General features: G+C 59.5%; 54 protein-coding genes and 1 riboswitch (2 of these 55 only partly in view). Of the genes, 29 read left to right on the top strand and 25 right to left on the bottom strand.

Annotated features, from left to right (window positions below):
- Positions 1–69, top strand: the 3' portion of a protein-coding gene (locus ACYQ6M_RS05385; protein WP_152506066.1) for a hypothetical protein. 126 nt of this gene lie to the left of the window's left edge; 69 of the gene's 195 nt are visible here — the last part of the coding sequence; its start codon lies off the left edge, out of view; its stop codon occupies positions 67–69.
- Positions 70–145: 76 nt separating this feature from the next.
- Positions 146–673 carry a hypothetical protein gene (locus ACYQ6M_RS05390; RefSeq protein WP_168684462.1) on the top strand — a complete coding sequence of 176 codons (528 nt, stop codon included), beginning with the start codon at positions 146–148 and terminating at the stop codon, positions 671–673.
- A gap of 483 nt (positions 674–1,156) precedes the next feature.
- On the opposite strand, the gene ACYQ6M_RS05395 is transcribed toward ACYQ6M_RS05390, so the two are convergent.
- From ACYQ6M_RS05395 to ACYQ6M_RS05405, 3 genes are all read right to left on the bottom strand, one after another.
- Positions 1,157–2,431 carry a malonyl-CoA decarboxylase gene (locus ACYQ6M_RS05395; RefSeq protein ID WP_460072571.1) on the bottom strand — a complete coding sequence of 425 codons (1,275 nt, stop codon included), beginning with the start codon at positions 2,429–2,431 and terminating at the stop codon, positions 1,157–1,159.
- A 133-nt stretch (positions 2,432–2,564) separates the two neighbouring features.
- Complete coding sequence (locus ACYQ6M_RS05400; protein WP_460072573.1) at positions 2,565–3,896, bottom strand: methyl-accepting chemotaxis protein; 1,332 nt, start codon at positions 3,894–3,896, stop codon at positions 2,565–2,567.
- Positions 3,871–4,398 carry a PAS domain-containing protein gene (locus tag ACYQ6M_RS05405; protein ID WP_023000600.1) on the bottom strand — a complete coding sequence of 176 codons (528 nt, stop codon included), beginning with the start codon at positions 4,396–4,398 and terminating at the stop codon, positions 3,871–3,873. Before ACYQ6M_RS05405 ends, ACYQ6M_RS05400 begins: the two co-directional genes overlap by 26 nt.
- A gap of 451 nt (positions 4,399–4,849) precedes the next feature.
- On the opposite strand from ACYQ6M_RS05405, the gene trhO reads away from it, so the two are divergent.
- The 3 genes from trhO to ACYQ6M_RS05420 all read left to right on the top strand — a co-directional run bounded on the left by trhO (position 4,850) and on the right by ACYQ6M_RS05420 (position 6,684).
- Entirely contained in the window at positions 4,850–5,692 is an 843-nt protein-coding gene (trhO, locus tag ACYQ6M_RS05410) for an oxygen-dependent tRNA uridine(34) hydroxylase TrhO (protein ID WP_023000601.1), read from the top strand.
- A 91-nt stretch (positions 5,693–5,783) separates the two neighbouring features.
- Entirely contained in the window at positions 5,784–6,371 is a 588-nt protein-coding gene (locus ACYQ6M_RS05415) for a hypothetical protein (protein WP_023000602.1), read from the top strand.
- An 82-nt stretch (positions 6,372–6,453) separates the two neighbouring features.
- Positions 6,454–6,684, top strand: coding sequence for a hypothetical protein (locus ACYQ6M_RS05420; RefSeq protein WP_152506070.1), 231 nt, complete (start codon positions 6,454–6,456; stop codon positions 6,682–6,684).
- Between the two features lie 222 nt (positions 6,685–6,906).
- Here ACYQ6M_RS05420 and ACYQ6M_RS05425 read toward each other — a convergent pair whose 3' ends face one another.
- Together ACYQ6M_RS05425 and ACYQ6M_RS05430 are read right to left on the bottom strand one after the other, a co-directional pair.
- Positions 6,907–7,797: an SMP-30/gluconolactonase/LRE family protein gene (locus ACYQ6M_RS05425; protein WP_229004422.1), complete on the bottom strand. Its 891-nt coding sequence runs from the start codon at positions 7,795–7,797 to the stop codon at positions 6,907–6,909.
- A gap of 133 nt (positions 7,798–7,930) precedes the next feature.
- Positions 7,931–8,401, bottom strand: a complete 471-nt coding sequence (locus ACYQ6M_RS05430; protein WP_209169632.1) for an Lrp/AsnC family transcriptional regulator — start codon at positions 8,399–8,401, stop codon at positions 7,931–7,933.
- A gap of 183 nt (positions 8,402–8,584) precedes the next feature.
- Here ACYQ6M_RS05430 and ald point away from each other — a divergent pair, with 183 nt between their 5' ends.
- The gene (gene ald / locus ACYQ6M_RS05435) at positions 8,585–9,724 is read left to right on the top strand and encodes an alanine dehydrogenase (protein ID WP_023000606.1); all 1,140 of its coding nucleotides are present in this window, start codon (positions 8,585–8,587) and stop codon (positions 9,722–9,724) included.
- Between the two features lie 209 nt (positions 9,725–9,933).
- On the opposite strand, the gene ACYQ6M_RS05440 is transcribed toward ald, so the two are convergent.
- The 6 genes from ACYQ6M_RS05440 to ACYQ6M_RS05465 all read right to left on the bottom strand — a co-directional run bounded on the left by ACYQ6M_RS05440 (position 9,934) and on the right by ACYQ6M_RS05465 (position 14,098).
- On the bottom strand, positions 9,934–10,206 hold the full coding sequence (locus tag ACYQ6M_RS05440; protein ID WP_006932815.1) for a glycine zipper domain-containing protein: 273 nt from the start codon (positions 10,204–10,206) through the stop codon (positions 9,934–9,936).
- Positions 10,207–10,399: 193 nt separating this feature from the next.
- The gene (locus ACYQ6M_RS05445) at positions 10,400–10,669 is read right to left on the bottom strand and encodes a lipoprotein (protein WP_023000608.1); all 270 of its coding nucleotides are present in this window, start codon (positions 10,667–10,669) and stop codon (positions 10,400–10,402) included.
- 43 nt (positions 10,670–10,712) lie between these two features.
- Complete coding sequence (locus ACYQ6M_RS05450; protein WP_023000609.1) at positions 10,713–10,982, bottom strand: glycine zipper domain-containing protein; 270 nt, start codon at positions 10,980–10,982, stop codon at positions 10,713–10,715.
- Between the two features lie 50 nt (positions 10,983–11,032).
- A complete protein-coding gene (locus ACYQ6M_RS05455; RefSeq protein ID WP_023000610.1) occupies positions 11,033–11,302 on the bottom strand; it encodes a glycine zipper domain-containing protein in 270 nt (89 codons plus the stop codon).
- A gap of 232 nt (positions 11,303–11,534) precedes the next feature.
- On the bottom strand, positions 11,535–13,157 hold the full coding sequence (gene pgi, locus ACYQ6M_RS05460) for a glucose-6-phosphate isomerase (protein ID WP_062488218.1): 1,623 nt from the start codon (positions 13,155–13,157) through the stop codon (positions 11,535–11,537).
- A gap of 149 nt (positions 13,158–13,306) precedes the next feature.
- On the bottom strand, positions 13,307–14,098 hold the full coding sequence (locus ACYQ6M_RS05465) for a delta-class carbonic anhydrase (protein WP_460072579.1): 792 nt from the start codon (positions 14,096–14,098) through the stop codon (positions 13,307–13,309).
- A gap of 237 nt (positions 14,099–14,335) precedes the next feature.
- Here ACYQ6M_RS05465 and ACYQ6M_RS05470 point away from each other — a divergent pair, with 237 nt between their 5' ends.
- The 3 genes from ACYQ6M_RS05470 (at position 14,336) to ACYQ6M_RS05480 (ending at position 16,617) form a co-directional block, all read left to right on the top strand.
- Positions 14,336–14,956 carry a PilZ domain-containing protein gene (locus ACYQ6M_RS05470; protein ID WP_460072581.1) on the top strand — a complete coding sequence of 207 codons (621 nt, stop codon included), beginning with the start codon at positions 14,336–14,338 and terminating at the stop codon, positions 14,954–14,956.
- A gap of 296 nt (positions 14,957–15,252) precedes the next feature.
- The gene (locus ACYQ6M_RS05475; RefSeq protein WP_075284425.1) at positions 15,253–16,212 is read left to right on the top strand and encodes a PRC-barrel domain-containing protein; all 960 of its coding nucleotides are present in this window, start codon (positions 15,253–15,255) and stop codon (positions 16,210–16,212) included.
- Positions 16,213–16,419: 207 nt separating this feature from the next.
- Positions 16,420–16,617 (top strand): CsbD family protein, encoded by a 198-nt coding sequence (locus ACYQ6M_RS05480; RefSeq protein WP_031269168.1) that lies wholly within the window; start codon positions 16,420–16,422, stop codon positions 16,615–16,617.
- Positions 16,618–16,697: 80 nt separating this feature from the next.
- On the opposite strand, the gene eda is transcribed toward ACYQ6M_RS05480, so the two are convergent.
- The 8 genes from eda to ACYQ6M_RS05520 all read right to left on the bottom strand — a co-directional run bounded on the left by eda (position 16,698) and on the right by ACYQ6M_RS05520 (position 26,902).
- Positions 16,698–17,336, bottom strand: a complete 639-nt coding sequence (gene eda / locus ACYQ6M_RS05485) for a bifunctional 4-hydroxy-2-oxoglutarate aldolase/2-dehydro-3-deoxy-phosphogluconate aldolase (RefSeq protein WP_460072583.1) — start codon at positions 17,334–17,336, stop codon at positions 16,698–16,700.
- A gap of 104 nt (positions 17,337–17,440) precedes the next feature.
- Positions 17,441–19,261 carry a phosphogluconate dehydratase gene (edd, locus tag ACYQ6M_RS05490; RefSeq protein ID WP_460072585.1) on the bottom strand — a complete coding sequence of 607 codons (1,821 nt, stop codon included), beginning with the start codon at positions 19,259–19,261 and terminating at the stop codon, positions 17,441–17,443.
- A 138-nt stretch (positions 19,262–19,399) separates the two neighbouring features.
- Positions 19,400–20,875 carry a glucose-6-phosphate dehydrogenase gene (gene zwf / locus ACYQ6M_RS05495; RefSeq protein WP_055655338.1) on the bottom strand — a complete coding sequence of 492 codons (1,476 nt, stop codon included), beginning with the start codon at positions 20,873–20,875 and terminating at the stop codon, positions 19,400–19,402.
- Between the two features lie 97 nt (positions 20,876–20,972).
- Positions 20,973–21,920, bottom strand: coding sequence for a carbohydrate kinase family protein (locus ACYQ6M_RS05500; RefSeq protein WP_460072587.1), 948 nt, complete (start codon positions 21,918–21,920; stop codon positions 20,973–20,975).
- 681 nt (positions 21,921–22,601) lie between these two features.
- On the bottom strand, positions 22,602–23,375 hold the full coding sequence (locus ACYQ6M_RS05505) for an ATP-binding cassette domain-containing protein (RefSeq protein ID WP_023000620.1): 774 nt from the start codon (positions 23,373–23,375) through the stop codon (positions 22,602–22,604).
- Positions 23,375–24,457, bottom strand: a complete 1,083-nt coding sequence (locus ACYQ6M_RS05510; protein ID WP_023000621.1) for an ABC transporter permease — start codon at positions 24,455–24,457, stop codon at positions 23,375–23,377. Before ACYQ6M_RS05510 ends, ACYQ6M_RS05505 begins: the two co-directional genes overlap by 1 nt.
- 81 nt (positions 24,458–24,538) lie before the next feature.
- Entirely contained in the window at positions 24,539–25,555 is a 1,017-nt protein-coding gene (locus tag ACYQ6M_RS05515) for a sugar ABC transporter substrate-binding protein (RefSeq protein ID WP_023000622.1), read from the bottom strand.
- A gap of 24 nt (positions 25,556–25,579) precedes the next feature.
- Positions 25,580–26,902 (bottom strand): ROK family transcriptional regulator, encoded by a 1,323-nt coding sequence (locus ACYQ6M_RS05520; RefSeq protein WP_201030462.1) that lies wholly within the window; start codon positions 26,900–26,902, stop codon positions 25,580–25,582.
- A gap of 363 nt (positions 26,903–27,265) precedes the next feature.
- Between ACYQ6M_RS05520 and ade the strand changes: the two genes are divergently transcribed.
- Positions 27,266–28,987: an adenine deaminase gene (gene ade / locus ACYQ6M_RS05525; protein ID WP_152506075.1), complete on the top strand. Its 1,722-nt coding sequence runs from the start codon at positions 27,266–27,268 to the stop codon at positions 28,985–28,987.
- A 9-nt stretch (positions 28,988–28,996) separates the two neighbouring features.
- Here ade and ACYQ6M_RS05530 read toward each other — a convergent pair whose 3' ends face one another.
- Positions 28,997–29,539: a hypothetical protein gene (locus ACYQ6M_RS05530; protein ID WP_460072591.1), complete on the bottom strand. Its 543-nt coding sequence runs from the start codon at positions 29,537–29,539 to the stop codon at positions 28,997–28,999.
- A gap of 81 nt (positions 29,540–29,620) precedes the next feature.
- Here ACYQ6M_RS05530 and ACYQ6M_RS05535 point away from each other — a divergent pair, with 81 nt between their 5' ends.
- From ACYQ6M_RS05535 to ACYQ6M_RS05545, 3 genes are all read left to right on the top strand, one after another.
- On the top strand, positions 29,621–29,755 hold the full coding sequence (locus ACYQ6M_RS05535) for a hypothetical protein (protein WP_023000626.1): 135 nt from the start codon (positions 29,621–29,623) through the stop codon (positions 29,753–29,755).
- 13 nt (positions 29,756–29,768) lie between these two features.
- On the top strand, positions 29,769–30,926 hold the full coding sequence (locus ACYQ6M_RS05540) for an AAA family ATPase (protein ID WP_460072593.1): 1,158 nt from the start codon (positions 29,769–29,771) through the stop codon (positions 30,924–30,926).
- 305 nt (positions 30,927–31,231) lie between these two features.
- Positions 31,232–32,902 (top strand): long-chain-fatty-acid--CoA ligase, encoded by a 1,671-nt coding sequence (locus tag ACYQ6M_RS05545; RefSeq protein ID WP_075284105.1) that lies wholly within the window; start codon positions 31,232–31,234, stop codon positions 32,900–32,902.
- Between the two features lie 166 nt (positions 32,903–33,068).
- Here ACYQ6M_RS05545 and ACYQ6M_RS05550 read toward each other — a convergent pair whose 3' ends face one another.
- Positions 33,069–33,734 (bottom strand): helix-turn-helix transcriptional regulator, encoded by a 666-nt coding sequence (locus ACYQ6M_RS05550; RefSeq protein WP_460072595.1) that lies wholly within the window; start codon positions 33,732–33,734, stop codon positions 33,069–33,071.
- A gap of 137 nt (positions 33,735–33,871) precedes the next feature.
- Between ACYQ6M_RS05550 and ACYQ6M_RS05555 the strand changes: the two genes are divergently transcribed.
- Entirely contained in the window at positions 33,872–34,510 is a 639-nt protein-coding gene (locus tag ACYQ6M_RS05555) for a hypothetical protein (RefSeq protein ID WP_460072597.1), read from the top strand.
- Between the two features lie 79 nt (positions 34,511–34,589).
- On the opposite strand, the gene ACYQ6M_RS05560 is transcribed toward ACYQ6M_RS05555, so the two are convergent.
- Complete coding sequence (locus tag ACYQ6M_RS05560; protein ID WP_460072599.1) at positions 34,590–35,507, bottom strand: DMT family transporter; 918 nt, start codon at positions 35,505–35,507, stop codon at positions 34,590–34,592.
- 243 nt (positions 35,508–35,750) lie between these two features.
- Here ACYQ6M_RS05560 and ACYQ6M_RS05565 point away from each other — a divergent pair, with 243 nt between their 5' ends.
- The 7 genes from ACYQ6M_RS05565 to ACYQ6M_RS05595 all read left to right on the top strand — a co-directional run bounded on the left by ACYQ6M_RS05565 (position 35,751) and on the right by ACYQ6M_RS05595 (position 44,395).
- The gene (locus ACYQ6M_RS05565) at positions 35,751–36,338 is read left to right on the top strand and encodes a VOC family protein (protein ID WP_062488229.1); all 588 of its coding nucleotides are present in this window, start codon (positions 35,751–35,753) and stop codon (positions 36,336–36,338) included.
- 215 nt (positions 36,339–36,553) lie between these two features.
- A complete protein-coding gene (locus ACYQ6M_RS05570) occupies positions 36,554–37,027 on the top strand; it encodes an ATP-dependent zinc protease family protein (protein ID WP_208984212.1) in 474 nt (157 codons plus the stop codon).
- A 90-nt stretch (positions 37,028–37,117) separates the two neighbouring features.
- Positions 37,118–38,023: a 30S ribosomal protein S6--L-glutamate ligase gene (gene rimK, locus ACYQ6M_RS05575; RefSeq protein WP_006932769.1), complete on the top strand. Its 906-nt coding sequence runs from the start codon at positions 37,118–37,120 to the stop codon at positions 38,021–38,023.
- The gene (locus tag ACYQ6M_RS05580) at positions 38,020–39,081 is read left to right on the top strand and encodes a succinylglutamate desuccinylase/aspartoacylase family protein (RefSeq protein ID WP_228929890.1); all 1,062 of its coding nucleotides are present in this window, start codon (positions 38,020–38,022) and stop codon (positions 39,079–39,081) included. Before rimK ends, ACYQ6M_RS05580 begins: the two co-directional genes overlap by 4 nt.
- 282 nt (positions 39,082–39,363) lie before the next feature.
- On the top strand, positions 39,364–41,661 hold the full coding sequence (locus tag ACYQ6M_RS05585) for a xanthine dehydrogenase family protein molybdopterin-binding subunit (protein ID WP_460072603.1): 2,298 nt from the start codon (positions 39,364–39,366) through the stop codon (positions 41,659–41,661).
- 198 nt (positions 41,662–41,859) lie between these two features.
- On the top strand, positions 41,860–43,122 hold the full coding sequence (gene sbmA, locus ACYQ6M_RS05590; protein WP_055655320.1) for a peptide antibiotic transporter SbmA: 1,263 nt from the start codon (positions 41,860–41,862) through the stop codon (positions 43,120–43,122).
- A 232-nt stretch (positions 43,123–43,354) separates the two neighbouring features.
- Positions 43,355–44,395 (top strand): DMT family transporter, encoded by a 1,041-nt coding sequence (locus ACYQ6M_RS05595; protein WP_235814885.1) that lies wholly within the window; start codon positions 43,355–43,357, stop codon positions 44,393–44,395.
- Between the two features lie 233 nt (positions 44,396–44,628).
- Here the strand turns inward: ACYQ6M_RS05595 and ACYQ6M_RS05600 are convergent, their stop codons facing one another.
- Positions 44,629–45,036: a hypothetical protein gene (locus tag ACYQ6M_RS05600; protein WP_023000640.1), complete on the bottom strand. Its 408-nt coding sequence runs from the start codon at positions 45,034–45,036 to the stop codon at positions 44,629–44,631.
- 20 nt (positions 45,037–45,056) lie between these two features.
- Entirely contained in the window at positions 45,057–45,293 is a 237-nt protein-coding gene (locus ACYQ6M_RS05605) for an Lrp/AsnC ligand binding domain-containing protein (protein ID WP_023000641.1), read from the bottom strand.
- A gap of 207 nt (positions 45,294–45,500) precedes the next feature.
- Positions 45,501–45,611: riboswitch (TPP riboswitch) on the top strand.
- Between the two features lie 68 nt (positions 45,612–45,679).
- Here ACYQ6M_RS05605 and thiM point away from each other — a divergent pair.
- From thiM to ACYQ6M_RS05625, 4 genes are all read left to right on the top strand, one after another.
- Positions 45,680–46,453 carry a hydroxyethylthiazole kinase gene (gene thiM / locus ACYQ6M_RS05610; RefSeq protein WP_460072606.1) on the top strand — a complete coding sequence of 258 codons (774 nt, stop codon included), beginning with the start codon at positions 45,680–45,682 and terminating at the stop codon, positions 46,451–46,453.
- A gap of 36 nt (positions 46,454–46,489) precedes the next feature.
- On the top strand, positions 46,490–47,296 hold the full coding sequence (thiD, locus tag ACYQ6M_RS05615; RefSeq protein WP_077292415.1) for a bifunctional hydroxymethylpyrimidine kinase/phosphomethylpyrimidine kinase: 807 nt from the start codon (positions 46,490–46,492) through the stop codon (positions 47,294–47,296).
- Position 47,297: 1 nt separating this feature from the next.
- Entirely contained in the window at positions 47,298–48,404 is a 1,107-nt protein-coding gene (locus tag ACYQ6M_RS05620; protein WP_460072608.1) for a TRAP transporter substrate-binding protein, read from the top strand.
- Positions 48,405–49,072: 668 nt separating this feature from the next.
- Positions 49,073–50,278, top strand: a complete 1,206-nt coding sequence (locus ACYQ6M_RS05625; protein WP_460072610.1) for an OmpP1/FadL family transporter — start codon at positions 49,073–49,075, stop codon at positions 50,276–50,278.
- 68 nt (positions 50,279–50,346) lie between these two features.
- On the opposite strand, the gene ACYQ6M_RS05630 is transcribed toward ACYQ6M_RS05625, so the two are convergent.
- On the bottom strand, positions 50,347–51,126 hold the full coding sequence (locus ACYQ6M_RS05630; protein WP_460072612.1) for an SDR family oxidoreductase: 780 nt from the start codon (positions 51,124–51,126) through the stop codon (positions 50,347–50,349).
- Between the two features lie 269 nt (positions 51,127–51,395).
- Between ACYQ6M_RS05630 and ACYQ6M_RS05635 the strand changes: the two genes are divergently transcribed.
- The 4 genes from ACYQ6M_RS05635 to ACYQ6M_RS05650 form a co-directional block, all read left to right on the top strand.
- Entirely contained in the window at positions 51,396–52,199 is an 804-nt protein-coding gene (locus tag ACYQ6M_RS05635; protein ID WP_023000648.1) for a UDP-2,3-diacylglucosamine diphosphatase, read from the top strand.
- Positions 52,196–53,245, top strand: a complete 1,050-nt coding sequence (locus ACYQ6M_RS05640) for a glycosyltransferase family 4 protein (protein ID WP_023000649.1) — start codon at positions 52,196–52,198, stop codon at positions 53,243–53,245. Before ACYQ6M_RS05635 ends, ACYQ6M_RS05640 begins: the two co-directional genes overlap by 4 nt.
- A 198-nt stretch (positions 53,246–53,443) precedes the next feature.
- Positions 53,444–54,469 (top strand): threonine ammonia-lyase, encoded by a 1,026-nt coding sequence (locus ACYQ6M_RS05645; RefSeq protein ID WP_460072615.1) that lies wholly within the window; start codon positions 53,444–53,446, stop codon positions 54,467–54,469.
- 405 nt (positions 54,470–54,874) lie between these two features.
- Positions 54,875–56,130: the 5' portion of a protoglobin domain-containing protein gene (locus ACYQ6M_RS05650; protein WP_460072617.1), read on the top strand. Its footprint extends 79 nt past the window's final position; only the first 1,256 of its 1,335 coding nucleotides appear in the window; it begins with the start codon at positions 54,875–54,877; its stop codon lies off the right edge, out of view.

The raw sequence follows: 56,130 nt of genomic DNA on the forward strand, positions 1-56,130 counted from the left end.
GATGTCGAACCAGGGCTCGCCTTCCATGGCGATCTGGTAGGCATCAGCAACGCCCTGGCGGTAGACTGAGGGCAGGAAGCTGGTCGGCGGACGTGGTGTTTCCGGGTCAAGAGCCTGTGGAAAGAACCGGCGGAAGGTGCTGTGCTTGCCCACAAAGGTCAGCGGCGGCACGTCGCCCGGCTCGGCGGTCGGCAAGGTCATCAGCAGATACGGGCTCAGCTGCGTCATGCGGCTGTCCTGCACGATGATGCCTTCGTTTTCGCGCCAGGTCTTGAACAGAAACTGCGTCTTGTCTCCCGCCAATCCGTTTTCGATCAGCGAGAAGGGTAGCGGCTCAACAAAAGTGTTGATGCTCATGGACGCCTCCAAAGGGACTGGATTTCGGAAGAAACCCCTTCTGCATGGCTTCGGCATAGATGTCATATCTTGCCGCTGCCGCCAACTGGGCACGTTCGCCGTCGCTCAGCAGGCTGGTCTGGTCGTGGTCGAACAGATCGAAGCAATGGAAATCGAGCAGGAACAGACAGTCATATCTTGCTGCAATTTCAAATATTTCCAGGAATTCGAGCTGCTCTTTGGTGTATTGATCTTCGCTCATCCCTGCCGCCTTGTCTTTACATGTCATTTTTTGTTTTGCCTTTCAGACAATTTCCGGCGTCGAGAAACCCATTGAACGGTCTGCTCGCCTGGAAAGCGGCCGGCTTTTCGCGCCGGTACATCTTCCAGACGTCCCCTGATGTGCAGAGGCCGCTTCAATCCGAGATTGGTATGGATCCCGTTTCGCCAATCGCAGATTAGCAAAGAATTTTGCTGCACGCGAGATTTCTTCTTCAACTTTCCTTAGGTGTTACCCAAGAAGCGAAGAAGTAGTCGCCCGGGCACTGTCACGTCACCTGCAAGTTGACGTTTTTCAAGCCGAAGACAAGGCCAAGACAGCCGGAATCCGTCTTTCCGGCAGCGTCAGGAAAACGCCGGGACCGATAGCTATCGGTTGGGGAGGGGCGGCGGGAATCGCGTTGACCCGTGATACGCCGAGCCCGGTTCCAGCTGTCGTTCTGATCAGGACAGTTAGCGCGCCAGGGTGGACGAATGGCGCTAGCTCGGCAGGCAGAGCACCGGCAGCATGAGCTGCGATTGGGTCCCGACCCGTGCGCCATCAAGCCTGTTGTGCAGCTTCCGCTTCGCGCAAATCCAGTTTCTTTGCGGCCGCGTCCAGAGACCTGATGTCCGAAGAGGCGGCGATTTCCCCTGTCGCTGCATAGCGGTCGTGGTTCTGGGCCACCTTGCCGAGATCGTAGAGGTAATTCACCATCACGCCGGCTGATTGGGCACGGCCCTTTGCGGAGGTGTCGGCTTCAGCGTGGACTGCATGCACCAGTGCGCCGTTGCCCAGATGGAAGCGCGCCACCGGGTCAACCGGCTGTCCATCCTCGCGGCGGGCTGACAGAAGATAATGCGCGGCGAGGGTGCGCAGCAACTTCGGGTCCGCGTCCTGGAAAGCAATGCCTTCCGCCGACAGCCATTTCGTCAGGCCAGGGATCGGCGACAGGGTGACGAAGGTTTTCAATCCCGGCAATTCTGCCGAAAGATCGGCCGCCACCTGCTTGATCAGCGAATTGCCGAAGGAAATGCGGGCCAGGCCTTCCTGACAATTGGAAATCGAATAAAACACGGCGGTACGGGCCGTGGCCGCTGTGATGGGTTCCCTGTCACCTGCCAGAAGGTCCTGGATGGAACCGGGGATGTCTGCGGTGAGCGCGACTTCCACGAAGATCAGCGGTTCGTCGGGCATGGACGGGTGGAAAAAGGCGAAGCATCTGCGGTCGCCAGGGGCCAGGCGGCTGCGCAGGTCTTCCCAGCTGGTGATTTCGTGCACGGCCTCATAGGCGATGATCTTTTCAAGGATATGTGCCGGACTTTCCCAGCTGATCGGCCGCAGCACCAGAAAGCCCCGGTTGAACCAGGAAATGAACAGGTGCCGGAAATCCTGGTCGAGCGCCTGCAATTCCGGATCAGCGCCTCCGAGGCGCAGGAGGTCGGCGCGCATGCGCACCAGTTGCTCGGTGGCACCGGGAATCTGGTTCAGTCGCCGGATCAATTCCTGGCGCTTGGGCTCCACAGCCGCCATGAAGGCCGTGTATGTCTTCCGGTTCGGGCTTGCCTCATAGGCATCAAGGGCAGTACGCACGCCGGCCGGATCGATGTTCATGTCGTGGGCAAGGTGGCGGAAGAACTGCAGCTTGTCGCTGTCCTCCATTTCCTGAAACCGTTGCAGGAGCGTGCTGGCCGCGGCGAGGCCCGTCACGTCGCCAGCTGTGCCGACAAGTGCGCTGACCAGATCCTCCATCGGCCGATTGTCGCGCCGGTCCGGCGTCGCTGTGCGGTAGCGGCGCTCGAAGATGGTCGACAGCAGGTCGCCGAGAATGGTCATGTGGGCCTCCAGAACGTCCAGTGAGGGGTGGGCTCTGTCCTGAAGATAAGAGGTGTGAGGCTTTGACCCAATTCCCCAAAAGAGGCAATCCGGGCACGAACGCCCGGGTTGGATTGCCTAACAGCCAGTGTGCCTAGGCGGCTTCGCTGTTCTGCTGCTCAAGCGGGCCTTTCTTCAACGATTTGAAGAAGGCCGCCACTGCTTCGGTGAGCTGCCCGGCGTTGGAGGACATGCTTTCCGCGGAGCTCAGTACGGTCTTGGAGGCCGCGTGAGTGGTTGCCGCATTCTGGGCGACACCGTCCACAATTCCGGTCACCTTGTTGGTGCAGGCCACGGTGTTGGTCACGTTCTCCTGTATGGCCTGTGTCGCTTCCGCCTGCTTTACCGACGCGTTGGAAATCATCGTGGTAATGGATTCGATTTCCGTAATGGTTTTGGAAATCGTGTCGAAGGACTGAGCCGTATCGCGGCTGGCCGCGTCGACTTCCTCCAAAGACTGGGTGATCTCCTGTGTCGCCTTGGCTGTCTGCGTTGCCAGTTCCTTGACCTCGGCAGCAACCACCGCAAAGCCCTTGCCCATTTCACCGGCGCGGGCCGCCTCGATGGTGGCATTGAGTGCCAGCAGGTTTGTCTGGTCGGCAATGGAGGAAATCAGGTCGATGATCTCGCCGATAGCTTCGGCGGAAGTCCGAAGGCTGTTTGCCTTGTCCTGGCCTTGCGTGACCTGGGTAACGGCAGCACGGGCGATTTCGATGGAGCGTTCGATCTGGCCGCTGATTTCGCTGGCTGTCGAGGACAGGTGATCGGCGGCGGATGCTGCCGCATTCACATTTTCGGCTGTCAGGTCGGCCGCGTCGGCAATGGCGGTCACGACTTCCGAATTGGAAACGGCAGAGGTTTCCATTTCCTCGGCCGTTCCGGTCATCTGCTCGGCGGAAGCCATCAGGCTCTGTGCAATCTGGCTGATCTGGCTTTCAAAGGAATCCGTCGACTGGCGGAAAGCGCCAACGCGGCCCTTGATGGTCTCGATGGCCATGTTCATGATTTCCGCATTCTGCAGATAGCTGCCATTGAGGCCGCCTGGCTGGATGCGGCGGTAGTAGCGGTTGTTCTCGATCGCGGTCATCGAGGCGGCAGCTTCACGCAGGAAGGCGTCCGTCCGGTCGATCATGTGGTTCATGGAGGTCATCAGCTCACGGACTTCACCGGCTTCGGTGTAATCCTTGGCTCTCACCTCGAAGTTGCCCCAGCCGATCTGGCTGCAGACCTCCGTCGCAGCACCAAGCCCTCGCCGGGTCCGATGTACCGCGGTCAGCGCGAAAAGCATGGCCAGCATGACGATGGCGCCACAGAGGACCGTAGCCATAGTCAGGCCCAGCAGGGCGCAGACCACCGTCGCCGCGCCGCCCACCAGTGCGACACCCGACGCGATCGTGGCGTTAAAGAGTGTGAATGAGCTCGTCATAGCTCACGCCTTTCGATTGAAGGATCGATACCAGCTGATCGTGACCGGCCTGCATGCCGGTCTTGCGGTTGTCCGCCTGCTGTTCTGTCTGTCGCAGCTGGGCGTAAAGCGGGGTGATGATGTCGTCGACGATACGGCGGTTGGGCACCCGGCGATTGGAATGGTAGCCGATGATCTTGCCGCTCTCGCCATAGGACGGCGTGACATGGGCCAGCACCCAGTAGTGATCGCCGTTCGCGGACATGTTGACCACATAGGCGAAGATCTCTCCGCCGGCCTCTATCGTGTCCCACAGCAGCTTGAAGACACAGCGTGGCATGTCCGGGTGACGGATGAGGCTGTGCGGCGCATTCTCCAGAGCCTTGCCATCAAAACCCGCGATATCCCGAAAGATGTTGTTGGCGTAAGTGATGCGCCCGCGCGTGTCTGTTTTCGAGACGATCAGGTCCCGTTCGGAAAAGAACCGTTCCACCCCCGTCGGGGTGACCTTGTACTGGGTCATCCTTGGTGCGCCTGCTCATGTTGGCAATTCAGGGTTAGGGTACGGTTGCGTGCTTAATGATCCTTAAATGAAACCGGATGAGGTTTGATTTTTAACTATATGAATTCATTCGTATTTCTAACGATGTCATCTTTCTCCGTAGAGAGTTTTGTTGAGGCGAATTGTTGCCGATCTTTTTGTTACTCTGAGGCTATTCTTCGATTCTTCCGAAGGGTTTGGGCGATGTTCCTTTCGAGGAACTTCAATCGGCAAGTTCCGCGTTGCATGGCCCCTGGCGCATGTTCGGTTGTGCTCAAGCAAAACCTGCAGGGCGGCCTCGCCTGCAGAGAACCGGGTCCGAGAAACTGCGGACTTTTCAGAAGGGGGGCTTAGGCTGTATAGAGGGCGCCAATAGCCGGGTGGTGCTTTTGCCCCTTGGGCCCGGCGTCTTTCAAGAAACAGAACAAGCCCCATGAACGAATTTCTCGTTGCCGCCCTTTATATGTTTACGCCGCTCGACGACTTCGAGGCCATGCGCAGTCCGCTCAAGGCCTATTGCGAGGAACGGGATGTGCGCGGGAGCCTGCTGCTTGCAGGAGAGGGTATCAACGGCACGATTTGCGGGCCGGAAGCCGGTGTGCGAGAGGTCCTTGCGCATCTGCGATCGGACCCGCGGCTTGCCGGGCTGAACCACAAGGAAGCCTGGACCCACCGACATGTCTTCAAGCGCATGAAGGTGAGGCTCAAACAGGAGATCGTGCGGCTTGCGGTTGACGGGATCGACCCGAACGAGATCGTCGGCGAATACGTCAAGCCGGAAGACTGGAATGCCCTGATCTCCGATCCGGATGTCGTCGTCATCGACACGCGCAACGATTACGAATTCGCCTTCGGCACGTTCGAGCGGGCGCTCAATCCGAAAACCCAGTCGTTCCGGGAATTCCCGGCCTGGGTGGACGGCGAAGACGAGCTTCAGAAAAAGCCGAAGGTCGCCATGTTCTGCACCGGTGGCATCCGCTGTGAAAAGGCGACGGCCTGGATGCTGAAAAACGGCTTCGAGGAAGTCTATCACCTCGAAGGCGGTATCCTGAACTATCTGGAGAAGGTGCCGGAAGCCGACAGCCTCTGGAAGGGCGAATGTTTCGTCTTCGACGATCGGGTGTCCGTCGACCATCAGCTGCAGCCGCGCTGGGGAGAATGGATCCCCGAAGAGGCCCGTCACATCATCAACGAGGACACCGACTACGAGAAGAGTGCCCGCGCTGAAGCTGATGACGAAGAGGGTGAACAGCAGATCGTCAGGGCCGTTTCTTAACGGATATTAACTTTTTCGCTTTAATGCCTTGTGGAACTTCCCTAAAGTCAGGGTTGCGGGAGATCTCCTGCGCCAGACTGGGGGAAAGTACATGCGTCACAGCTTCTGGAGCGCGCTTGCCGCGCTGATCGTCAGTCCGTTGGTCAGCACGTCCGTGCTGGCCGGGGGCAAGGCACTGTCCTGCTATGAACAGGCCACCGTGCCCGCCGTCTACAAAACTGTGAACGAGCGCGTGCTCGTCCAGCCGGCATCCAGCTACGTGGTGCAGAAGCCGGCCGTCTACAGTTATCAGGCCCGGCGTGTTCTGGTGCAGCCGGAGCGGGTCAGCTATCGCACATCGCCTGCCGTCTACCAGACACGGCAGAGCCGGGTCCTGGTTCAACCCGCCAGCGTCGGCTGGGAATACCGGGTCATCAACGGTCGCAACATCCTGTGCAAGGTGCAGAACCCCGCCGTCTATCGAACCGTCAGCCAGAAGGTTCTCGTGCAGTCGGCGTCCCGTGTCGCAGTGCGCCAGCCTGCCATTTACAGCTCCGTGAAGGAAAAGGTGCTGGTTCAGCCTGCCACGAGCTACCGGGTGCAAAAGCCCGCGGTTTACCAGACGGTCAGCCGCCAGGTGCTGGTTCAACCCGCCCAGACAGTCTGGAAGCCCGTAAAGGTGCGGGGTTGCCGCTATTAGGTGACTGGGTCAAGATCGGTTCTCTGTCCGTTTTCCGGAGCAGGCTGAAAGCCGGTTACCTGACCAGTTGTGGGGCTGAAACATGATTTGCACATTGATTGCGTCTTCCATCCTGCTCAGCATGGAGGACGGCTCCATGGCCGTGCTCATTCCCGAAAACCAGTCGGTCCGCATTTTCAACGAGCAATCGGTGAAGGGGGAAGGGGCCGTCGTTCACCTTTACGGGGAAACGAAAATCCAGGTGCCGGGTGTGAAAGCGGAGCAGATCATTGAAGCTCTCAGGGACTGCCAGCCTCCGCAGGATGCTGAATAACCGGCCCAAAACAACTGCCATCGACAGACAGTCGTCAGGCGGGGTGCTCAAAAATTCGTTCCGGCATGGCCTCCGAGCCAAAGGCTCTCCCTCATCCTGAGGAGGAGGGATGTTTATCTTCACCCTGATGTTGTGCCCGGGTCGGCGGAACGGATGACAGGCCAAATGTGCGGCAGAAGCCGGTTACAGCAGAAACCGACTTGCCCAAGGCGTTGCTTTTGATCAGCTTTTTGCTGTCCTGAACCGGTAGGTCTTCAAGCCGGTCTTGCCGTGACCTTCCACCAGGAACAGGCCGCCTGACAATGTGTCGGGTTCGACCGCGGTCGGGTCGGCGGGCTGCTTGATGCTGGTGACGATCAAATGGTCCAGATCCGGGCCGCAGAAGCAGGGCATGGTGGGCTTGTCGACCGGAAGCTTGATGGCGGCAAGCAGGTTGCCGTCCGGGGCAAAGCAGTTGAGAACGCCTGCGGATACCCCTGCGCTCCAATAGTTGCCTTCGGTGTCGACCGCTGCGCCATCCGGCCGTCCGGTGTCGTTGGTCTGCTGGGCGTACAGCATCTTGGAGCCAAGTGCACCGGTCTCCGGGTCGAAGCCGTAATATTCGATCCAGCCGGGGGAGGTGTCGGAGTGGTACATGTAGGTGCCGTCCGGCGTCCACGCGAGCCCGTTGGAGCATTGCAGTTCGTCACGGATCTCGGCAACGTCGCCGCTGCCGTCGACCCGGTAAAGACCGGCAATCGGTTCACGCGGTGAGCTGGTGTCCATGGTGCCGACCCAGAAGGCCCCATCCGGACCGACCTTGCCGTCGTTCAACCGTGTGCGCGGCTCATCAGCCTGAACTTCCGCCAGAACCTCGCTGGCACCGCTTTCGGGATCGAACAGAACGATCTTGTCCCACACGCTGACAATCAGGCGATCGTCATCCGTCAGGCCAAAGGAACCGACCTCATTGTCGAATTGCCATGTGGTGATCTTGCGGCTGGCCCAATCCATGGACTGGATGGAGCGGCCCTGGATGTCGGCCCAGAGCAAGCGGTTCAATCTGTCGTCCCAGGTCGGACATTCTGCAAGCTGGTAAGTCGTATCGATGAAACGGGTGATCGTATGGGTCACCGGAGCGGGTTCCTTGAAAAGCCGGGCAGTTGAATGGATGCGGACTATACCTGCCAGTGCTGGCTGCGTCGAGACGCTGGATTTAGTGGCGGAATTGCAGGCGGTTTGGTTGTGGACCGGTCCTGAAGGGAACTCATGTTTCGCCGTTCAGGGGAATCGCCGTGCGTCTGACGATCGGCCGGATGGCGAAGGACGATTTCATTCTGAGAACGCCTGGAAGCTGGGCAAGGTGGTCGCGGTGGATGCGTTCGAAGTCGATCGGGTCCCGGGCCGACAGGCGCAGGATGTAATCGGCATCACCCGCCATCAGGAAACACTCCATGATTTCGCCGGACCGGGCCACGGCGCGTTCGAAATTCTCAAGCGTTTCCTTGGACTGGCCGGTCAGCGAGATTTCCACGAAAACGTCCATGTGCCGGCCGAGTTTTCTTTGGTCCAGAAGCGCGACGTATTTTTCGATGATGCCGGCTTCTTCCAGCGCGCGCATGCGCCGCAAACAGGCGGAAGGGGAAAGCCCCACCTTCTCCGCCAGGTCCGCGTTGGCGATGCGGCCGTCGCTTTGCAGAACGTTCAGGATCTTCTGGTCGAGGCGATCGAGTTTCATTTTTGCTGCACCGCACATAATGCCGAGTTCAAGATAATACATAGCAGATAATTTGAAGAAATATCAATTCGACACAATAAAATTGCGCGTATTTGAATGGAGGCCCCAGGGAACGCAAGCACATTCGACGAAAACAGGCGTAAAATCATCGGCAATCAATAATGCTTCCAGAGGAGTCGAGTTATGCGCATTGGTGTGCCGAAAGAAATCAAAAACCACGAGTATCGGGTTGGTCTGACCCCGAACAGTGTTCTTGAAATGGTGGCTCATGGCCACGAAGTTGTCGTTGAAACCAATGCTGGTGTCGGCATCGGCGCCAGCGATGCCGACTACGAAGCAGCAGGCGCCAAGATCCTGGCAACCGCCAAGGAAGTCTTCGATGCCGCGAACATGATCGTGAAGGTCAAGGAACCGCAGGCCGTCGAACGCGCCATGCTGCGCCCCGACCACATTCTCTTCACCTATCTGCATCTCGCGCCAGACGCGGAGCAGACCGCGGACCTGGTAAAGTCCGGTGCGACCTGCATTGCTTATGAAACCGTTGTCGATGCTCGTGGCGGTCTGCCGCTTCTGGTGCCGATGTCCCAGGTTGCCGGCCGCCTGTCGGTGATTGCCGGCGCCAAGGCGCTGGAAAAGGCTCAGGGTGGCTCCGGCACGCTCGTGGGCGGCGTTCCAGGCGTCGAACCGGCCAAGGTCGTTGTCATTGGCGGCGGTGTGGTCGGCTCGCATGCCATTACCATGGCGCTTGGCCTCGGAGCCGATGTCACCGTTCTCGACCGGTCTACCGCCGTTCTGGGCAATCTCTCGCAGACGTTCGGTCCGGCACTGAAAACCGTCTATTCGACCAAGGCTGCCCTGGAGAAACATGTGCTGGAAGCCGACATGGTCGTCGGTGCGGTGCTGGTTGCCGGTGCGGCGGCTCCGAAGCTGGTCTCGCGCGAGCTGGTCAGCCGCATGAAGCCGGGCTCGGTTCTCGTTGATGTCGCCATCGACCAGGGCGGCTGCTTCGAAACCTCCAAGGCAACGACGCATTCCGAGCCGACCTACATCATCGATGAAGTCGTTCACTACTGCGTCGCCAACATGCCGGGCGCCGTGCCGAAGACGTCCACCTACGCGCTGAACAACGCCACCCTGCCGTTCGCTCTCGCACTGGCAGACAAGGGTGCCAAGAAGGCGCTGCTCGATGATCCGCACTTCCTGCCGGGCCTTAACGTGATCGGCGGTCAGGTGACCTGTGAGGCGGTCGCAACCGCTCTCGGCTATGCCTACGTCGATCCGAAGGTTGCTCTTGAGCAGGCCAAGGAAAGCGCTGCTGCCTGATAAGGGGTCTTCGCTTCAAGGATGAGAAAAGCCGGTCCGTTGGGCCGGCTTTTTGCTTTCTCAACGGGATTTTGGACTGACGTGACAGCGGTGAGCCCGTGACCTGCTGTTCGGCGCAACTCGCGTTGAAAATGTCGGTCTGTTTCGCAGGTTATTGCGTTCCTGATTTCGCAGGGGGGCAATCAAACCTTATTGTCGTGCGAAAGGGGTTAGGGGCAGCGGACCTTGTAAGGTGTGCCCTGTTCATCCGTGGCAATGCAGTTGCGCGGGGTGGTGACGACACCGATCAGGCCGCCACCGACGGCGCCGAGAGCGGCGCCTGCAAGGGTCGCGTTCACCGTGGAACCGGCAACGGCGCCGATCGTGGCACCGGTTGCCGCACCGAGACCTGCCCCGATCAGCATCCTGTCCCGTTGACTTTCGGTGTTGGCGCAGCCTGTCAGCACAATGGCGAGACTTGCGGCTGCAAGGACGGATCTCATCCAGAACCCCTTGGCGAAAAACATGTGTCTGCCAAGGGTGGAGATCTATGGTTAACAGTTTCTTACCAAGGCGGATTTATCCAAGGCAGATCCTGAAAGCAAAACGGGCAGGCCCATGAATCCATGGGCATGCCCGGTATTGTCGCTAAATTCGTCCGCTCTGACGGTGGTCAGGACGACAGAGAGCCTGGCCTTACGGGCAGGCGACTCGGTAAGGGTTGCCATACCGGTCATGCGCCACGCAGTTTTTCGGCGTGGTCGCAGCGCCGATAACAGCGCCACCCGCAGCACCGATAGCGGCACCGGCGAGAACCGGAGCTGCACCGGCACCGGCGGCGGCACCGACAATGGCGCCGGTCGCGGCACCAAGGCCACCGCCGACAAGCGCGCGGTCTCTCTGGCTGCTTGACTGACAGCCGGCGAGGGCGATGGCCGCAAGGGCCACCAGCAGGATCTTTTTCATTTCGTAAACCTGTGAAGACCCGATTGACTCAGGTCAGTTGAGATCAGGGGCAGGCGACGCGGTACGGGTTGCCATACCGGTCGTAGGCGACACAGTTCTTGGGTGTCGTTGCAGAGCCGATGATGGCACCGCCTGCTGCACCGATTGCCGCACCGGCGAGGGCCGGGCCTACGCCGTTACCGGCGGCGGCACCGATCACGGCACCGGTTGCCGCACCAAGACCGCCGCCAACAAGCGCGCGATCCCTTTGACTGTCAGACTGGCAACCTGCCAGAAATGCGGCCGAAGCGGCAATCAGAAGGAGTTTCTTCATAGTGTTCTTCCCAACGGTCTATTACCGAAACGAAAAAGGATCGCCCCCGATTACGGGCAAGCGACCCGGTAAGGATTGCCGTAGCGGTCGTAGGCGACGCAGTTCTTCGGAGTCGTTGCGCTGCCGACAATTGCACCACCGGCCGCACCAATTGCACCACCAACCAGGGCGCCGCCGACATCGCCGGTTGCCGCAGCGCCGATTGCTGCACCGGTTGCCGCGCCAAGACCACCGCCTACGAGGGCGCGGTCGCGCTGGCTATCGGACTGGCAGCCCGCCAGGGCAAGGCCTACTGCTGCGAGCAGAACTAGTTTTTTCATGAAATCAGTCTCCCTGTCGGACCGCAACCTCGGCGGGTCGAATGTATAAAATCATTCCAAGCCTAAGCTGCTTTGCACGTTGGGGCAATCTCTGTTTGCCGCAGCCGGCCCGTGTTCATCGTGAATACCAATAAGAGTTCTTCAACGATGTGAACCAGATAGGGCCGGTTGGGCAAAATTATGACGAGATCGCCTCACGTATTAACGCGTAAACAAAGGTGTGGTTCCCGCGTCAACTTTTCAGGGCGGCAAGCAAGCCTTTTGTCGAGGCGTCCTTCGAATCTGAAGAGACTTCACCCTTGACCATTGGCAGCAGGGCAGTGGCCAGTTCCTTGCCCAGTTCCACGCCCCACTGGTCGAAGGAGTTGATTCCCCAGATCACGCCTTCAACGAAAACCCGGTGCTCGTAAAGGGCGATCAGGCGGCCGAGTGCGAAAGGTGTCAGCTGGTCATAGACAAGGGTCATGGACGGCCTGTCGCCCGGGAACACCTTGTGGGGTGCCAGACGATCGACTTCGTCTGCAGCCATTCCGGAAGCGCTGAGGAGTGCCTTTGCCTCGTCAAGCGTCCGGCCGAGCATCAGGGCTTCGGACTGGGCCAGGCAGTTCGCGACCAGAAGGTCGTGATGATGTTTCAGGTCTTCTTCATGGCCGTTGGCGGCAATCAGGAATTCACACGGGATGACAGTCGTGCCCTGGTGCAGGAGCTGATAGAACGCGTGCTGTCCATTCGTGCCTGGTTCGCCCCAGACCAGTGGACCGGTTTCCTCGGTCACGGGACTGCCGTCCAGCTTCACGCGCTTGCCATTTGATTCCATGTCGAGCTGCTGCAGGTACGCGGGCAGGCGAGACAGGCGCTGGTCGTAGGGCAGGACGGCGCGGGCGGAAAGGCCAAGCGCGTCCCGGTTCCAGACGCCGATCAACGCCATCAGAACCGGCAGGTTTTTTTCAAGCGGTGCTTCAGCGAAATGGGTGTCCATCGCATGGGCGCCGGACAGAAAGTCACTGAAGGCGTCCGGTCCGATGGCGATCATGAGGGGCAGGCCGATGGCCGACCAGACGGAATACCGGCCGCCGACCCAGTCCCAGAAACCGAAGACGCGGCTTTCGTCAATGCCGAAGGCGGCTACCTTGTCGAGGGCGGTGGAAACGGCTGCGAAGTGGTCGCCGACAGCCTCTTCGCCAAGAGTACCGGCAATCCATTTGCGCGCGGTCTGCGCGTTGGTCATGGTCTCGATGGTGGTGAAGGTTTTCGAGGCGACGATGATCAGCGTTGTGGCCGGGTCGAGTTTTTCCAGCGTATCGGCAATGTGAGCGCCATCCACGTTCGAGACATAGTGCAGCTCCGGACCGTCATGATAGGGGCTGAGCGCGATTGTCGTCATGACCGGCCCGAGGTCCGAGCCGCCGATGCCGATGTTGACCACGTCTGTAAAGGCGTCGCCGGTGGATGAGGTCAGTTCGCCGGAGCGAACCGCTTCGGCAAAATCCGCCATCGCGTCCAGAACCGCACGTACATCGGGCATCACATCCGCACCGTCGACCAGAACCGGCTGGTCCGACTGGTTGCGAAGCGCCGTGTGCAGGACGGCGCGCTTTTCGGTGCCGTTGATCTTCTCTCCGGCAAACATGGCCGCACGTTTGCCTTCCACGTCCGCAGCGCGGGCAAGGTCGAGCAGCAGGTTGAACGCCTTGTCGTCGATCCGGGACTTGGAATAATCGAGCAACAGGTCGTCTGTCCTGGCGGAGAATGTGTCGAACCGGTCGGGGGCGGCCGCAAACAGTTGCCGCAGGGAGGTACCCTTCAATTGTTCCGCCTGCCGGTTGAGAGCCTGAAATGCTGCTTCTAGCGCCATGAACAATCCTCTTAAATCGATTTAACAGCTTGTTTTCGCGCCGACGCGCGCGGGGCATCCATTAGCATACCCGCCCTGCGAGGGGGAGAGGAAATTCAAGGAGAATGCCGCCGGAAACAGGCAGGTGGATTCCGGCGGCTGAAGACCAATCAATTGGAAATAGGGGCCAGCAATTCTGGGGCTGTCACAAGTTGGCGAATGCCGTGGGAATGGTCTTCCTTGAAGACATTGCCTTTTTCCGCCCAGGCGTTGAGCGAGTTTATGTCCAGCTTGGCGCATTGCGGATGCACGCTCCAGGTCACCTGAAGCGGGGAGCATGTCGACTGGGTGAAGCTGGGCCCTGTTGTCGACCCGATGAAGGTGACCGGCGTACCCGTGCCTTCCGGCAATGACTTGGCCTGATGCAGGCCATTCACGATGTTGCCGTCATAATCGAAGTCGAGGAAGCTCAGTGCCTCGGGATCATTCACGACGAGGAAGACCTGGGCCTCGACACGAAGTTGCGGATTGGCGCAGGCATCGCTCAGGCAAGAGCCCAGTCCTTCACCCGGGGTGATGTTGCAGGATGTATGCACCCAGTGGACTTCAATCGTGTCGCCGGGCTTGACGCCATGGAAAGCTGACCCTGCGGGTTCTGCCAATTCAGCGTCGGTCAGGTCGGCGGTCTCGTTGCACTTGTAACCGCCATGATCTCCATCGCCGGCAAAGACGGTGAAGCCTGGCCCCTTGTGTTCCGCGTTGGTGTGCGTGTGGATGTTGCACAGGTTCAGCTTGTCGGCAGACGGCGCTATCGAGACAGAAGACATGTTCAGTCCTGCAGTCTGCGAGATATCGCGTGGAGTTTGCGGGCCGAAACCCTGACAGAGCTCTTCCGCCTGAGCCTGGGAGAGAAAACCGAGGCCTGCGAGGGCTGCAAATGTAAGTCCGATGTATTTCGCCATGGGAATCTCCTGCAGATGTGGTTGAGGCAGGCTGTTGGGCGCATTTCAAGAAAAGATAGCCGAAGAGGCGAGGATGATTTGAACGCGCATTTGAAAGGAACGCCAATTGCAAAAATTGCTCAGGGTAAATGACCGTTCAGGGCAAAAAGCTCCGAAGTTGGCGGAAAACAACGATAAATTGAATTGTCAGACTGTATTTTAAGTGAAATGAAAGTTTGCTCAAGGTAAACTAAATCTATGAATTCCGAAAACAAATCACACGGTCTGACCCATCTGCTCGATCAACCTGATGCCGAGGAAGAAGTCCTCGTGGTTGATTTCGACAATCTCTCGGTCATCAACGCGGTTGCATCCAACGTCAGCGAGTGGGGCTTCCGGTTGACCTCTCCGGATATCGGCGAGCTTTACAAGAACATCGGGGTTCGGCCCAAGGATGCTAGCAAACTGGTGAAGGCCCACGTCACTTCCGTGAAGGGCAATGATGCCGCTGTGGTCTTCGCCAAGAGCGAGAAATCCGTTTCGGACAAGCGTCGCGAAAAACGGAACAACGTCAGCATTCCGGTAAAGATCGCAGACCTGGACGGAATTACGGAAATCAGTGGCACGATCGTTGATGCGGGCAAGAACGGTTGCCGCATAACTGCGAAAGGTCTGACAGCGCTTCCGGAGGAGGTGCTGCTGACGATGAAAAAATTCGAAAGGCCGGTCGTTGCCGAATTCGCCTGGCGAAATGACACCTCCGCCGGCATGCGTCTCTTGTGGGATCGGACGCTTGAGCAGGACGACGATCACGGAGACGACGACGAAGAGAGCGACGGCATCTCCGAAACGGATACCGAAGAAGCCCAGAGCGTCTGACATCGCCCGCTTATGCTGCGGTCGGCGCGTGTCCCAATCAACTCCCCACAATTGACTGAACTTCCCGCGAGGACGTGAAGGAAACGCGGCGAGCGGTGGTTTCACGCGTCCATCCGTACCTTGGGGACTGGGCGAGTGTTCGGCCCGTCTTCGAAAAGGGGATTGTCACTTTTTTCAAAAATTTAGTTTTTAATCCGGAACTTCTTTCTCTCTCGGTTGTTCTCACAGTAACCGCCTCATCAATAGCAATACTGATGTTGCCGGCTTGGGAAATCACAGTGAGAGGAAATAATATTATGAAACGGATTATCACCGCTACCGCGATGTCCTTGATGCTGACAACATCACTTTACGCGGCAAACGAAGTAAAACCGCTCCAGACTTATGAATTCAATGAGTCTGCAAACATGAGTGATGTTCTTGCATCTGATCTGATTGGCATGCGGATCTACTCGGTCGAAGAAAACTATGACCGGTTCAACGAAGACTATCAGGCTCAGGCTGACGAAGAAAAAGACTGGGACGACATCGGTGAAGTCAACGATGTGATCCTTGGCTTCGACGGCTCGGTAAAGGCCGTGATCCTGGGTGTCGGTGGCTTCCTTGGTATTGGCGAGAAAGACATCGCCCTTCCGATGGAGCAGCTGAAGGTTGTCCGCGAGCAGGATGACGCCGATAGCTACTTCCTGGTGGTCAACGCCAACAAGGACGTGCTGACCAATGCTGCGGCGTATGAGAACCCGTATGCTGACGAAGCGGAAACGGCTGCCACACAGACTTCTGAAGGTATGGAGAAGCCTGCTGATACGGCAATGACGACGGAAACCGACACGTCGACCGAAACCGCGATGAGCCAGGATAGCGACGCCGGCGTGACGGCTGCTCCGGAAACTGCAATGGCGCCCCAGACCGATGCTGATGGTCGTGCGCTTCTGCCGCGTGCCGAAGTCGAGCGTGAAGGCTACACCGAAGCGGTTGTTGCCGAACTTACGGCCGACGATCTTGAAGGTGCCACCATCTACGACGCCAACGATGAAGACATCGGTGAAATCGATTCACTCATCGTGAGCCAGGACGGTACCATCGAAAAGGTCATCCTTGATGTTGGCGGCTTCCTGGGTATCGGCGAGCGTGAAGTTGCCGTCACCTTTGACGAGCTGCAGATCATTCGCAACGAAGACGGTTCCGACCTGCGCGTCTATGTAGGCGCCACCAAGGAAGAACTGGAAGCTCAGCCGGACTACGTCGCTGAGTAAGAGTAGTGGACTGCTCCGGGTGTCATCACCCGGGGCAGCCTGACACAGCGTCCGGTTCTATCGAGATCCTTCCCGATATCCGGACGCCTATCCCGAGACAGATGGCTTCAACAGGCGTCTGTCACTTTCTCAAACCTCAACACATGCAGCAGTTGGCCGGAAGCCTCCGGTCGAGAAGCTGACTGCACCCTGACTGGAGTGATGAAAATGAACTGGGACATTATCGAAGGCAATTGGAAACAGGTTAAAGGCAAGGCCCAGGAACAGTGGGGCAAGCTGACCAACGACGATCTGGACCGGATCGAAGGCAATCGCGACCAGCTTGCCGGCAAGATCCAGGAGCTCTACGGCAAGTCGCGCGACGAAGCAGAGCGCGAAGTCGATGAGTGGGCAAGTCGCCACTGATCGTCGAACAGATGAAAAAGAGCCGGGCGATCCGTCGCCCGGCTCTTTTCGTTCGAAATTGCTGATCTGCTGGTTGCTGATCAGATTTTGAGGGCGGCAGCCGCCTTTGCGCGGGTTTCAATGCCGGACCAGTCGTCTTCCGCAATCGCCTTTGCGTCCGCAATCCAGGAACCGCCAACGCACAGGACGTTCGGCAGTTTCAGATAGTCCGGAGCCTTGTCGAGACTGACGCCGCCGGTGGGGCAGAATTTGGCCGCCGCTAGCGGGGAGGAGAGAGACTTGAGGTAGGACGCACCACCTGCCTGTTCGGCGGGGAAGAACTTCAGCCGCTCATAGCCACGTTCCAGCAGGAACATGACTTCCGATGCGGTGGCTGCACCTGGAAGCAGAGGCACGCTGTGCTGGTCGGCTGCGTCCAGCAGGTTGGCGGTTGCGCCAGGAGAGACGATGAAACGGGCACCTGCAGAAACGGCGGCATCATATTGATTGCCGTCCAGCACCGTGCCGGCGCCTACAATCGCGCCTTCCACGTGCTCGTTGACCGCGTTGATCGCTTCCAGGGCATGGGCCGTGCGCAAGGTGATCTCGATGGCAGGCAGGCCGCCGCGCACAAGCGCTTCGGCCATGGGGACGGCCTTCCTGGGGTCTTCCACGATCAGCACCGGGATAACCGGTGCCGCGCACATTACCTTCTCGAACTTTTCAATGTCCTGGGCCATATCGCCTCCAAAATCTCTTTCTTGTCGTCCCTGCACCGACCGCGGCTGGAGCAGATCGCAGACACTATTGTGCCGAATTCACCTGGCAGATCCGGACCTGATCCTTACTCACCAAACACATGCGCGCCAGTGTCGGCCGAACCAACTGCACCGCGGAAGGCGGCGAAAAGGTCCCGGCCGGTGCCGAACTGACTCTGGCTCAGGTCAGCTTCCGCCAGCGGGCGGGCGTTGAATTCGGCTTCGTCGACCAGTACTTCCAATTTACCCGTCACCGCATCGACGCGGATCATGTCACCGTCACGGATTTTGGCGATCGGGCCGCCGGCAGCAGCTTCCGGGGTCACGTGGATTGCCGCCGGGACCTTGCCGGAAGCACCAGACATGCGGCCGTCGGTAATCAGGGCGACCTTGTGGCCGCGGTCCTGAAGGATGCCGAGGCAAGGCGTCAGCTTGTGCAGTTCGGGCATGCCGATGGCCTTCGGGCCCTGGAACCGGACCACGGCGGCAACGTCGCCGGTCAGTTCCTTGTTGTTGAAGGCGGTCAGGAAATCGTTCTGGTCGTGGAAGACGCGGGCAGGTGCCTCGATGATGTGGCGTTCCTTGGCAACGGCCGAGATCTTGATGACGGCCTTGCCCATGTTGCCGGTAAGCATCTTCAGGCCGCCCGTCGGCTGGAAGGCCTTGGCAACGGGAACCAGCACCGTTTCATCACCGGACGTTTCAGGAACTTCTTCGCGTTGCACGTTGCCGTCTGCGTCGAGTTTCGCTTCCACGGTGTAACCGGAGAGGTCTGTGCCGTAGACGGTCTTCACGTCCTGGTGCAGGTAACCGTCACCCAGCAGTTCGCGGATCAGGAAGGCAAGGCCACCGGCGGCCTGGAAGTGGTTCACGTCGGCCTTGCCGTTCGGATAGACGCGGGCCAGAAGCGGTACGACATCGGAGAGATCGGAGATGTCGTCCCAGGTCAGCCTGATGCCTGCAGCTGCGGCAATCGCCACCAGATGCATGGTGTGGTTGGTCGACCCACCCGTGGCGTGCAGGCCGACAACGCCGTTGACGATCGCCTTTTCGCTGATGACTTCACCGGCGGGGGTGAATTCGTTGCCGAGAGCGGAAATCGCGATGGCGCGCTTGGCCGCTTCCCTGGTCAGGGCGTCGCGCAGGGGCGTGCCCGGATTGACGAAGGAGGCACCCGGCATATGCAGGCCCATGATCTCCATCAGCATCTGGTTGGAGTTGGCCGTGCCGTAGAAGGTGCAGGTGCCCGGCGAATGATAGGCGCGTGACTCGCTTTCCAGCAGGGCGTCACGGCCGACTTTGCCTTCGGCATAGAGCTGGCGGATCTTGGCTTTCTCGTCGTTGGAAATGCCTGTCGGCATCGGACCAGCCGGAACGAACACGGCCGGCAGATGGCCGAAGGAGAGGGCCGCGATGGCTAGACCGGGAACGATCTTGTCGCAGATGCCGAGAAAGACCGCTGCATCGAACATCTGATGCGACAGGCCGACGGCAGCAGCCATGGCGATCACATCGCGGGAAAACAGCGACAGTTCCATGCCGTCCTGCCCCTGGGTGACACCGTCGCACATGGCCGGAACGCCACCGGCAACCTGGGCAACCGCGCCGATCTCGTGTGCGGCTTCGCGGATCAGGGCCGGATAGGTCTCATAGGGCTGGTGGGCCGACAGCATGTCGTTATAGGAGGTGATGATGCCGAGGTTCGGTACCACGTCGCCGGAAAGGGCCTGCTTGTCGGAGAGGCCACAGGCGGCGAACCCATGGGCGAGGTTGCCGCAGGACAGGCGCGAACGCTGCGGGCCCTTGTCGGCGGCCTTGCCGATGCGGTCCAAATATCTTGAGCGGCTGTCGTGACTGCGTTTGACGATCCGTTCGGTGACGTCGCCAATGCGATCCTGGATGGTCATTGCTTCAAATCCTTTGCTAGCCGCGCCGCGGCCTGGCTGGTCCTATGTCCGGCACATAGGGCGTTGCGGCGAGCTTGCCGCTCTCTAATCGATTTAAGAGGCCGGAAACGCGCAAGGCCGGGCCTTGCGCGAGTGATATCAGTTGCTGTCGTCTTCGGCCCAGGTGCGGCCGTCACGCTCGACCAGAGCGATGGAGGCGGACGGACCCCAGGTGCCGGCGGTGTAGCCTTTCGGCGTTTCCTTGGAGGCTGCCCATGCAGCCTGGATCGGGTCGATCCACGCCCAGGCGGCGTCAACTTCGTCACGGCGCATGAACAGGGTCTGGTTGCCGCGGATCACGTCCATGATCAGGCGTTCGTAGGCATCCGGGTTACGCACCTTGAAGGCTTCGGCAAAACTCATGTCGAGCGGAACCTGACGCAGGCGCATGCCGCCGGGGCCGGGGTCCTTGATCATGATCTGCATCTGGACGCCTTCATCGGGCTGCAGACGGATGATGAGGCGGTTGGCGGTGATCGCCCCGGCTTCCGCGTCGAAGATCGAATGCGGGATCGGGCGGAACTGGACGACGATTTCCGATACACGCTGCGCCAGACGTTTGCCGGTGCGCAGGTAGAAGGGCACGCCGGCCCAACGCCAGTTGGCGATTTCCGCCTTCAGGGCGACGAAGGTTTCCGTCCGGCTTTCGTTGTTGCCGAGCTCTTCCAGGTAACCGGGAACCGCACCTCCGGCCGAAGCTCCTGCGCGGTACTGGCCGCGCACGGTCAGCTTGTCGATGCTCTGCTCGTCGATCGGGGCAAGAGCTTTCAGAACCTTCAGCTTCTCGTCGCGCACGCTGTCGGCGTTCATGCTTTCCGGCGGCTCCATCGCAACAAGGCAGAGCAGCTGCAGAATGTGGTTCTGCACCATGTCGCGCAGGGCACCTGCGGTATCGTAGTAGCCGGCACGGCCACCGGTGCCGAGCGACTCGGCCACGGTGATCTGGACGTGGTCGATATGGGCCGCGTTCCACAGCGGCTCGAACAGGGCATTGGCAAAGCGCAGGGCCATCAGGTTCTGCACCGTTTCCTTGCCGAGATAGTGGTCGATACGGAAGATCTGGTGTTCGTTGAACACCGCACCGACCGTGTCGTTGAGCGCCCTGGCGGACTTGCCGTCCTTGCCGATGGGTTTTTCCATGACGACGCGGGAATGGTCGTTGACGACCCCGATCCGGCCGAGGTTCTCGCAGATCGTGCCGAAGAGGTCCGGGCCGACTGCAAGATAGAAGGCGCGGATGACTTCAGGACGTTCGTCCAGGATGGTTCTCAGATCTTCAAAGCCGTCGCCAGTGGCGATGTCGATCTTGACGTAGCGCAGGCGCTTCAGGAACTGCTGAAGATGCTCGTCGTCCAGATCCTTGACGTGTTCTTCAAGCGCGGCCTTGGCATAATCGCGATAGTCGTCGTCGGAATAGTCCCGGCGGGCACTGCAGATGATGCGGGCGTTTTCCGGCATCTGGCCGTCCGCGTCGCGGTGGTAAAGGGCAGGCAGAAGCTTGCGGTGGGCGAGGTCTCCGGAGGCTCCGAAAACGACGAGGTCGAATTCTTCAACTTCAATGACGCGTACCGCCATAAAACATCCCTTCTCACAGCTGCCAGTCCGATGGGCCGCTCCGGCCTGGACCGTTTTCGACTGCCTTTTAAATCGATTTAATTCTCTTGTCAGCCCCTCATTTCAGGGCCGACCACTCTTTTTCCAGTTCGCTCCTGCGCGGCAGATCCGCTCCCCGCCGGGAGCAAGTGATGGCAGCTGCCCCGACAGCGAAGTCAAGAAGACGATTTAGCTGGCCGGCGTCAAGGGCTGCAAGCGCATCACGGTCTGTTGCACCTAGATGTTTCAACCCTGCAAGCAGAGCTGCCTGGAAGGTGTCGCCCGCGCCAACGGTGTCTTCAACGGTTACCTTGATGCCAGGACGGCTGACTTCGATGCCTTCGGCAAATGCGGTTGCACCGTCGCCGCCCTGTGTGACGATGACCAGCGAAGCCCCCATGCCGAGCCAGGCGCGGGCAATGGTTTCGACAGGTTCACCGGGAGCGATCAGGGCAAGGTCTTCGTCCGACACTTTGACGACATCCGTCAACGGAACAAGGCTTTCCGTATTGCGGCGCCAGAGCGCCATGTCCGGCACCACGGTCGGGCGTATGTTCGGGTCGAAGGAGACCAGCGTATGGTCTCGCTCGCGTTCGATCAGAGCCCTGAAGGCGGCCGAAACCGGCTCGACCAGTGCCGTGTAGGACCCGATGTGCAGAAACAATGGCGGTTCGTCGAACTGCGGCAGGTCATCGACGGTCACCATGCGGTCAGCCGCGTTCTCGCCGTAGAACGTATAGGCCGGAGAGCCGTGCTCATCCTTCTGGACGAGGCTGAGCGTCGTCAGGTAATCAGTCCTCAGGATATAGCGTTCCGAAACGCCTTCACTGCGGAACTTCTGGACCAGACGCTCGCCAAGGGCATCGCGCGAAATGCCGCCGAAAAACCCGGCGTCCTCTTCAAGGCGCGCCAGCCCCATGGCCACGTTGAAGGGGGATCCGCCGATACGGGCGTCGAAAGAAACACTGTCGCCGGAACCGGCTTCTCCAAAGAGATCGAACAGTGCTTCGCCGCAAATCAAAAACATATACGTTCTGGTCTTTCGTCGTTTGTCAGGAACCGCATCGACAGCGGATTCATGGCTTTGTGTCATTTCGCGGCAGCGGCCTTTGAGACCACCGCCTCATCCGAAGGAGGCCCGCAAGGCGCCGAACTCGCCGCCCATCCTTTGAGACGAACCTTTCGGTTCTCCTCAGGATGAGGGTGTGGGTAGGAGTGGGCTGAACCCGGTGTCTCCCGCCACCTTATTGGTTTCAACGAGGCGCGCCAATGGCGCTCGTTGCATGTGTCTTCTCTGCCCCCACAACGGCTCATCAAACCACCACCTCATCCTGAGGAGGGCCATAGGCCCGTCTCGAAGGATGGGCCACAAACGCTGATTTTGCCGCCCATCCTTCGAGACGAACCTTTCGGTTCTCCTCAGGATGAGGGTTCGGGTGGGAGAGGTGCTGAACCCGGTGTCTCCCGTTCCCTTATTGGTTCCAACGAGGCCTGCCAATGGCACCCGTTGAATGACCTTTCTCCTCCCTACAGCGGCTTATCAAACCACCACCTCATCCTGAGGAGAACCATGGGCCCGTCTCGAAGGATGGGCCACAAGCACTGAATTTGCCGCCCATCTTTCGGGACGAACCTTTCGGTTCTCTTCGGGATGAGGTCCCGGGTAGGAGGCGCCGGATGAAAGGCACCTCCCGTTTTCTTCCCTGGCCTAGGCCGCCATGCTGTCCGGCGGATCCATGGCTCCGGTCATGATCGCCACCGCATCGGACATGGAAAAGTCCGACGGTTTGATGACACAAGCCCGACTGCCCAGCCGATGAATGTGGATTCGGTCGGCAACCTCGAAGACATGGGGCATGTTGTGACTGATCAGCACGATGGGCAAGCCCCTGGCCCTGACATCCTTGATCAGCTCCAGCACGCGCCGGCTTTCCTTGACGCCGAGAGCGGCGGTCGGCTCGTCCATGATCACGACCTTGGAGCCGAAAGCGGCCGCCCGTGCCACCGCCACACCCTGGCGCTGACCGCCGGAAAGCGTTTCAACGGCCTGGTTGATGTTCTGAATGGTGAGCAGCCCCAGTTCGTTCAGCTTTTCGCGGGCGATCTCTTCCATCTTCTTTCGGTCCAGCTGGCGCAGCCAGGTGCCGCGGAAGCCGGGTTTCTTCAACTCACGACCCATGAACATGTTGTCGGTGATCGACAGGGCAGGGGACATGGCCAGGGTCTGGTACACCGTCTCGATCCCGGCTTCGCGGGCGTCGATGGGCGAGGTGAAGTGGACGGGCTTGCCATCAAGCAGGATCTCTCCGCCATCAGGCTGCACGGCTCCGCTGAGAGCCTTGATCAAGGTAGATTTGCCGGCCCCGTTGTCGCCGATCACGGCGAGGATCTCGCCGGGATAGAGTTCGAAATCGGCTCGGTCCATGGCCACGACACGGCCGTAGCGCTTGACCAGTTTACGCGCTTGCAGGACAGGTTCCATTACACAGATACCTTTCTGATCCATTGGTCGATCGCGACCGCGCCGATGATGAGGATGCCGATCAGCAGGTAGGTCCACTGCGCATCGGCGCCGAGCAGGCGCAGGCTGAGCGTGAACACACCGACGATGAGTGCGCCGAACAGGGTGCCGAGCACGGATCCACGTCCGCCGAAGAGCGAGATGCCGCCGATCACCACGGCCGTGATGGATTCGATGTTGGCAAGCTGACCCGTGGTCGGGGAGACCGAACCGATGCGGCCGATCATCGCCCAGCCGGCGAAAGCGCAGATAAGCCCGGACAGCATGTAGACCGATATCAGAACCTTCTTCACCTGCACGCCCGAAAGCTGCGCGGCTTCCGGATCGTCGCCAACGGCGTAGACATGCCTGCCCCAGGCTGTCTGACGCAGGGCGTAGGCCAGCACCAGCACCAGAAGCACCATGAAGATGACGCCGTAGGTGAAGACTGCGCCGCCGACATTGACCTTGTTGCCGAAGAACTGAAGCAGCGGTGCCACTTCGGCGATTTCCTGCGACCGAATGGTCTCATTGGCCGAATAAAGGAAGTTGGTGGCAAGCACGATCTGCCACATGCCGAGCGTCACGATGAAGGGGGGCAGCTTGACGATGGCGACAAGGAAGCCGTTGAGATACCCGCAAAAGGTACCGCAAATAAGGCCGCAGACGATGGAGACCTCCACCGGCAAACCATAGCGGAAGGTGAACTGCCCCATGACGACGGAGGACAGCACCATGATCGCGCCGACCGACAGATCGATGCCGGCGGTCAGGATGACGATGCTCTGTGCTGCCGCCACGATGCCGACGATCTGGACCTGCTGCAGGATCAGCGTCAGTGCGAAGGGGGAGAACAGTTTCGATCCGAGCAGCAGCCCGAAAACGACAAGGGAGAGTACCAGGACGATCAGCGGAACCAGTGATGGGGTCTGGTGCAGCGTGTGCTGGATTTTATGCCCGATCCCATGACGTTCGTCATCGAATGAGGCGACAGCTTGCGGTCCGGAGGTGGCAGCGGATTCGTAGTCCGCCGGCCCCTTGGCCGTTTTGCTTTCTAAGGTCATGCCCGTTTAACCTTCTTTGCGCCGGTTTTGAAAAAAGGGGCAAGGTCGCCCATGCCCCTTTTGATCTCGTCCAGGGGTGTCTTAGCCCCAGCAGAGATCCGTTCCCTTGGCGGTGTCGATGGATTCGACGCCTTCAACCGGCTTGTCGGTCACAAGGGCAACACCGGTGTCGAAGAAGTCCTTGCCTTCGGTCGGCTCCGGCTTGGTGCCATTGTCGGCCCAGGCCTTGATGGCCTCGATGCCGAGCGATGCCATCAGCAGCGGATACTGCTGCGAGGTGGCGCCGATAACACCGTCCTTGACGTTCTGAACACCCGGGCAGCCGCCGTCGACAGAAACGATCAGCACGTCGTTTTCGCGGCCGATGGCCTTCAGTGCTTCATAGGCGCCGGCAGCAGCGGGTTCGTTGATCGTGTAGACCACGTTGACCATCGGATCCTTGGCGAGCAGGTTTTCCATGGCCTTGCGGCCACCTTCCTCGTTGCCTGCGGTCACGTCGTTGCCGACGATGCGCGGATCGGTTTCGTCACCCCACTTGTTCGGGTCGCCAAGCTCGATGCCGAAGCCCTGCAGGAAGCCCTGGTCACGCAGCACGCCGACGGTAGGCTGGCTGATGCCGAGATCAAGCATGGCGATCTTGGCATTGGCTGCCTCGTCGCCCAGGCTGGCTGCGGCCCACTGGCCGATCAGCTCACCCGCCTTGAAGTTGTCGGTGGCGAAGGTTGCATCGGCTGCGTCGATGGGATCGAGCGGCGTGTCGAGTGCAATCACCAGAAGGCCGGCGTCGCGCGCCTGCTGGACAGCCGGCACGATGGACGACGTGTCGGATGCGGTCAGCAGGATGCCCTTGGCACCGTCAGCAATGCAGGTTTCGATCGCTGCCACCTGGGTTTCATGGTCGCCGTCGATCTTGCCTGCGAAGGATTTCAGTTCGATGCCGAGTTCTTCAGCCTTTGCGGTGGCGCCTTCCTTCATTTTCACGAAGAACGGGTTGGTGTCCGTCTTGGTGATCAGGCAGGCGGAGATGTCTGCTGCGACTGCCGGAGTGGCAGCCATGGCGGCGAGAACGGAACCGGTCGCGAGTAGTTTGCGGATCATTTGCGTTTTTCCTCCCTGGCCAATTCAGGTTGAACGGTTGGGTGTGGCCAGATGTGACCCCAACCGTGCTGCCCGTGCCGGAAAGCTGGCTCTATCCTCCGAGCTGCCAGCCCCGGCGGGTCCGGTGTCTTTCCCGCCCGTCAGGATTGCTGCCCTGGGCGAGAAATTGAAGAATTGCGGCAGGCTGGCTGCGCCGATGGCGCCTGCGTCGTGGCCAAAGCTGCCGATTTCGATGTCGGGTGAATGGCGTTTCTCAGGCGCGGCCTTTTCCACGGCCTTCTTCAAGGCTGCCCGGAACGTTTCCGGGAACGGGCCGCCCAGGTCGCCGTCGAGGACGACCAGCGGAACATCCAGAAGCGCATAGGCCGAGCGCAGGGCAAGTGCGAGCGCTTCGGCGCAGTCTTCCAGCCACTCGGTGTATTTCGGATCTCCGGTTTCAACCGCGTGCTGCAAATCGGAACGGTTGAGCTTTGGAAAATCTTCCGGCGACATGTGCCGGGCGAGTGCAACCAGCGATGCGCGGGTCAGCAGCAGGTCCCAGGAATTGCGGGCCTTTGGTGCGGTGGTCAGCGTGCTTGGCGGAACGGGGATCATGGCGACGTCGCCGGCGTTGCCGGATACACCGCGCACGACATCGCCCTTCAGGATCAGGCCGCCACCGATGGCAGGTCCAAGGAAAAGATAGACGAAATTGTCGTTCTGCCGGCCCAGACCGTAGAAGAGTTCGGCCACCGCGGCTGCCGTGCCGTCGTTCTCGCTGAACACCGGCAGGCCGGTTGCCTTTTCAAGGGCGTCGGTCAGGTCGAAGTCTTCCCACTTCATGAAATCGGCCTGGGGCAGGCCCAGTTCATGCAGCCAGGCACCGAGGTTGAACGGTTGCGCCAAGCCAATGCCGGTGATGCGGGACTGGTCTTCCTTGCTCAGATGCTGGCGCAGGAATTCCAGATCGTCCTTAAGGATTTCCATGGCCTCTTCGGGCGCGGGCAGGATCATGTCATGAAGCCGGCGGGCAATCAGCTGGCCGGAAAAATCCATCAACACGGTTTCCATGTTGGTCCGATCCAGCCGCACCCCGAAAGAATAGGCGCCGCGCGGTGCAAGCCGGAGAATGGTTGCCGGTTGCCCGCGGCTGCCGTCGTGGCGCTTGCCGGCTTCCACGATCAGCCCTTCCTCGATGAGGTTCTGGATGATGGCGCCGATGGCCGCGTTTGTCAGCTGGACCGCCCGGGCGAGTTCCGCCTTGGAGGCCTCACCGGCACGCCGAAGGATCTGAAGTACGATGCGTTCGTTGTACCGGCGCAATTGCGCGGAATTCGAACCACGGCCGCTTTTTGGCGTGTCCTCCACCGGTCTTGCTCCTCCCCAGGAACTGCCTGCTCTCGTCGGCGGCATCAGAATAAATAAGTTTGATAAAATTATTCGCCCAAGTGGCCCGGCTGTCAATCGCAATCTGTTTTGCAACGCACGTTTTCGATATTGTGGCGCGGTAAGTCTCTGCGCAACAACACGAAAAATTCTCGCCTGCCTTGGTAACATTTTTCCGGCAGGGGCCGGTCTGGCACATCCGCGCAGCCTGGGTGCGCACGGGATTGACGGGCGATCCGTATTTCAGCTCTTTCGTGCAGGACATCCTAACACACCTTCGCGAAATCGTTGCCGGAGCTTTCAACATCCGTATTGTCGGGGAGGGACGAGAATCGGAGACAAAAAATGCCGGCCACACATGACGAAGCGTTTCTTGAACGGGCGATTGCTGCCGGGGCAGGGGAACGCCCTGCCGATCTGGTGATAAAGAATGTCAGCCTGTTCAGCGTTGTCGACGGATCTACGGTCGAAACGGATATTGCGATCGTCGGTGACAGGATTGTCGGCACGCACGGGCAGTATGAAGCCGCGGAAACCATCGACGGCAGCGGACTGACCGCCGTTCCCGGTTTCATCGACACGCATCTTCATGTGGAATCGTCTCTGGTCACACCGTTCGAGTTTGACCGCTGCGTGCTGCCGCACGGAGTGACCACAGCCATTTGCGATCCGCATGAGATTGCCAACGTTCTGGGTGCCGAAGGGATCCGTTATTTCCTCGACAGTTCTCTGGAAACAGTGATGGACCTCAAGGTCAATCTCTCGTCCTGCGTTCCTGCAACGGCTTTTGAGACAGCCGGGGCCTGCCTGGAGATCGAGGACCTGCTGCCGTTCCGCGATCATCCGAGTGTGATCGGCCTTGCCGAATTCATGAATTTTCCAGGTGTGCTGGCGCGCGATCCCAAGGTGCTGGCGAAGCTTGCCGCCTTTCAGGACGGTCATATCGACGGCCATGCGCCTCTGCTTCAGGGCATTGGCCTCAACGGTTATCTGGCCGCAGGCATCCGCACCGACCACGAGGCAACCTCCGCCGAGGAGGCGCTGGAAAAGCTCGCCAAAGGCATGACGATCCTGATGCGGGAAGGCTCCGTTTCCAAGGACCTGGAAGCGCTGGCTCCGATCCTGACACCTGATGTTTCGGCTTTCGTCGCGCTGTGCACGGACGACCGCAATCCGCTCGATATTGCCGAGGAAGGCCACCTCGACAGCATGATCCGCCGCCTGATCGCCAAGGGCATCCGTCCGCTGGACGCCTATCGGGCCGCAAGCTGGTCGGCGGCCAATGCCTTTGGCCTGAAAGACAGGGGCGTGATTGCACCGGGCAAGCGCGCAGACATTGCGCTGTTGAGCGACTTTGCCGATTGCCGTGTGGCGCAAGTGATCTGCGGCGGTGTTCTGGCGACGGACGAAGCATTTGCAAATAGAACCATCGTCCCGCCGGTTGGCCTCGACAGCGTGCATGTCGGCCAGGTCACCGCGTCAAAGTTCGATATACCGGCGCGCAACAGCGAGGCCGACGTTATCGGTGTGGTGCCGGGCAGGATCATCACCGAACACCTGAAGCGCACCTTGCCGGTGACCGGCGGCAAGACGCTGGCCGATCTTGATCAGGATGTGCTGAAGGTCGCCGTCGTGGAGCGGCACAAGGGCACTGGCAACATCGGCCTCGGTTTCGTCAATGGTTTCGGCATGAAACAGGGCGCAATTGCTTCGTCCGTCGGCCATGACAGCCACAACATCTGCGTGGTTGGCGCGGATGAGGAAGCCATGGCCCACGCGGTCAACCGGGTGATCGCCATGAAGGGCGGATTTGCCGTTGCCGACAAGGATGGTGTGAAAGCCGAACTTGCCCTGCCGCTGGCGGGACTGATGAGCCTGGAGCCGTTCGAAACGGTGAAGGAGGAACTGGAGCATCTGCGCGCCGCCGCCAAGGATCTCGGCTGTACGCTGGCCGAACCGTTTCTGCAGGTCGCCTTCCTGCCTTTGCCGGTCATTCCGCATCTGAAGATCACCGATTTCGGCGTCTTCGATGTCAACAAGTTCGAACTGGTGGATCAGGGTAGTTGATGCTTGCGCTCAGTACTGGCGCAAACGTGCACGAAAACGTGCCCATTTCCGCGCGGATCGCAACGCCAGAAACAGGAGGACAGCTCCGGCAACAAGGGACCAGAACAGGATCTGGCTGTCGAGAGAAAACCTGTCCAAACTGCGGGTGGGATAGGCAATCTTCGGATTGAGCGGCAAATAAGTGACGTTCAGAGCGCCGTCTGTCTCTCGGATGATCTCCCCAGGCTTGATCCTGAAATCCAGAGTTTGAGCCGCTGCGTTTGCTGGCTTGAATTCAACGACGATCCTTTCATCGTGCCAGCTTTTGAAGTTCTTGAAAGTGTTCCGGTAATTGGAACGATAATGCGCCCAAGCCTTGTCCCCGTCGGGCGTGTCGTTGATAATGACCAGAACCTTGCCGGGGGTGGTTTCGCCAAATCCTTTCAGAAGCCAGTACTTCAAACCGCTGTCGTGGTGGAAATAAATTGAGATCGCGACAGCGCTAGCTACAAAAAACAGGATGGCCAGGTGAAGCGCGTGGCTGTCTTCTGCCGCTTCTTTCGGGTTATACAAAGGCAACACCTTTCATTCGAGTATTGCACCAGGATATGCACCTAAAAGTAGCAGTGACGCAATTCCTCAAGACAAAAATCTATGGGTCTGGTTCGCTCCAGCGTTCGGAATGCGCGCGACACCTTCCTGCCTTTGCCGGGCATTTCGCATCTGAAGATCACCGAATTCGGTTTCTTCGATGTCAACAAGCTCGAACTGGTGGATCAGGGGAGCTGAAACAGGTCTTTCGATGATCCTCACTCTTGCCGTTTCCGGATACCGCTCGCTACGCGACATCGTCCTACCGCTCGACCGCATCACCCTGGTGACGGGTGCGAACGGCAGCGGCAAGTCGAGCCTTTACCGGTCGATCCGTTTGCTGGCGGAAGTCTCGCAAGGCCAGGCGATTGCCTCGCTGGCTGCGGAAGGTGGCCTCAATTCGACGCTCTGGGCGGGGCCTGAAGCTTTTTCCAGGGCAATGAAACAGGGCGAAGTGCCGGTTCAGGGAACCGTGCGCAAGGGTGTGGTCAGTCTGAAGCTTGGCTTTGCCGATGAGGATTATGGCTATGCGATAGATCTCGGTCTGCCGGCGGACGCCGGGCGTTCGCTGTTTTCCATGGATCCGGAAATCAAGGCCGAGGCCCTTTGGGCTGGCGAAGCCTTGTCCCGTTCGAACGAGATCGCGGCCAGAAACGGCCCGACGGTTCGGGTTCTCAACAGCCAGGGGCAGCGCATACCGGTTTTCCAGAACCTTGCACGCTTCGACAGCATGATGACCCATGCCGCCGATCCGAAAGACGGTCTGGAACTTCTGGTCATGCGCGAACGCATGCGCGCCTGGCGTTTTTATGATCACCTGCGCACCGACAGGGACGCTCCCGCGCGGTTTCCCAAGATAGGAACACGGACACCTGTGCTGAGCGGAGATGGCGGGGATCTGGCAGCCGCTCTTCAGACCATCCAGGAAATTGGTGACGAGCGGGCTCTGGAAGAGGCAGTCGATGACGCATTCCCCGGAGCATCCGTCAGGATTTCGGTCAACGACGGCTATTTTGAACTGCTGATGCAGCAGAAGGGGCTGCTGCGCGAGCTACGGGCCAGTGAACTGTCTGACGGAACGCTCCGGTATCTCCTGTTGACGGCGGCGCTTTTATCACCGCGCCCGGCACCCTTGGTGGTGCTGAACGAGCCCGAAACAAGCCTCCATCCGGCATTGCTGGAGCCTCTCGCCCGGCTGATTGCACGGGCCGCGGAAAAGACGCAGGTGATCGTCGTTTCCCACGCGGAAGAACTGGTGTCCGTGCTGTCGTCGGAAAGAGGCTGCATGCGCTACGATCTGCGCAAGGAACTTGGCGAGACGGTTGTGGATAGCGCTGACACACCTCGCTGGAACTGGCCAAAGAGATAAACCGCCTGTATTGCAGGGTTGTCTATAAGTTTTTGATTTGACGTCTCTATTGCCAACCGGCTCAGCTGGCTTATCTTAAGCTGATGGTTCTTCACGCGCAAAAAAACGACGAGGTGTCGTTACGTCGCGAGTTGACGTGAACGGAAGGTTGGTTCATGTCAGGAGAGACCCAAAGAGGTGACGCCTCATTGGTGGCCGGGCCCTTGAGGAGGACCATTTCGTGGTACGGATTTTGTCCGGATCACGAAATTTCAGGATAAAGGCCCGTCCGCGCAGTGAAGCGATAAAACGCGTTGGAGAACGTAATGACGACTGCGGAGGAGTGGAACGCGGCGTTCAAGCCCCGTCCAGTACACGAGTATCTCGAGACGACCGTTGCCCAATACGGGACCCGTCCTGCCTGTGATTTCATGGGCAAGGTGTGGACCTATGCCGAGTTCGGCGCGCTGGTCGACAGGACGGCTGCCGGACTGCAGGCGATGGGCGTCGGCCCGGGTGTGCACGTCGGCCTGTGCCTGCCAAACACGCCTTTCTACACGATCTTCTATTTCGCGGTTCTGAAGATCGGCGCCACGGTCGCCAACTTCAATCCGCTCTACGTCGAGCGCGAACTGTCGTTCCAGGCGCGTGATGCCGATGTACGCATCATGGTGACCATGGATCTGAAGGTGATCTACGACAAGGTCGAGGAGGTTCGCAGGGAACGGGCGCTCGACAAGATCATCGTCTGCCCGATGGCCTGGTGCCTGCCGACCATCAAGAAGGTGCTGTTCAGTCTGTTCAAGCGAAAGGAACTGGCGGACATTCCCCGTGATGACGCCCACATTCGTTTCGAAGACCTGCAGACAAGGGGAGACAAGCCCAGACCGGTCGCAATCGATCCGGCAAACGATATTGCGGTGTTGCAGTATACCGGGGGCACCACCGGCGTTCCCAAGGGCGCGATGCTGACGCACAGAAACCTGTCGGCCAATATCGAGCAGATGCGCTGCGTCTTCGAAAAGGCGCGGCCGGGCCAAGAAAAGATGCTGTGCGTTCTGCCGTTCTTCCACGTCTTCGCAATGACGGTGGGGCAGAACCTGTCAATCATTTTGGGCGCTGAAATGGTGCTGCAGCCGCGCTTTGAGCTGAAGTCGCTGCTGGAAGCGGTCAAGCGCAAGAAGGTAACCCTCTTTCCGGGCGTACCGACGATCTACACGGCCATCAACAACTCGCCCATGACAGCGAATTACGATCTGACCAGCATCAGGATCTGCTTGTCGGGCGGCGCGCCTTTGCCGGTGGAGGTCAAGGAAAGCTTTGAAAAGATCACGGGCTGCATTCTGGTGGAAGGGTACGGCCTCACCGAAACGTCGCCAGTTGCCGCGGTCAACCCGCTGGACGACAGCCGCCGGGCGGGTTCCATCGGAAGGCTGGTGCCGGGGACCAGTGCCCGCTTCGTGAGCATCGAGGACCGCGAAACCGTGGTTCCGGCAGGCGAGAAGGGCGAGCTGCTGCTGCATGGGCCTCAGGTGATGAAGGGCTACTGGAAGCGCGAGGACGCGACCGCCGAGACCATCACCCATGACGGCTATCTGCATACGGGTGATGTCGGTTATCAGGATGATGGCGGCTTCATCTATCTGGTCGACAGGATCAAGGACCTGATCCTGTGCTCTGGATACAACGTCTATCCGCGTGTCATCGAGGAAGCGATCTACCAGCACGAGGCCGTGGACGAGACCATCGTCATTGCCGTGCCGGATGCCTATCGCGGCCAGAGCCCTAAGGCCTTCATCAAGCTGAAGGAAGGCCATTCGCTCACCGCCGATGACATGAAGGCCTTCCTGAAGGACCATTTGTCAACGATCGAACTGCCAAGAGACTATGAGTTCCGTGACGAGTTGCCGAAAACCATGGTCGGCAAATTGTCGAAGAAGGAACTGGTCGAGGAAGAAGCCCAGAAGCGGGCAGCGGCGGAAGCCCGGAGCGCCTGAGCGCACCGTTCCTGAAAACACCGGAAGCGCTCTCAATCGAGCGCTTCCGTGCAACGCTTTCTGTCTAAACCGACACAATTTTCATGTCACGCAGAGCGGGTTTCCACCTGACAAGCAGTCACACTGCTGTCGCATAAACCCGTTGCAACGGAGCGGCGTGATTGCTTCACAGTGTCTTCAAATAGTCCTGAAATTCCTTGCCCGGCTCCTTCGGAAACCGTGTGTCGGTGATCGCAAATGACTTGATGCGATCGAGCCGGAAATTCCGGAAGCCGTTCCGTACTTCGCACCACGCAGTCAGCACCCAGACACTTTCGAAGGCGGTCAGTCCCAGCGGGCGGGTGAGGCGTTCACTGACGCGGTCTTGCAGGTCGCTGTAGCCGAGTTGCACCTTGCGCCGTTTGCGGATGGCATCGCGCAGCGGAGACAGGGCGTCATGTCCTTGTGCCGAGGAGGCCTTGCCGACCGCAAGCAACGGACGGTTCAGCGAGCGTTCGCCTTCGGACAGAACTGCTCCAAGCTTGCCGAGCACCCGCTCGGCCGTTTCGCTCATGGTTTTGTCGCCACGTGCCTTGACCATGCGAATGCCGAGCAGGATGACATCCAGCTCGTCCGGATCGAACTGCATTGGCGGCAGAAAATAGCCGCGTTCAAGAACGTAGCCGACACCGCCTTCACCGCGAATGGGAGCGCCCATCGCCTTAAGCGTGGCCATGTCCCGATAAATGGTGCGTTCCGTCACGCCCAGCAGCTCCGCAAGCATGGCGGCCGGAACGGCGCCTCTGCGGCTGCGCAGGGTATCCAGGATGGAAAACAGCCTGATGGTTCGCATGGGGTTTGGTCTCCGGCAGGTTTCTGCAAGGCGCTCGCTGCGGTCCAGTTACTGGCGACCATAGACGCATCCCCCTGACAGAAACTGTCTCTGACCTCTTCTATAGAGCTGGCAGCAGAAACACGGAAGGACATCTCATGCTGCGAAAAGAACTGGGACCGATGAAAGTGATGGGGTTTGCCCGCTACGAGGCGAAACAAGGCGTTGGTGCGCCGGAACTGATAGCGGCCGCCCGCCTGTGGCAGAAGGAGTTCCTGAGCAACCAGCCGGGCATCGCCTTTCACTGCTTTTTAGGCAATGCAACAGGCGGTTATGCCGATGCAATTCTGGCAAGGGACGAGGCCAGTTTCGCAGCCATGTCCGAGGCGCATATGCAGGCAACAAGCTCAAGGGCATTCATGGAACTGCTGGAGCCCGGCAGCATTCGCCTGTGTCTCAACCGTCTGATGGAAGACCTCGCGGCGGTGCCGAACGGATTTTCCGCCATCGAATTCGGTACGTTTCGTCCCAGGGACGACGGCCGCTTTTCAGAAGAGGCGCTGATGGCTGCGTCCGGACGGATCGAGAGGGAGTATCTTGCCCCCTTGCCGGAAACCAGGGCGCATCTGATGGCGCGGGCAGGGGAGGATACCTATTCGGAGATCTGCTTTGTGGAAACGGAAGGTGCTGCCAGGGAGATCTGCGGAGGCTACGTGTCGAACGCGGCCTGTGCGCCGCTATTGAACCTGTTTGATCCTGCCAGCGTCGATCTGGATTTCTGGCACGTGCTTGCCTAAGCCGGCAGGCAACCTTTTTACCTGAGCCGGCAGGCGACCTTATTGCCTGAGCCGGCAGGCAACATTATCGCCTGCTGCTCTAGCTATTGTACCCGCGTCCGTCCGAGGCCCTGGCCAGTTTCTGGCCGCGTTTGGCCTCGCGGCGGACCGTGTAGATCGACGCGGCGATGATGACGGCAGCGCCTACCAGTGTTTCCACGCGCGGCCACTGGTGGAAAACCAGGGCGCCGAAAACGGTGGCATAGAGCAGCCTGGTGTAGTCCAGCGAGGCAATTGCGGTGGCTTCGCCGGCGCGGAATGCCTGGATATTGGCCATCTGGGCTGCCCAGGACACGATGCCGATCCCAAGCAGAATTCCCCATTGTGCCAGGGTCGGGCTCTGCCAGGTCAGGATGGCGGGGATGATCATGATCAGCCCGACGCCGAAAGCCTGGTAGGTCAGGATGGTGACCGGGGGATCGGTGCGCGTCAGCAGGCGGACGACAATCATCACCAGGCCGGCGCAGGCCGCTCCGGCAATGGCGAGCAGCGCAAAGGGATCGATCAGCCCATCGCCTTGCGGGCGAAGCATCAGAACAACCCCAAGAAAACCGACGATGGTGGCACCCCAGCGGTGCACACCGACCGTTTCTCCCAGCAACCAGATGGCGAAGATCGTAAGGAAGAACGTCTTGGAGAAGCTGATTGCCGTGGCATCGGCCAACGGCAGTTCGATGACGGCCGTGAAGCCGCAGAGCATGGCGGTCGCGGCAACCACGATACGGGTCAGCTGAAGTCCGGGACGTTTTGTTGCCAGGGAGGTCGGCAATCCGCTGAGGATCTTCGGGGCAACGATGGCAAGCATGATGCCCTGGCGGATCACCAGGATCTGGAACACCGTCAGGTCCTTGCCGAGCAGCTTGATCAGGGTGACCATGATCGAGAACAGAAAGGCGGCCAGAAGGATCCAGAGCGCGCCGATGGTGTTCGACGGCAGGTTCTCCGTCAGGCTGGTCACCTTGCGCCGAAGACGGTTGCCTCGGAAGGCTCCGGCTGTTGGGTGGGCATGTCCATCGTGAATCCTTGCCGGAGGGTATGCGGATGCGGCGGCGCATTGGGGCCGGAGCACAGGCAAGACTCGGATAAGGCTGTTTGTTGCAGTTGAAACAAGCTTAGCGCTTTTCGCCGAGAAGGAAAGAGGGCGGCAGTTTGCCATCGCCAGCAGATGCAATTTAAACTGCGCCTAACGGGGAGGACTTCCATGGAAAAAATCCAGACGCAGGGCGTGCATCACATCACTCTTGTCGGGGCCGACAGGCAGACTTCCATCGATTTCTGGGAAGGGCTGCTGGGAATGCCTTTCGTGTTCGAGCAGCCCAATCTGGACGATGAAAACCAGAGCCATCTCTATTTCGATCCGGGCGACGGCCGTCTCATCACGATCTTCACCAACGAAGACCGAAAACCGGACCCGGAGCCGGCTCCCCAGACAATCGGCTGCGTTCATCACCTGGCACTTGCCGTATCGCAGGCAACCTTTCGGCAGATTGCCGAGCGGCTTGATGCACGCGGCATATCGCACAGCGGTCCGAAGGATCGCGGCTTCATGGATTCCATCTATTTCCGTGACCCGCTCGGGCTGCTGATCGAACTGGCCAGCTATCGCTTCGTGCCACCGGAAGGCGTGGCCATGGGCGAGGTCATGCTGGAAGCACACAAGATCCGGGTGGCGCGGGGTGACTACAACATTCAGGAAGTCCATCTTGCCGATGCCATCGAGCAATTGACGCGCGAAACGAGGCGCAGCCTGTCTGACGACCGGCGCCCGAAGAACCCGTACAAGCGGTAGGGCGTCATTCGGGTGTTGCACCTGCCAGACGTTCTTTGCACTCGCTCGCAAATTTGCTTGCGCGCCGATGTGAATCATGATGATGAGCTGCGTCCGAAATCTTGTTTTCAGACCGGACCGCAACCTCAGTTGCGCTCTCCGGCGGGCCATGCAATGCTCGGTTAACAAGGTCGTTTGGGAAAGGCCCCAGCAAGGGGGCTCCAGGGTTTTTTTGAATGACAATGGCTAAGAAGGGGCGTCCCTTGGCCGCTGCCGATATCATCGGCTGGCGTGAAATCGTGAGCCTTCCCGAACTGGGCGTTTTCGATATGCGTGCCAAGATCGACACCGGCGCACGCACCTCGGCGCTCCATGCCGAAGAACAGGAAGTGTTCGAACGCGACGGCCGGACCTGGGTACGTTTCCGGGTGCCTGCCTCGCGTCATCACAGCGATTTCCGGGCGGAGGTTCCGGTTCTGGACGAGCGCAACATCAAGAACACCAGCGGTGTTCCCGAGCGGCGCATTGTCATCCGGACGTTACTTCATCTTGGAAAACATCACTGGCATGTGGATGTGTCGCTGGCGGACAGGTCGAACATGGGGTTCGACATGATCCTCGGCCGGACGGCGATCAGGCGGCACAACGTGCTGGTGCATGCAGGCCGGTCTTTCCTGGCGGGAAAGCCCGCGCTGGCAACAAAACACTAAGCTGCGCGTTTACGTGGCAAACAACAATCACTGAAAATTCGGTGTCGCAACACCGGTCGGAACGAGGCTGAGACCGAGGGACTTGAACCAATGAAAATTGCTATGATGGCACGGAATCCCGAGCTCTATTCCCACAAGCGCCTGAAGGACGCTGCCGAGGAGCGCGGTCACGAACTGGAAATCATCAACACCCTGCGCTGTTACATGAACATCGCCTCCCGGCGGCCGGAAATCTATTACAACGGCAGCAAGCTGACCGGCTTCGACGCGGTTATTCCGAGGATCGGCGCATCGGTCACTTTTTACGGTCTGGCCGTGTTGCGCCAGTTCGAGATGATGGGCGTCTACCCGCTGAACGAATCCGTTGCCATCGGACGGTCGCGCGACAAGCTTCGGTCGATGCAGCTGCTTGCCCGCGACGGGATCGGCCTGCCGGTAACGACCTTCGCCCACGATCCGAAGATGACCGAGGAAGTGCTGGCGACCGCTGGCGGTGCCCCGGTGGTGATCAAGCTGCTGGAAGGCACGCAGGGCATCGGTGTGGTTCTTGCCGATACGGAGCGGTCTGCCAAGTCGGTGATCGAGGCGTTTCGCGGTGCCAACGTGAACATCCTGGTGCAGGAATTCATCAAGGAAGCCGGCGGCACCGACATCCGCGCGCTGGTGGTTGGCGGCAAGGTGATTGCGGCCATGAAGCGGACGGGTGCGGAGGGCGAATTCCGTTCCAACCTGCACCGCGGCGGCAGCGCGGCGGCCATCAAGATTTCTCCCGAGGAACGTTCGACCGCCATTCGCGCGGCAAAGACCATGGGGCTGAACGTCTGCGGTGTCGATATGCTGCGGTCCAACCATGGCCCGGTGGTGATGGAGGTCAACTCCTCGCCCGGGCTGGAGGGCGTTGAAAAGGCAACGGGTATTGATGTTGCCGGCAAGATCATCGACTTTATTGCCAAGAATGCCCAGGTTGGCAAAACCAAGACCAAGGGACGCGGTTGACCACAAAAGTGAAAGCCTTCGAGATCGGCGACCACAAGATCGCACCGGGAACCCGGCGTACGATCGATCTGCCGGTCAGCGTGCTGTCGGACCACACGCCCGTGACGATGTCCGTGCATGTCCTGCATGGAAGCAAACCCGGGCCGGTCATGTTCGTCAGTGCGGCGGTGCATGGTGACGAGGTTATCGGTGTGGAGATCGCACGCCGTGTCCTGAAAGCGCCACAGCTTGAAATCCAGGAGCTCGACAAGCTGAAGGGTACGCTGATGGTCATCCCGATCGTCAACGCGTTCGGCTTTCTGAACCATTCGCGCTATCTGCCCGACCGGCGTGACCTTAACCGCTCGTTCCCCGGTAGCCTGCGCGGCTCGCTGGCCGGGCGGCTGGCGCATCTTTTCATGAGCGAGATCGTCAACCGGTCCGATTATGGCATCGACCTGCATTCGGCGGCCATACACCGGACCAACCTGCCGCAGATCCGCGTTTCGCCTTCACGGGCAGACACGCTGGCGCTCGCCAAAGCTTTCGGCGCTCCGGTCATCCTGACTTCCAAGGTGCGCGATGGATCTTTGCGACAGGCCGCGCAACTGAAGGGAACCGACGTCCTGGTGTTCGAGGCGGGCGAAGGCCTGAGGTTTGACGAAATGGCGATCAGGGCTGGCGTTTCCGGCGTCTTGCGCGTGATGCGGTCCTTGAAAATGTTGGGAGCCAAAGGCATAACGCGGCCAAAGGCCCGCTCGATCCTCAGCAAGACGAGCTACTGGGTCCGTTCGCCGGCCGGGGGATTGTTGCGACCGTTCAAATCGGTCGGCGATGTTGTCGAACCCGGTATGCTGCTTGGCATCACCTCTGATCCGTTCGGCGAGAAGGAACGGAACGTGCTGGCCGAACTGGGTGGGCTCATCGTGGGCAGAACCAACCTTCCGGTGGTCAACGAAGGGGACGGGCTGTTTCATATCGCCGAGTTCAACGAGCGATACGACGCTGAAACGACCCTCGACAGCCTGGCTTCCCAGCTTGAGGCCGATCCGCTGTTCGACGAAGACGAAATCATCTAGAGGCGGCTTGGTTTTAGCGTTTCTCGGCGTGTACAGCAGCTCACCCACCTATCGCATGCTTCAGGGGAGGGGCTGGCTCGTGTTGATGGATGGGCCTCTGGCACCGAATGAGCAAGCCGTCTCAGCCCCCACAGCTTGCCCGGAAAAACAATCGTGCGAAGCAGAATTGTCCAAACCTCTGGCCACGTCGGCTTTCGGGCACTATGTTGAACAAAACCGGCGCTCCCGGCGCGTGGATATTTCCCAAGGGAAAGTCTTCCCAAAAAAAGCAGGTCCAGATTCATGAACCAGATGGTCACTCCGAAGTTCGGTGTTGGCGCCCCATTGCGCCGCAAGGAAGATGAGCCGCTCATAACGGGCAAGGGCATCTATACGGGCGATTACATGCCGGAAGGCTGCCTGCACGGGGTCGTCGTTCGGTCCGCCATGGCACATGCGCGCATCAGCCTTGGAAATGTGGACGAGATCCGTGAGATGGACGGTGTCAGGCTGGTGCTCACCGGAGCCGAGCTGGAAGGCCGGACGATGCCTTGCCGGGCGCGTCCGAAGCAGATCGACGGCTCCAATTTCGCAGCGCCCGATCAGCCTGTCCTGTGCTCCGACGAAGTACGCTATGTGGGCGATGCGATTGCCTTCATCGTCGCGGACGATGTCAACGCAGCCCGGAATGCCGCCGAGATGCTGGAAATCGACTACGACCCGCTGGACGTTGTCGTCGGGATCGAGCAGGCCCTTGCACCGGACGCCGTGAAGGTCTGGCCGGAATTCGGGACCAACGTCGCCTTCACCTACGGTCAGGGTGATCAGTCCAGGACCGACGCTGCCTTCGAAAAGGCTGACAAGGTCGTTTCCATCGACGTCGTCAACAACCGGATCGTTGCCAACTACATGGAGCTGCGCGGTTGCGTTGCCGAATTCGATGCTGCGAGCGACCGGTTCAAGCTGACGGTCGGCACCCAGGGCGGTCATGGTCTGCGTGACATCATCTGCAGCATTCTGGATCTGGAAGCTGACAAACTGCAGGTGATCACGCCGGAAGTCGGTGGTGGCTTCGGTACCAAGATGTTCTGCTACCGCGAATACCCGCTGAGCATGGTTGCTGCTCGCGAACTTGGACGGCCAGTGCGCTGGACGGGTGAGCGCATGGACCACTTCGTGACGGATGCGCATGGCCGGGACAATGTCACCCACGCGGAACTGGCGCTGGACGCCGACTGCCGGATCCTGGGGCTCAAGGTGCACGTCAAGGCTGCCATGGGGGCCTATCTGCACCAGTTCGGCCCGTTCATTCCCTTCGTCGGCACATCGATGACCTCCGGTCTCTACGACATTCCGGCCGTCTTTGCGAAGGTCGAGGGCGTCTACATGCACACGGTGCCGACGGATGCCTTCCGTGGCGCGGGCCGTCCGGAAGCTGCCTATCTGATCGAGCGCCTGATAGAGAAGGCGGGAGAGGAAACCGGTATCGGATCGGTAGAGATCCGCAAGCGCAATTTCATCAAGCCTGAGCAACTGCCTTACACGACCCAGACCGGGCGAATGTACGACACCGGCGATTTTTCCGGCCATCTGCAAAAGGCGCTGGAAGTTGCCGACTGGGACGGCTTCAAGGCCCGGCAGGACGACAGCGCGAAGCACGGCAAATACCGCGGCATCGGCATCTGTTCCTATATCGAGGCCTGCGCCTTCCCTGGCAGCGAGGAAGCCACACTTGAGCTCAACGACAAGGGTACGTTGACGTTGCTGATCGGTACGCAAACCAACGGCCAGGGCCATGCAACGGCCTACAGCCAGGTGATTGCGGAACAGTTCGGCATCTCCATCGAGGACATCGACGTTATCCAGGGCGACACCGACCGGGTGCGCAAGGGTGGCGGCACGGGTGGGTCGCGCTCCATCCCCATCGGCCTGCCGTCTGTCCGCGATGCGGGCGTTGCGCTGGTCAAGAAGGTGAAGGAGCTTGCCGCTGATCGGCTTGAGGCCGGGATCGAGGATCTTGAACTCGACGGTGGCATGGTCCGCGTGGTCGGAACCGACCAGCAGGTGACACTAGCCGAGATTGCGGCAGGCGCCGGGGAAACCCTGACCGCCCGCGAAGAGGTCAACCAGACCGAGGCGACCTATCCGAACGGCACCCATGTGTGCGAGGTGGAAATCGATCCGGATACCGGTGACGTTGCCATCGTCAACTACGTGATCGTCGATGATTTCGGTGTCACGGTGAACCCGCTTCTTCTGGCCGGTCAGGTGCATGGCGGTGCGGCCTCCGCACTCAGCCAGGCCCTGTGCGAGCAGACGATCTACGACGAAGACGGCCAGCTTCTGACGGCTTCGCTGCTCGACTACCGCATGATCCGTGCAGCAGACCTGCCGGACATTCACTTCGAGACCCGCAACGTTCCTTCGACCACCAATGCCATGGGCATCAAGGGGGCGGGTGAAGCCGGAACCATCGGCGGCTGTGCATCGGTCATGAATGCGGTGCAGAAGGCGCTGAAGGACGGGGCAGGGGTCAGCGAGCTGATCGACATGCCGGCAACCCCGCTTCGTGTGTGGGAAGCCATCCAGGCCGCAAAATAACGGAAACTGAAAAAGGCGCCCTTTCGAGGCGCCTTTTATCTTTCAGGCCGCAAGTTGACACCGGTAAAGCCCGGTTCTCAAGATTGTGTCTGTGGTTTCTTTTAAATAAACGTATGAATTATCCGGTTCTTGCCGCAATCTTGCGGTTCATCGGTGCGTGGCGCGAATCCTTCCGCTTCAAGAAATAGGATCCTCCCGTTGTTTCAATCCTTCTTTCCAAGACCGAAGCTGTTTTTCACTTCGGCTTTGCTGTGGACCATAATCACCGTCGCCTTCTGGTACGGGTTCGCAGACGACTTGAGCGGTCCGCTCGGTTTTGGCGTTTCCGAGACCAATCATAAAGAGATCGTCGGCCCGGGGTTCTTCGTTTCGCCCGAGTTCCTCTGGTTCTACTGCTATTATTTCATTTGTACGGTCCTCTTCGGTGGCTTCTGGTGGGTGTTTGCCAAAAATCACCGCTGGCAGATCTGGTCAGTCTGGGGCTCGTCCGCCATCATCTTCTCCACCTATTATTCGGTGCAGGTATCTGTTGCGATCAACAACTGGCGCAGACCTTTTGGCGATACGTTGCAGAATGCGCTGCCAGGCAACAACGGCGTCACGGCATGGGACTTCTACTCGCTCATGATTGTGTTCGTGCAAATCGTGGCGTTTCAGGTTGTCCTTTATGTCTTTACCCGGTTTTTTGTGAGCCACTATGTCTTCCGTTGGCGCACGGCGATGAACGACTACTACGTCGAGAAGTGGGCAAACGTTCGCCATATCGAGGGTGCTTCCCAGCGTATTCAGGAAGACACGATGCGCTTTGCGGCAATCATGGAAGGGCTCGGCGTGGCAATGATTGATGCGGTCATGACACTGATCGCCTTCCTGCCCGTGCTGCTGTCTCTTTCCAGCTACGTCTCTGAGCTGCCGATTGTCGGTGCCATTCCCGCACCTTTGTTCACGGCAGCGATCTTGTGGTCGCTGTTCGGCACGGGTCTGCTGGCGCTTGTTGGTATCAAGCTGCCGGGACTTGAGTTTCACAACCAGCGCGTCGAGGCGGCCTATCGTAAGGAACTGGTCTACGGTGAGGATTACGAAAACAGGGCGCAGCCGATTACGCTGTCGCAACTGTTTGCCAACGTTCGAAAGAACTATTTTCGCCTGTACCGTCACTACCTCTACTTCAATCTGGCGAGAGGTATTTATCTCCAGGCAGATAACCTGTTCACCTATTTCATTCTCGTTCCCACGATTGTGTCCGGAGCAATCACCTACGGTATCCTGCAACAAATTCTTACTGCCTTCGGGCAAGTCTCGAATTCGTTCCAGTATCTGGTCAATTCCTGGACAACGATCATCGAACTTCTGTCCATCTACAAACGTCTGAAGGGCTTTGAAGTCTCGATTGCGGAACGCGAGAGCATGTCTCCGGAAGAACTTGCAAAACTGCTGACGGAGAAAGAAGCCCAGCTCTAAGGGTAAAGTCCGTCGACGGAACCTTCGCAGACGATGAACTGCCGCCCGGTCGATTGATCGGGCGGCATTTTTCCTGAAAGCGGGCTTGCCGTAAGCTTCGTTTGGCCAAATACTGTCGGCCCTTCACCTCATTCCTGCCTACTCGCATCCAGCATGCGATACGATTCTTGATCTGCAGCGCTCGAAGGGCCAGTTGAACTGGTTCTTCCCACGGTTTTTGGACCGGTACACCGTGGGATTGATCCTTGAAAAGCCGGGCCTGGAAGTTGTCATGGCGTTCTTGAGCCAGAAGTCCCGTTTCTCCGGACCTCCGGCGCCTACCGGGATGACCCGGCAGGCACCTCTTATCGGAATATCGCTGAAAGTGGCCTCCACCATGGTGTTCTTCGTCATGGCAACGGCCCTCAAGATCGCCGCCGAGACGGTGCCGATCGGTGAGCTTGTGTTCGCACGGAATTTCTTCGGGCTGTTTCCGGTGCTGATCATGGTGGCGATGCGCCGGGAGTTGGGGCTCGCCTTTCGAACGGCCAACCCGCTGGGACATCTTACCCGGGCGTCCGTCGGCCTGACGGCGATGGTTTGCGGCTTCACCGCGTTGTCTCTTCTGCCCTTGCCGGATGCGACGGCGATCGGCTTTGCATCGCCGCTCTTCGTCGTGGTGCTGGCGTTTCTGCTCCTTGGCGAAAAGGTGCGGGTCTACCGCTGGAGCGCAGTCGGTGTCGGCTTTGTCGGCATTCTGGTTGTGCTGTCACCGCATCTGGGTGACGCGGAGTTGGACAGCAACTCGATGATCGGGGCCTTGATCGGCCTGACTGGAGCCGGCTTTGCGGCGCTCGCCATGATCACCGTGCGCAAACTGTGCGAGACGGAGCGCACGTCCACAATCGTTACCTGGTTTGCGGGCATGTCGTCCGTATTGTCGCTGCTCACGCTGCCGCTTGGTTTCCTGCTGCCGGGTCAGGCCTGGATCATTCCGGACCTGCCCACGGCAGGTCTGCTTCTGCTGATCGGTCTTGCGGGCGGTGTCGGCCAGATCCTGCTGACCCAGAGCTACCGGTTCGCGGATGCCTCCACCATTGCCCCGTTCGACTATGTCAACATGCTGTGGGCGATCATTGTCGGCTGGGTTGTGTTCAGCGAAACGCCTTTGCCTGCAGTGGTGCTGGGGGCGCTGATCGTGATTGCCGCCGGTATTTTCGTCATCTACCGCGAGCACAAGCTCGGGCTGGACCGGACAAAGGCACGCCGGGCGTCATCGCCTTCGCGTTCGTAGGGGGAGAGACAAGAGGGCGCGTCCCGCTGTCTTCCCCCCGTCATTCCGGACAAGCACAGCAATGCTGTGCGCCGATCCGGAAACCAGACTTATTTCACGCTTTAGGCGCGGCATTACACAAAGAGAGAAGAGTTCGCTTTGCTCACGCTGATGCGCTGGATCCCGGATCGGCGCGCAGCTTTACTGCGCCGATCCGGAATGACGGCGAATGCGGGTGGTTTCCGGAAACGGCCTTACTGCGACTTGTATTCGAACCGCTCAACAGCGCTCTTTGTGCCGTCCTTGAAGATCAGCTGTACGCTGATCGACTGGGCCGACCCCAGGGGCAGCTCCAGATAGGGCTTGTCCTTCAGAACGACATTCTGGTTGTCCGGGTCACAGGCTTCCAGTTGCCATTCCTGCTCAATCGGGTCGTCGTTCAGTCCGTAGAAGACATAGTCGATGCCGCACTTCCAGGATTCCAGGTGGGTGAAATAGATCAGCTCCTGGCCCTGCCAGTCGCGGAATGACACCCAGTTGGCCTTGGTCAGGTCCAGGATCTGCTTGATCTGCTCCGGTGGCATGCCTTGCGCGGACGCGGTCGAGCCGATCGGAGCAAGAGCGAGGGGCAGGCAAAGGGCGGCGATTTTAATGAGTTTCATGGAAATTTCCGGGTCTGAGTTTAGAAGGCCTTGAAGGTAATGATGGTTTTGGTGTCCTGAATGCCGTCGATCGGGTGGACCTTCTCGTTCACGAAGTGGCCAATGTCCGAACCGTCATCGACATAGAATTTCACCAGAAGATCGTAGTCGCCGGAGGTGGAGTAGACTTCGGACGCAATTTCCGCATCGGCGATCGCATTGGCGACCTGGTAGGTCTTGCCCAACTGGCATTTGATCATCACGAAAAACGGTACCATGAGGCGCTCCGGGCAGTTGGTGTTTGAAGGGGGTGAACGTGTCACCTGAACCATCAGCCGGGCTGTTCGGTCAGCCAAACATGCCGGGCAACAGATTCACGAAAGCAGACTAGGACATCGCCTATCTACTCCCGCCAGTCAATTGCCGAGTAGCCGCTCTGCACAAGCCGGGTCTTGCAATCGCACGGCCGGCTTGTTAGCAGTGCAATCATCTCATGGGGGTGCCCGGCCATCCTGGACCGGGCTGAGAGGCGGCCTGCCAACTCCTTGAACCTGATCCGGCTGATACCGGCGGAGGGATTTGAGATCATGATGCACACACCACTCCCTTCAACACGTCCTTTCCGGAATACCGGCAACGGGCTTTCTGTCGCAGGAGAGCCGTCATGAGCCTTTCCGTCGCTGCTTCCACGCAGGCCCTGAGCGCCGAACAGGTCTTCACCCTTCTGGAAAGGGTGCGGCAGAAAACGCCGCGCGTTCACGCCATCACAAACGCGGTCGCCCAGAGTTTCACCGCCAATGTGCTGCTTGCGGTCGGTGCCGTTCCTTCCATGACCATCGCGCGGGAGGAGGTTGCGGCTTTTGCCGGCGGGGCTGATGCGCTGCTGGTGAACCTCGGCACCCTTGACGAGGAACGTCGTGCGGCCATTCCGCTAGCGATCGAAGCTGCCAGGACGGCCGGACGTCCGGTTTGTGTCGATCCGGTTTTCGTGAACCGGTCTCCCGTGCGCTGCGCCTATGCACGCGAATTGCTGGGCCTGAAGCCGGATCTGGTGCGGCTCAATCCGGAAGAACTCAACGCTCTCCTGCCGGAGCGGGCGGATGCCGATGCATTGATCGAGGCCGGAACGATTTTTGCGGTTACCGGCCCGGAAGACAGGGTCGAGAGCCGCGGCGAGGATTTCCTGCTGCGCAACGGCGATCCGCTGATGTCGCGCGTGACGGCCACCGGCTGTGCCGGCGGTGCGGTTCTGGCAGCGTTCCTGAGCATCGAAAAGGACAGGGCGCTTGCAGCTGCTTGCGGACTGTCCGTCTTCAACATTGCCGGCGAAATCGCTGCCGGCCGGTCAGGCGGGCCTGGCAGTCTGGTGCCGGAGTTGCTCGACGCACTCTATTGCCTGACTGACCGCGACATTGAAGCCCGTCTCAAGACCGGCTGACGCAGGCTTTTCGGCATCTACTCCCAGGAGGTTCCCATGACCGCAATTGCGGTAACCATTGCAGGATCGGATTCCGGCGGCGGAGCCGGCATTCAGGCTGATCTCAAGACCTTTTCCGCAAACGGCGTCTTTGGTGCCAGTGTTATTGCAGCCCTGACGGCGCAGAACACGCTTGGCGTCAGCGCCATTCATGATGTGCCGCCGGAGTTCGTGCGGGCCCAGATGACAGCCGTCTTCTCGGACCTTGCCGTCAAGGCGACAAAGATCGGCATGTTGTCGCGTGTCGATACGATCGAGGTGGTAGCTGAAGGGCTTCGGGCACATGAGACAGGCCCGGTTGTGCTTGACCCGGTGATGGTGGCTGCCTCCGGTGACCCGTTGCTTGCCGACAGTGCGGTCGATACGCTGATTGCCTTGCTGCTGCCGCTGGCCGATATTGTTACCCCGAACCTGCATGAAGCTGCCCGCATGTTGCAGGGCGACGTCGCCGCGGACGAAACGCAAATGCAGGCGCAGGCAGAACGTCTGCTCGGTCTTGGAGCCAATGCGGTTCTGCTCAAGGGCGGGCACGGGTCTGGCGCGAATAGCGCCGATCTGCTTCTGGATCGCAACGGCAATGCGGTCTGGCTCAGGTCAGAGCGGATCAAGACCGACAACACGCATGGCACCGGTTGCACCCTGTCGTCCGCGATTGCCTCGGGTCTTGCCAAGGGGCAGGACATGGAAGCGGCCGTCAGGTCCGCCAAGTCCTATATTCAGGCCGCCATCGCCGCTGCCGACACGCTTCACATCGGCAGTGGTCACGGGCCAGTCCATCATTTCCACGCGTTCTGGAGCAAGTGAGATGACCGATCAGCCAAACACCGAACCCGGACGGATCAGCCGTCGCGGACTTCTGGGGGCTTCCGCCGCCGCCGGTGCAAGCGCGTTGGCCGCCCCGGCGGTGGCGCAGGAGCAGGCGACGCTGGAATGGAAGATGGTCACGTCCTGGCCAAAGAACCTGCCGGGGCCCGGGGTCACGGCGCAGCGCATTGCCGACAGGATCGAGCTGATGTCCGGCGGTCGCCTGCGCGTTCGGCTTTATGCTGCAGGGGAACTGGTGCCGGCTCTGGGCGTGTTCGAGGCCGTCTCGGCGGGGACGGCGCAGATGGCGCACACGGCCTCGTTTTTCTGGCAGGGCAAGATCCCGGCTTCGGTCTATTTCACCGCCATCCCTTTCGGTTTGCTGCCGCATGAGCATATCACCTGGATTGAGCAGGGGGGCGGCCAGGCGCTTTGGGACGAACTTTATGCCCCGTTCGGACTAAGGCCCGTAATGGCCGGCAACACCGGCGTCCAGATGGGGGGCTGGTTCAAGCGCGAAATCAACACTCTTGACGATCTCAAGGGACTGAAGATCCGTATGCCGGGCCTTGGCGGCGAAGTGATGCATCGGCTTGGAGCGACGCCAGTCAGCCTGCCGCCTGCAGAGTTGTTCCAGGCGTTGGACAGCGGTGTGCTGGATGCGACGGAATTCCTAGGTCCCTGGTCGGACAGGGCAATGGGGTTCCAGAAAGCAGCCAAGTCCTACTACACGCCGGGGTTCCATGAACCCAACGGCACCGGTGAAGCGCTGTTCAACAAGGTGGCGCTGGAAGGTCTGCCGGAAGACCTTGGCGCCATCGTTCTGGAGGCCTGCAAGGCAGAAAACGGCCGCTCGCTTGCAGAAAGTGATTGGGAGAATGCAGGCGCACTGAAGCTCCTGCAGGAAGAGGACGGCGTTACCGTCCGTCCTTATCCGGACGACGTTCTGGACGCTTTGCGGGAAACTTCGGCAGTCGTGCTGTCCGAGTTCGCGAGCAAGGATGCGCTTAGCCAGAGGATCTACGACAGTCATATGGCTGCGCGGGCACGCCTTGCCCCCTGGAGTGACGTTGCCATGCGCCGCTTCCTCGAAGCTCGCGACAGCTAGGCTTGCCGCTTGAGGCTGCAAACAAGGAATGAAGTGCGGTCTTAGACCATCTCTTTCTGCGAGCCGGTGCAACCCACCGGTTCGCAGCTTGCAACCTGCCTTGCCGGAAAAGCTGTAATTGGCCGGACAGTGGCGCGTCGCCTGCTGACAAACTTCCTGACAAAAATTCAATTTCGAAAGGAAAGGCTACCGCGCAACGGTGTGCCGACGTGATTTCCGTTAGGAAAGGTGATTGGCGTTTTTACCAAGGAATATCAAGGAACTTGTCCTACAAAAGATCCACATTCCGTCACGAAACCTGTGGCAAAGCCGCAACGATTCACCGTTAAATTACGTTATCGGAAACTGACATTTCGAGTGCCTGTTTTTTAGGCAAATGTCTGAAAGTGTGTCGGTGCGATGACGAAGAGACTCTGAACCTGTCGTTTTTGAAGTGTTTTGAATGTCTACGCAGCAATACCTACCAGAAAAGCCGCGCATTTCGCATTGCAGCATGAAAAAACGACCGCATAACTGACGTAAATATTCAGTTGAAACGGACGGCATTCTCCTAAAACCCTGTCTCAGGTTGTCATCACACATCCGGTGGCTAGGGGATGGGAGGAAACTCAATGCCGTGGGTAAACAAGAAATCAGTTCTACTTGCTTCTACAGCTGTAGCTCTATCAATGGTTGCAAGTTCTGCGTTCGCTGGTGGTTTCGCACTTAGAGAGCAGAGCTCGTACTTTCAGGGTATGTCTTTTGCCGGGTATGGTACGTCCGGCGGTTCGATCTCTTCGATGTACTGGAACCCGGCGTCGCTTATCGGCGCTCAGCAGGGTCTCACCATCGAAGCGCATAATACGGGGCTTTTTCCAAGTTCGGATATCAACGGCACGCTGTCCGGCGGGTTCCTCGGTACGTCTTCGATCGGCAGTGGCGACATTGCTTCCGACGCGTTCATTCCCGCTTCGTACGCAGCCTACCGGCTGAATGAAAAGCTGATCTTCGGTGTCGGTATCAACGCACCCTTCGGCCTGTCGACAAAACCGGAGCAGAACTGGGCGGCCCAGTTCTATTCCCGTTCGTCTTCCGTGTTCTCGTTGAACGTCAACCCGACGGTTGCGCTTCAGATCAACGACATGTTCGCGATCGCGATCGGTGTTCAGGCGCAATACCTGGACGTGTCGCTGAAATCCGCCGACGCCACTTCCGGAGCGGGCTTCCCTCGTTCGAACCAGATCACTGGTGATGACATCGGTTTCGGTGTGACGGCTGGTCTGACGGTGCGACCGTTCGAGGGGACTGAAATCGGACTTGGATATCGCTCCGGTGTCGGTCACGATCTCGACGGCGACCTGTTCGCCGGTGGTGTCACAACGGCGATCGGCCTGGGTGTCGTTACGCCGGACATGATCAACCTTTCCGCAAAACAGAAGGTGACCGACAAGATCCGCGTTCTTGGAACGGTGGAATGGACCAACTGGAGCCGGCTCAAGTCGCCACGTGCGATCAACGATGCAACCGGCGCAGAGGCCACCGTCCTGCACTTCAACTATGACGACGGCTGGTTCTTCTCCCTGGGCGGTGAATACGACTTCAACGAGAAGCTTACCTTCCGCGGTGGTGTCGGTTACGAAATCTCGCCGATTGATGAAAAGATCCGCTCCACGCGTCTGCCGGACAATAACCGCTGGTGGCTGTCGGCTGGTGCCAGCTACACCTTCAACGAGCACCTGGCGTTCGATGTCGGCTACACGCACATCATTCCGGAATCGACCGATATCAACATCGATTCCAATCACCAGGACTACAACGCGGCATTCGGTACCTATTCGGGGGATGTCGACAGCAGCGTCAACATCATTTCTGCCGCGCTGCGCTACAAGTTCTGATCAGAAAGATCAGCCATTCAGGAAAGGCCGGGGCATATGCTCCGGCTTTTCTTCATGACTTTGGACGCTTAGAACGCCGCTGGATAGAGCCCGCCATCCATCAGGATGTTCTGGCCGGTGATGTAACCGGCGTGGCGGGAGCACAGGAAAGCGCAGGTCTGGCCGAACTCCTCGGCTGAACCGAAACGTCTTGCCGGGATTTCCGCTGCCTGTGCCGCCCGGACATCGTCGATGCTTTTACCTGACTGCTGCGCGGCGCGCTCGAAGCCGCCTTTCAGACGGTCGGTGTCCATCTTGCCGGGCAGCAAGTTGTTGACCGTCACGCCGTGGGGGGCAAGCTGGCGGCAGACGCCGGCCAGGAATGCCGTGAGCCCCGCCCGAGCACCGCTGGACAGATCGAGACCTTCGATCGGCATCTTTACCGAAAGCGAAGTGATGTTGACGATGCGGCCGAAACCGCGCTCCTTCATGCCGGGAACAACCGCCTGGATCAGCTCGATGGGGGTGACGAAATTCTGCACCACACCTTCCATCAGCGCCGCACGGTCCAGCTCGGAATAGTCGCGCCGGGGTGGGCCACCGTTGTTGTTGACCAGGATGTCCGGGTCCGGGCAGGCCGCCAGAAGCGCTTCTTGTCCCTCCCGTGTGGAAACATCCGCTGCGATGGCGGCAACGCTCACGCCGAAGCGGTTCTGCAGCAGGGTGCGGGTTTCTTCCAGAACCGTTTCGTTACGTCCGTTCAGGACGATGTCGCAGCCTGCTTCCGCCAGCGCTTCGGCGCAGCCCTTGCCGAGGCCGCGGCTTGACGCACAGATGATTGCCTTTTTGCCCTTGAGGCCGAGGTCCATGAACGTTCTCCTTGATGCAGGTTGGACATGCTTTGTGGCTGGCAAAACCCGATGCTGTCAAATGCCGTCAGGGACATATGGAGCCGGTCAGCATCCGGCAAGATGTTCGTGAAGCAACGGAATGAAGTGAGGGAGGCCAATACCCGATCCGTGCCGGTGTTAATCATTAAGCTGGAAAAAAAACAGCCCCGGGGAAGTCACGCCGTTTGTCATAATAGTGATACTTGAATCGCGTCTATAGCGCTCCAAAGGGAATTTGGAGAAGTGCTATGTCTACCGCTGAGGCATCGCGGCATTACCGGGCCTTGTTTATTTCCGACGTCCATCTTGGCACGCGCGGTTGTCAGGCGGAGATGCTGCTGGACTTTCTGAAGGACAATGAAGCCGAGACCATCTACCTGGTCGGCGACATTGCCGATGGCTGGCGTCTACGGCGGTCCTGGTACTGGCCACAGCTTCACAACGACGTGGTGCAGAAGATCCTGCGCAAGGGGCGTAAGGGAGCCCGGGTCATCTATATTCCGGGAAATCACGACGAGTTTCTGCGCAGCTTCCTCGGTACGCATTTCGGCGGCGTCGAAGTGACCGACAGCATCATTCACGAAGCTGCCAACGGCAAACGCTACCTGGTCATTCATGGTGACCAGTTCGACGTGGTGATCCGCCATGCCAAGTGGCTGGCCTTCTTTGGCGACAAGGCCTATGTGACCGCGCTCGGCGTCAACACCTGGCTCAATGTGGTCCGCCGCCGTCTCGGCCTGACCTACTGGTCATTGTCCGCCTGGGCCAAGTTGAAGGTCAAGAACGCGGTCAGCTTTATCGGACGTTTCGAAGAAGCCCTGTCCGACGAGGCGCGCCGGCAGGGCGTCGATGGCGTCATTTGTGGTCATATTCACCACGCCGCGGACCGTGATATGAACGGCATTCACTACATCAACACGGGTGACTGGGTGGAAAGCTGCACTGCGGTTGCCGAGCACCACGATGGAACATTTGAGGTGATCCGATGGGTGGACCGTACCCAGGAGGAGGCCGTGCCGGCGAAAGCCAAGGAAGCACCGGTCGCCGCATGAGTTCCATTCTGATTGTGACGGATGCCTGGCATCCCCAGATAAACGGTGTGGTTCGCTCGCTTGAGCGCACGGCCGAAGAACTCGAGAAGATCGGTGTGCGGGTGGAATTCCTGACCCCTCAGGAATTCACGACGCTGCCGTGTCCGACCTATCCGGAAATTCGCCTGTCGTTGACCCATCGCGGCATTGTGCGTCGGAAGATCGAGGATTACGGCTGCGAGCATCTGCACATTGCAACGGAAGGCCCGCTCGGGCTTCTGGCGGCAAGCGTCGCCAAGAAGGCTGGGCGTCCGTTCACCACGAGTTACCACACCCGGTTTCCCGAATATGTTTCAGCCCGGCTGCCGGTTCCGCTGACTTGGTCCTACAGCTGGCTGCGCCGGTTTCACAATTCCGGCTGCGGCTGCATGGTCGCAACACGGTCGCTGGAGCAGGATCTGCGTGACCGTGGTTTTACCAATCTGATGCGCTGGTCGCGCGGTGTGGATGAGCAGCAGTTCAAGCCTTACGAGGGTTCCGTTTTGCCAGCCGACCTGCCGCGCCCGGTGTTCATGTATGTCGGCCGGGTCGCAATCGAAAAGAACATCAAGGCGTTTCTGGATCTCGACCTGCCGGGATCTAAAGTGGTGGTCGGTGGTGGCCCGCAGCTCGACAGTCTGCGCCGGGAGTACCCGGGGGTGCATTTTACCGGTTCCAAGGTGGGTGAGGATCTCGCAAGGCATTATTCCGACGCGGATGTCTTCGTGTTTCCCTCACTCACCGACACCTTCGGCAACGTTATGCTTGAGGCCCTGGCCTGCGGCGTGCCGGTTGCCGCTTTCCCGGTAATGGGCCCGCTCGACGTCATCAGCGATACGGGGGCGGGTGTCTTGTCGGAAGATCTGCGCGAAGCGGCTGAAGCCGCGCTGGATATCCCACGCGAGCATTGCCGCACGATTGCCATGAACTACACCTGGGCGGCCAGTGCACGTCAGTTCCTGGACAATTGCATTGAAGCCCAGGACATACACAACGCCCGTTCGACGCAGGGAAAAGCCGCCGAATAAGGCGGCTGCCCTGATGTGCGATGACGTTGCGCAGTGCGGCAAACGAAATTGACACCAAGACAAGTTCCCGCTGGAACTGCCCGCTTTCCTGTGAAAACACTTGCATCGAGACCCGGCCCTGAAAGTGGCCGAGGCATTGCCTTGTACGCTTCTGAGGCAGGCCTCCGAGCAGTTGTTTGACGTTTAGAGCGAGTTCCGATGACGAATATGCAATCGCTGCCTGTGTCTGAAGCAGGTTCGAAGTTGGCTGGTAAAACCGTTTCCATAGAGGATGTTGAAGCCGCAGCGGAGAGGATCCGAAGCGAGGCGCTGGTGACACCGCTCTTGAGGCATCCGTTGCTGGATGAGGTAACCGGGGCAACCGTCGTCGTGAAACCGGAAAACCTGCAACGCAGCGGCTCGTTCAAGTTTCGCGGCGCCTTCAACCGCCTCAGCCTCATCCCGCCGGCAGACCGACCCAGGGGCGTTGTGGCGTGTTCGTCCGGAAACCACGCGCAGGGCGTTGCTGCAAGCGCGCAGCTGCTCGGTATGCCCGCAACCATCGTCATGCCGTCCGACGCTCCAAGGATCAAGCTGGAGCGCACACGCGGCTACGGGGCGACCGTCATCACTTACGATCGTGAGACCGAAGACCGTGACGCGATTGCAGGAGACCTGTGTTCCAAGTCAGGAGGGACGTTTGTCCACCCCTACAACGATGTCGGTGTCATCGCAGGACAGGGCACAGTCGGACTGGAAATGGCAGCCCAGGCAGCTGCGCTGGGCCTGCATCTGGACGATGTGCTCGCCTGTACCGGCGGTGGCGGATTGTCCAGCGGCATTGCCCTGGCGCTGGAAGCCAAGTCACCCGGTACGGTCTTCCATACTGCTGAACCGGAGCTGTTCGACGACTACAAGCGCTCGCTTGACGCCGGTGAGCGGCTCTCCAATGCCGTAAAGACCGGCTCTGTCTGCGATGCGCTCCTGTCTGATTCGCCGGGTGATATCGGCTTTTCAATTCTAAGCCGCGTAGCGGGCGAAGGCGTGACTGTCACGGACGAGGAAGCTCTGGCTGCCGTCGCCTTTGCGTTCACCGAACTGAAGCTCGTCGTTGAGCCCGGCGGAGCAGTTGCACTTGCAGCACTTTTGGCCGGAAAGCTGCCTTTCAAGGGCAAGACCGTCGGTATCGTTTTGACGGGCGGAAACATCGATCCACAAATGCTAAAGACTGCGCTGTCCCGTTAACGCGCCTTTAGGGGGCTACCCGTTAGAGCGGTTCCACAAGCATGACTTGCCGAAGTCGGGTGGAGGGGACCGGACCAGGCAGTCCTGTTTGCCTTTTCGTCGGGACGGCGCGAACAGGGCTGCTGAAAATTGAATTCCAGCGTGGATTGCCGGGCAACGGCGCCGCGTCTTCTCCTTTCATCACCTGAACATTGCCAGCGTACCGATGCATCGAGCATGGCGCGGAACGCCTTGTTGTGCCTTTCAACAGCCCACTTGGGTTCGCGAGGGAACAGGTGACACGTGCTTTATTGAATCAGGATCTCCTGCCTCTTCACTGAGAGGCTCGGAGATCCGGCAACTGAAGAGCGATCAGCTCACGGGCCCGTCAAACCGGACCTCCATCGGCTGATCCAAGAGGCATTCATGCAGACAAACACCTTGAAAGATCGGCTGAAGTTTTTCCGTTTCACGGACGAGGATCGGGCTGTGGCCCAGTCCGTGTGGCCGGCAATCAAGGAAGCCTTGCCGAGCGTTCTGGACGGGTTCTACGCACACGTTAAAACCGTGCCGCATCTGGCGGCGCTTGTCGGCAACCAGCAGTCGCGCCTGGTGAAGGCACAGATGAGCCACTGGGAAGGGCTGTTCGCATCTGGTCCGGATGAAGCCTACCACGAGCGCGCTGTGCAGATTGGCCTCACGCATGTGCGGATCGGCCTCGATCCCAGCTGGTACATCGGTGGCTATTCCTTCGCCCTCATGCAACTCACAGAGACGGTCCTGAAGAAGCGCTTCATGTCGACGGGCAAGCGCATTCGGGCCATGCAGGTGATGACGAAGCTGGTCATGCTGGACATGGATGTCGCGATCTCCACCTATCACGAGAAAATGGTGGCAGACGCTGTCGGACGCGAGACCGAACTGAAGGCCGCCATCCAGGAATTTCAGGGCGTTCTGGGTGGTACTGTCGGCACGCTTGGCGCGGCATCCGCACAACTTGAAGTGTCTTCGGGCAGTCTGCGCCGTGAGACCGGCTCCATCGGAGAGCGGATGGTCAAAATGGACAATACGTCTGCCGAAACCGCAAGCGGTGTCCAGTCAAGCGCGACGGCAACGGAGGAAATGTCCGCTTCCATCACCGAGATCGGTCGCCAGGCAGGCCAGTCCCGCGAGATGGCGTTGAAGGCCGTGGAAGGTGCACGCAGCACAAATGCTTCCGTGACGAAACTTGCCGGCTTCGCGGATCAGGTCGGATCAGTGATCGGGCTGATCTCTGAAATTGCCGAACAGACCAACCTGCTGGCGCTGAACGCTACCATCGAAGCGGCGCGTGCCGGGGAAATGGGCCGCGGGTTTGCGGTTGTCGCAGCCGAAGTGAAGGAACTCGCCAGCCAGACAACCAAGGCGACGGAAGAAATCACCGAACAGGTCGCCAGCATTCAGCAGGCGACCAGACAGTCTGTGCAGGATATCGAAGGCATCACCTCGATAATCGGTGCCCTGTCCGAAATCGCGACCGGCATTGCCTCCGCGGTGGAGCAACAGGCGTCGGCAACGGCAGAAATCTCGGCCAACGTCCAGATCGCTGCACAGGGCACCCAAGCCTTTACCGACGAGATTACCGCTGTGCGCGGGTCGGTCGAAAATGTCGAGGGGGCTGTCGGCACCATTCAGGACATGTC

The organism is Roseibium sp. ROS1 (assembly GCF_054658215.1).

Excerpts from the sequence above, each read along its gene's own strand:
- ACYQ6M_RS05395 (WP_460072571.1), bottom strand. The coding sequence starts at position 2,431 with ATGACCATTCTCGGCGACCTGCTGTCGACCATCTTCGAGCGCCGCTAC.
- ACYQ6M_RS05400 (WP_460072573.1), bottom strand. The coding sequence starts at position 3,896 with ATGACGAGCTCATTCACACTCTTTAACGCCACGATCGCGTCGGGTGTC.
- ACYQ6M_RS05405 (WP_023000600.1), bottom strand. The coding sequence starts at position 4,398 with ATGACCCAGTACAAGGTCACCCCGACGGGGGTGGAACGGTTCTTTTCC.
- trhO (WP_023000601.1), top strand. The coding sequence starts at position 4,850 with ATGAACGAATTTCTCGTTGCCGCCCTTTATATGTTTACGCCGCTCGAC.
- ACYQ6M_RS05415 (WP_023000602.1), top strand. The coding sequence starts at position 5,784 with ATGCGTCACAGCTTCTGGAGCGCGCTTGCCGCGCTGATCGTCAGTCCG.
- ACYQ6M_RS05420 (WP_152506070.1), top strand. The coding sequence starts at position 6,454 with ATGATTTGCACATTGATTGCGTCTTCCATCCTGCTCAGCATGGAGGAC.
- ACYQ6M_RS05430 (WP_209169632.1), bottom strand. The coding sequence starts at position 8,401 with ATGAAACTCGATCGCCTCGACCAGAAGATCCTGAACGTTCTGCAAAGC.
- ald (WP_023000606.1), top strand. The coding sequence starts at position 8,585 with ATGCGCATTGGTGTGCCGAAAGAAATCAAAAACCACGAGTATCGGGTT.
- ACYQ6M_RS05440 (WP_006932815.1), bottom strand. The coding sequence starts at position 10,206 with ATGAGATCCGTCCTTGCAGCCGCAAGTCTCGCCATTGTGCTGACAGGC.
- ACYQ6M_RS05445 (WP_023000608.1), bottom strand. The coding sequence starts at position 10,669 with ATGAAAAAGATCCTGCTGGTGGCCCTTGCGGCCATCGCCCTCGCCGGC.
- ACYQ6M_RS05450 (WP_023000609.1), bottom strand. The coding sequence starts at position 10,982 with ATGAAGAAACTCCTTCTGATTGCCGCTTCGGCCGCATTTCTGGCAGGT.
- ACYQ6M_RS05455 (WP_023000610.1), bottom strand. The coding sequence starts at position 11,302 with ATGAAAAAACTAGTTCTGCTCGCAGCAGTAGGCCTTGCCCTGGCGGGC.
- pgi (WP_062488218.1), bottom strand. The coding sequence starts at position 13,157 with ATGGCGCTAGAAGCAGCATTTCAGGCTCTCAACCGGCAGGCGGAACAA.
- ACYQ6M_RS05465 (WP_460072579.1), bottom strand. The coding sequence starts at position 14,098 with ATGGCGAAATACATCGGACTTACATTTGCAGCCCTCGCAGGCCTCGGT.
- ACYQ6M_RS05470 (WP_460072581.1), top strand. The coding sequence starts at position 14,336 with ATGAATTCCGAAAACAAATCACACGGTCTGACCCATCTGCTCGATCAA.
- ACYQ6M_RS05475 (WP_075284425.1), top strand. The coding sequence starts at position 15,253 with ATGAAACGGATTATCACCGCTACCGCGATGTCCTTGATGCTGACAACA.
- ACYQ6M_RS05480 (WP_031269168.1), top strand. The coding sequence starts at position 16,420 with ATGAACTGGGACATTATCGAAGGCAATTGGAAACAGGTTAAAGGCAAG.
- eda (WP_460072583.1), bottom strand. The coding sequence starts at position 17,336 with ATGGCCCAGGACATTGAAAAGTTCGAGAAGGTAATGTGCGCGGCACCG.
- edd (WP_460072585.1), bottom strand. The coding sequence starts at position 19,261 with ATGACCATCCAGGATCGCATTGGCGACGTCACCGAACGGATCGTCAAA.
- zwf (WP_055655338.1), bottom strand. The coding sequence starts at position 20,875 with ATGGCGGTACGCGTCATTGAAGTTGAAGAATTCGACCTCGTCGTTTTC.
- ACYQ6M_RS05500 (WP_460072587.1), bottom strand. The coding sequence starts at position 21,920 with ATGTTTTTGATTTGCGGCGAAGCACTGTTCGATCTCTTTGGAGAAGCC.
- ACYQ6M_RS05505 (WP_023000620.1), bottom strand. The coding sequence starts at position 23,375 with ATGGAACCTGTCCTGCAAGCGCGTAAACTGGTCAAGCGCTACGGCCGT.
- ACYQ6M_RS05510 (WP_023000621.1), bottom strand. The coding sequence starts at position 24,457 with ATGACCTTAGAAAGCAAAACGGCCAAGGGGCCGGCGGACTACGAATCC.
- ACYQ6M_RS05515 (WP_023000622.1), bottom strand. The coding sequence starts at position 25,555 with ATGATCCGCAAACTACTCGCGACCGGTTCCGTTCTCGCCGCCATGGCT.
- ade (WP_152506075.1), top strand. The coding sequence starts at position 27,266 with ATGCCGGCCACACATGACGAAGCGTTTCTTGAACGGGCGATTGCTGCC.
- ACYQ6M_RS05535 (WP_023000626.1), top strand. The coding sequence starts at position 29,621 with ATGGGTCTGGTTCGCTCCAGCGTTCGGAATGCGCGCGACACCTTCCTG.
- ACYQ6M_RS05540 (WP_460072593.1), top strand. The coding sequence starts at position 29,769 with ATGATCCTCACTCTTGCCGTTTCCGGATACCGCTCGCTACGCGACATC.
- ACYQ6M_RS05545 (WP_075284105.1), top strand. The coding sequence starts at position 31,232 with ATGACGACTGCGGAGGAGTGGAACGCGGCGTTCAAGCCCCGTCCAGTA.
- ACYQ6M_RS05550 (WP_460072595.1), bottom strand. The coding sequence starts at position 33,734 with ATGCGAACCATCAGGCTGTTTTCCATCCTGGATACCCTGCGCAGCCGC.
- ACYQ6M_RS05555 (WP_460072597.1), top strand. The coding sequence starts at position 33,872 with ATGCTGCGAAAAGAACTGGGACCGATGAAAGTGATGGGGTTTGCCCGC.
- ACYQ6M_RS05565 (WP_062488229.1), top strand. The coding sequence starts at position 35,751 with ATGGAAAAAATCCAGACGCAGGGCGTGCATCACATCACTCTTGTCGGG.
- ACYQ6M_RS05570 (WP_208984212.1), top strand. The coding sequence starts at position 36,554 with ATGACAATGGCTAAGAAGGGGCGTCCCTTGGCCGCTGCCGATATCATC.
- rimK (WP_006932769.1), top strand. The coding sequence starts at position 37,118 with ATGAAAATTGCTATGATGGCACGGAATCCCGAGCTCTATTCCCACAAG.
- ACYQ6M_RS05585 (WP_460072603.1), top strand. The coding sequence starts at position 39,364 with ATGAACCAGATGGTCACTCCGAAGTTCGGTGTTGGCGCCCCATTGCGC.
- ACYQ6M_RS05600 (WP_023000640.1), bottom strand. The coding sequence starts at position 45,036 with ATGAAACTCATTAAAATCGCCGCCCTTTGCCTGCCCCTCGCTCTTGCT.
- ACYQ6M_RS05605 (WP_023000641.1), bottom strand. The coding sequence starts at position 45,293 with ATGGTACCGTTTTTCGTGATGATCAAATGCCAGTTGGGCAAGACCTAC.
- thiM (WP_460072606.1), top strand. The coding sequence starts at position 45,680 with ATGAGCCTTTCCGTCGCTGCTTCCACGCAGGCCCTGAGCGCCGAACAG.
- thiD (WP_077292415.1), top strand. The coding sequence starts at position 46,490 with ATGACCGCAATTGCGGTAACCATTGCAGGATCGGATTCCGGCGGCGGA.
- ACYQ6M_RS05620 (WP_460072608.1), top strand. The coding sequence starts at position 47,298 with ATGACCGATCAGCCAAACACCGAACCCGGACGGATCAGCCGTCGCGGA.
- ACYQ6M_RS05625 (WP_460072610.1), top strand. The coding sequence starts at position 49,073 with ATGGTTGCAAGTTCTGCGTTCGCTGGTGGTTTCGCACTTAGAGAGCAG.
- ACYQ6M_RS05630 (WP_460072612.1), bottom strand. The coding sequence starts at position 51,126 with ATGGACCTCGGCCTCAAGGGCAAAAAGGCAATCATCTGTGCGTCAAGC.
- ACYQ6M_RS05635 (WP_023000648.1), top strand. The coding sequence starts at position 51,396 with ATGTCTACCGCTGAGGCATCGCGGCATTACCGGGCCTTGTTTATTTCC.
- ACYQ6M_RS05640 (WP_023000649.1), top strand. The coding sequence starts at position 52,196 with ATGAGTTCCATTCTGATTGTGACGGATGCCTGGCATCCCCAGATAAAC.
- ACYQ6M_RS05645 (WP_460072615.1), top strand. The coding sequence starts at position 53,444 with ATGACGAATATGCAATCGCTGCCTGTGTCTGAAGCAGGTTCGAAGTTG.